Source organism: Flavobacterium aurantiibacter, from assembly GCF_002251775.1.
Classification (GTDB): domain Bacteria; phylum Bacteroidota; class Bacteroidia; order Flavobacteriales; family Flavobacteriaceae; genus Flavobacterium; species Flavobacterium aurantiibacter.
Genome location: NZ_NOXX01000220.1, coordinates 1 through 57671 on the forward strand (window position 1 = coordinate 1; position 57671 = coordinate 57671).

The window sequence follows — 57671 nt, forward strand, 5'->3', positions numbered from 1 at the left end:
CGATCACCAGCGCGAGTTCTACTTACGGCCGACCACATAGGCACAGAGGTTTTGCACAGTTTTTAAACCACGATTACCAGCGCGAGTTCTGCTTACGGCCGACCACATAGGCACATAGTTTTTGCACAGTTTTTAAACCACGATTACCAGCGCGAGTTCTACTTACGGCCGACCACATAGGCACATAGGTTTTGCACAGTTTTTAAACCACGATTAAGGTGCGAGTTCAACTTATGGTGGACGACATAGGCACATAGGTTTTTAGTAGTGGAAAAAGCACGAATGAAGCGTGAATAGTTTTGCTAGTAAGCAAGTTCGGAAGGGAATTACTTAGAACAGTCGCCAAGATGGCTGAATGGCTTTGCAAATCTTATTCTGCATCTTAAATCTAAAAACGGTATTTTATAAAAACCCTAAAAAAGTTAGTGTGAGTGCAAGTAATTAATAGCGTATAAATTATTGTTTTACAATTTTTTAATCGAGGTAATATTGCAATATTACGTTTGTTAAAAACACAGTGAAAAAAGAGATGTTTCGTTGGGGAACGATAGCGCGGCCCGGATGGCAGCGGAAAGCCTTTTGAAAAATGGGGCGAACAAAAGCGCGGTTGGCGTGGCGACCTCAGAAGCCGAGCCAAACGCTTGCTTTTGTGCCCGATTTGAAAAAGCTTGTAGCGTACAGCCGGAACTGCCGCCCAAAAAATCAAAAAAAGCTGCTTTTACGTATAAAACGTTTTAAAAATATGGGATGGATTTCCAATTTTCGGCTATTTTTGCGTTTCGAAAAATGAATCCTTTATGAGAACGATACAGTTTAGAGAAGCCGTTGCCGAAGCAATGAGCGAAGAAATGCGCCGCGATGAGTCGGTTTATCTCATGGGCGAAGAAGTAGCCGAATACAACGGTGCTTACAAGGCTTCTAAGGGTATGCTTGATGAATTTGGTCCGAAGCGTGTAATCGACACACCTATTGCCGAGCTCGGATTTGCTGGTATTGCGGTAGGTTCGGCTATGAATGGTTGCCGACCGATCGTGGAGTACATGACGTTTAACTTCTGTTTGGTTGGTATCGACCAGATTATCAATAACGCTGCGAAAATGCGCCAGATGTCGGCCGGACAATTCCCTATGCCGATGGTATTTCGCGGTCCAACAGCCTCTGCCGGACAATTGGGTGCTACGCACTCGCAAGCTTTCGAAAACTGGTTTGCTAACACGCCCGGTTTAAAAGTTGTGGTTCCATCGACACCATATGATGCAAAAGGTTTATTGAAATCGGCTATTCGCGACGACGATCCGGTTATTTTCATGGAATCGGAGCAGATGTACGGCGACAAAGGAGAAGTTCCGGAAGAGGAATACACCATTCCGCTTGGCGTGGCCGATGTGAAGCGTGCGGGAACAGATGTTACCATTGTATCGTTCGGAAAGATTATAAAAGAAGCTTTAGCTGCTGCGGAAACGCTTGCTGCTGAGGGTATTTCGGTAGAGGTAATCGACTTGCGTACGGTTCGCCCAATGGATTACGATGCGATTATCAACTCGGTTAAGAAAACAAATCGTTTAGTGGTTTTAGAAGAAGCTTGGCCGTTTGCTAGTGTTGCTTCGGAAATTACGTATATGGTTCAGGAACGGGCCTTCGACTACTTAGATGCGCCCGTACAACGTATTACTACCGCTGATACACCTGCGCCGTACTCGCCAACTTTACTGAAAGAATGGTTGCCAAATGCAGATGACGTTATTAAGGCTGTGAAGAAAGTACTTTACCGCCAGTAAAATAAAACTCAAAATAAAAACCCGCTCTCCAATAGAAAGCGGGTTTTTTATTTTTTCTACGGTAAGTTAATTAAAGGCAATCATTAACTTTCGGCTTCCATGAGCAGTAATTCCCATTCTTCGATCAGTTTGTCGAGTTGCTTTTTCTTTTCGTTGTAGGCCGTGAAAAACGCAGCGTCTTCGATGTGCTTATCGTAATTGGATTCGAGCGCACGATCGTCGAGACGGATGGCGTTTTCGAGATCTTTAATTTGCGACTCGACTTTAGAAATACGGTTTTGCAGTGCCTTTTGTTTCTTTTGTTCTTCGAAACTCTTTTTTGGAGCCTCTTGTGTAGCTTTTACGACATCGCGTTTCTCGACTTCACGCATGCTATCCACGTTTCGTTGTTCTAGGAAGAAGTTGATGTCGCCCAGATATTCTTTAATTTTCTGATCTTTAAACTCGTATACAATATTTGCAGTTCCTTGAAGGAAATCGCGGTCGTGCGATACGAGAAGCAGTGTTCCTTCGTATTTCTGTAGTGCGGCTTTTAGTACGTTTTTCGATTTGATGTCGAGGTGGTTTGTAGGTTCGTCCATGATGAGCACATTGATAGGCTGCAGGAGCAACTTACAAAGTGCCAGACGATTTCGTTCGCCGCCGGAAAGTACTTTTACTTTTTTTTCGACGTCGTCGCCACGGAAAAGAAAAGCACCGAGCATATCGCGCACTTTAGAGCGATTGGTGTCGTTTGCGGCGTCTTCCATGGTTTGTAGCAGTGTGATTTCGCCATTCAAATATTCTGCCTGATTTTGAGCGAAATAGCCTACTTGGACGTTGTGGCCAAGTTTAATACTTCCTTCGAACGGGAATTCGTTCACGATTGCTTTTATAAACGTGGACTTCCCTTGTCCGTTTTGACCTACAAAGGCGATTTTACTACCGCGTTCAACGTTCAGCGAAATATCTTTCAAAACTACTTTATCTCCGAACTTTTTGGTTACGTGTTCGGCTTCGACGACTACGCGACCCGGAGTCACAGAAACTGGAAACGAGATATTCATGACTGCATTATCGTCTTCATCGACTTCGATGCGTTCTACCTTATCGAGTTTCTTGATAAGCGATTGTGCCATAGATGCTTTGCTGGCTTTGGCGCGAAATTTCTCGATTAGCTTCTCCGTTTCTTCTATTTTCTTTTGCTGATTTTTTTGCGTAGCCAGTTGCTTTTCGCGAATTTCTTGACGAAGAGTCAGATATTGCGTGTATGGTTTGTTGAAATCGTACACTTTACCTAAAGAAATTTCCAACGTTCGGTTCGTGACATTATCGAGGAACATCTTATCGTGCGAAACAATAATTACGACACCTGGATACGATTTTAGAAAGTTCTCAAGCCAGATAATACTTTCGATATCTAGGTGGTTAGTAGGTTCGTCTAATAGAAGAATATCGTTGTTTTGAAGGAGCAGTTTTGCGAGCTCGATTCGCATGCGCCAACCTCCAGAAAAAGTGTCGGTTTTGTTGTTGAAATCTTCTCGTTTAAAGCCCAAACCAAGCAGAATTCTCTCGGTATTACCCACGTAATTGTATCCGTCCAGAAGTTCGAATCGGTGTGTTAGATCGCTCAAATCTTCGATGAGTTTTGCGTAAGAGTCAGACTCATAGTCGGTACGTGTTTGAAGTTGTTCGTTGATGTGATTCAACTTGCGTTCGACTTCTTTGATTTCGGTAAAGGCTTGATAAGCCTCTTCGAGTACGGTTCTGCCTTGTTCGAAATCGATATCCTGCCGTAAGAAACCAATACGCACTTCTTTTTCTGTGGCGATCACTCCGGAATCGGGTTGAAGATCGCGACTAAGAATTTTGAGCATTGTCGATTTACCGGCACCATTTTTTCCGACAAGACCAACACGATCACCTGCTCCTAGTCGGAAGGTAACATCTTCAAAAAGATAGGAACCTCCGAAAGAAACTGATAAATTGTGAATATTTAGCATGATATTGGCTTAGAAAACTTAAATAGACCGTAACTTTGTTATTGTATTACAGTAATAAAGAATTGGCTGCAAATGTTAAAAAAAGGAACGAAATTATATAGCATTTTAACAGGAACTTGTCCGCGTTGTCATAGCGAGAGTATGTATGAGAACAAAAACCCATATATCGTCACTGAAACGATGCATATGCATGATACTTGTTCCCACTGTGGGCTCCGCTATAAAATGGAGCCGAATTTCTTTTTTGGCGCCATGTACGTAAGCTATGCACTTGCTGTAGCTGTTGGAGTTGCAGCATTTATCATCAGTTTTGTTTTCGTGGGCTGCACGGTAAAGGAGGCTTTTATTACCATCATTGCTGCTCTTGTTGTTTTGATGCCCTGGATCGTGCGAATGAGTCGAAACATTTATATTAACTTCTTTATAGCATACAAAGACGATGCTATTGCTTCCAAAAACGCTTAGCTTGTAAATAGGTCGGAATTTCTTTTTTATCGACTATATGATCGTATAGCAGCTTTGCCATCGTTGGACCTAACATAACCCCTCTAGTACCTAAACCATTTAAAATGTGAAGCTGTGGGAACTGAGGATGATTACCAACAATGGCTTTACGATCGGGAGTCGTTGGACGTACACCTGCCCATTGATCGACGATTTCAAAATCGCATTGAATTACTTGTTTGAGACGCATAGTGAGTTCCTCGCGCGCTGCCGCGGTGGTTTGCTCCGTTTTATCCGTCCATTCATAAGTTGCACCCACTTTAAACAAATCGTTGCCTAAAGGAAGAATAAAAACACCACTGTTGATGATTTCGGTAAGCTTCAACTGAGGTGCATGAATCGTTATGCCCTCACCTTTGGTGCCAGGAACAGAGACGAAATTAAAATACGGATTTTGATTTACTCCATATCCTTCAGCGAAGATCACATTACTGGCTTGAAATTCATGATAGGTAACAAACTCGCTACTGAATTCCAAATCTGCGTAAATAAAAGACTCCGCTATAAAGCAGCCTGAATTGGCTAGAAACGTCTGATATTTCGTTATAAAGACATTGGTGTCTAAGTGACCGGTGTAATTAACCACTCCATACTGAAATGGGCTATCAATTCCTTCAATCGCGGAGGTAAACAAATCGTTGCTCAGTAAATTTGCAAGTTGAGGTTTGTCGGCGTGTTCGAACCAATCATTTTGCTCAGCAATAGAAACGAATTTACGCAAAGTAAGCTTTTCATGATGAAACTTCGCGCAGAGACGTTGCTCAGCCCGAGAATAAAAAGAACGCAGAAAATCAATCTGATCGACAGCATCTTGTAGCGGCCGATACCGTTTCACAATTAGAGGATTATACAGACCTGCTGCCACGCGGCTTGACTTCAATTTAGAATCGCCAAAAACCACAAAAGAACAGTTATTCTGAAGAAGTACTTCAGCAAAAGCGAGCGCAGCTAAACCGTTCCCTACGATAATAAAATCAAGCATTTTCATACTGCAAATAAACAAAAACGGCTGGTTAAAAAACCAGCCGTTTGAAATATCATCAGTGAAAACTAGTAGTTCCACATATCTTGCTCGAAGTTACGAATCTTTTCTTTGATGCGATCCGATTCTAAAAGTTGCATCTGTGCATTATCTTTCATGTAATCTTGAATCAAACGGTCTCCGTATACGTTTTCCTCTTGATAGATAACCGCGTTGAAACGACGCGAATTTAAAAGAACATCGAAAGAAATTGGCATTGCAGAATTCCGATCATTGAAGGCATTATTAGCATGAAGTACATCGCGTACTGCTGGAAAATATACCCAGAACAATTCAATGTAATCCACCTCATCTTTACCAACAGTATAAACGTCTGGCGTTACTGGACAAATACCTAATAAGCGATATTTCAATTCACCTTGACGCTTGTCAAAGTACCAATATCCTTTGATTTTGTATGCATCCACATCCTGACCTGTAATATCAATCTTTACAATATACTCAGGAGAAATCGGCAAGCCAGCGTTAAATTGTTCTCTACCTGGATCAGTGGTATCAATTCGAGATAATGATTTTTCTATATCGCTTAACGTCTTTTTGGTATTGAAATAACCATCGGTATAAACCTCGGTAATCTTACCTTCTTTCATTCCCTTAGTAAGCACATCGTATAGATTGCGACGTTCTTTCCCAATATTTGCGGTATCAATAGGATAGTACAATGGGAAATTGATACGCTCATCTAAATCGATAAGTTCCCAAACTGCTTTTCCGAACATGATATCACGATCATGCACATATCCGTAAGGAAGCGGCTTATCGTTATCCGAATTTAATTGCGCAGCAGTTTTCTTTCCGATTTCATCCGGTGTTTTTGCATTGAGTAGGTTAGATTGAGCAAACGAACTTGCAAAACTTACAACTACCAAGACAATACTAAAAAGATTCTTGCGATTCATATGTAAAAATTTGTGAATAGATAACGACTATTCTAACTGATTATTGTATTTCGTAAATAACAACTGAAGTTCGAGGCAACATTAAGCCTTCAGCTCCAACCAATTTTACTTTGATTTCAGAAATTGTAACTTGATCACCGCGACCTGCTTTTGAAAGAGCTGCAACAGCTTGAGCATTTAATTTACTTCCTTGTACCACAACTGTAGGTTGTCCTGGTACTTTAATGTTAAATCCAGTTACGTTTAAGTTAACATCGAAGTCGAAGTCTAATAATTTGGCTCCAACGGTCGACGCGATTAAACTTGCCTTTGGACCTTTAACTACACCATATTCCCCACGAATAGTACCTGTTGGTGCAGGAATACCCTTTATACGAAATTTTCTCGAGTCTGATACAGTAGATTTGTCAGGTAAAGTCGCAGTCACTTTTATCATAACTTCTGTCCCTTGTTGCGGCTTCATCATGAATTGCCCAGGCTTTCCAGCAGGCCGTAGGCCAGGTGCATCTGCTCTTACTTTATCCGCAGAAACTCCCGCAAAAGATATCGTCATTGGGTTATCTAAACCACGATATACAACGTTCATCTTATCCGCCGAAATTGTTGCTTGATTAGGTTTAGGTACAACAACATAGTTTCCTTTGATAGGAAGACTAACTACTTTCCCGTTCTCGTCAAAATTGAATGAACCTGTAATTTCATGTTCACCAACGCTACCAGCACCGAAAGAGAAATTTGCTTGACCCGCCTCTGCTTTAACAGAACTTCCATTCACTACTACAGACTTCGCAACTAAATTAGGATCAAATTTCCCAAGAATGATCTTTCCAGTAACAGCTTCACCTTGAAAATAAGCAGTTTTGTCAGGCACTACTATCGGTTGATAAGCTGTTAAACTAGCAGCCGCAACCAAATCTGTTTGAAACATACCTGCTATAATATCGCTTTCCGTAGTTTTTATATCAGACTGAATCTGTGAAAGCTTAGTAATTGTTGCGATAAGAGGAAAACCTTTAAAGTTATAATCTAACCAACCTAAAGTTGTACCTGCAGATTTCGAATTAACAGGCTTAGTTGCAAAACGGTTTTGAATTTTCTTTAGTTCTGGTTCGCTGATTGCAGAACCACCAATAGACTTTACTTGAGCAACAAAATTGGACATTTTATCCAAGAACTCTTGTCCTTTTTTACTTGGCTTGTCACCCTCAAACCAATACTCATCTACTGCATCACCTTTATCCATACTTTCGAATGGCAAATTACCGTCAGCATCTCTTTCGTATTCCTTTGTAAATTGAGTCTTCAAAGTTTCAATATAAGTAGTGAAATCTTTACTTAGAGCACGTATTTTCTCAACTTTTGCTTTTTTATCACCGAATTGTAACGGCTGATCTTTGGCTTTTTGCGCTAATTGTTGAAATGAAGTTTCATTTCTTAAATCTGCAATAGCATTGGATTCAATAATTTTATTATTTAAAATTCCAAAAGCCGACAATACTTCTTTCGACATGTTCAATGCCAACATAGCGATGAAAACCAGATACATCAGGTTAATCATCTTCTGTCTAGGGGTTAATTTTCCTCCTGCCATTGTTTTTCTTAGTTATTTCGCGTTTTTAATAATGATTAGTCAGGTGGTTAAAAATTAACCTTTGTTACCCATTGCAGAAAGCATTCCGCCATAAACATTATTAAGTGTAGCGATATTTGCAGTCATTGCAGCCATTTGCTCTTTCAAACGTGTAGCATTATCTGCGATTTCTTTGTTCGCCTCTGCGTTACGATTAGCGCTCTCCAATTGGATTTTGTAAAGACTGTTTAATGATTCCATTTGAGCAGCAGCTAAAGAAAGCTCTTCGCTGTATTTTTTGGTTGCAGCAATCCCGTCGGCAGCTGGAGAAATTCCTTTTGCTGCACTTTCGAAATTTTTGATGCTGTTTCCTAAACTCGCCATCAACTCGCCATCAATTTTAGCCTCCTTTAGTAAGTTATCAAGTTTTTGAGACAACAATCCTTGCGCGTCTTTCGGCTCTTCTTTTTTGTTACGCTCTTTAGCTTCACCACCTGCCAATTCAGGATAAACTAAAGACCAATCCAACTCTTTGTCTACTGGATCGAATGCTGATAATCCAAAGATAAGTGCTTCAGTCCCAAGACCAATAATAAGCATCAAACTAGCTCCCGGCCAGTGCATCAACTTGAATAATGCTCCTACGATTACAACTGCCGCCCCCATACCGTAAGCGAAATTCATTGCTTTTTTGCTTAAAAATGCCATAATAAATAGTTTTTTGTTTTAAGAGTAATTAATTGTTGGTTAAAAGAGTTTTATTTTTTTGGCACATTGCCAGTTACTTGTAATCCCATGTAATCTTGAACGGTTCTGAAACCGATGTAACTCCTAGCCGTATCAGCGTACTCAAAGTCGCGTGTACTTACTTGTAGGTAATAACTTACGTCTTTCCAAGATCCGCCGCGAACTACTTTACGTAGGTTCTTAGTATCTGGCACATTCGGGTTCATGGTACTTACATACTCGTAAGCTCCTGGATCATAAGATGAGTCTGTCCACTCAGCTACATTACCCGCCATGTTATACAAATTATATCCGTTTGGATCATACGATTTTGCTTCAACTGTATAGAGAGCTCCATCCGCCGCGTAGTCACCACGATTTGGTTTGAAATTCGCTAAGTAACAACCTCTGTCGTTTTTAGCATAAGGACCTCCCCATGGATACGTTGCAGACTCGAGACCTCCTCTAGCAGCGTATTCCCATTCAGCCTCAGTTGGCAAACGGAACGAATTAACAAAATCTTGCTTCTTTTTCTTGGATTTGATATAATTGTTTTTGTTCAATGTTCTCCATGCACAAAAAGCTTTCGCTTGTTTCCAAGACACTCCAACAACGGGATAATCTGCGTAAGCTTGATGCCAGAAGTAGTCGTTGTGCATAGGCTCATTGTACGAATAAGCAAAGTCTTTAATCCAAGCTGTTGTATCAGGATATACCGTAACTTGTTCGTTGCGAATAAAATCCTTACGACGACCTACTTTAGCTTTTGCCGCCGCTTGAATGTCCATCCATGAATAACGGAATTTCAACTTCGAAACATCAATAGTTCTCAATCCATTGTATGCCTCAGCGACTGGAATATACATACTATCCATTACCTCAACATAATTTTCATCGGGATATTTTTGAACATCCGTTTGTAATTTAATTTTTCGGTTGAGTTTTCTTCCTGCATACATACCCTCGTCAGTGCCTACACTATAGTAATTTTCATACATATATTTATCGTAGGCAGACATTTTTGCAGGATCTGCATCCGCGAAAGCGTAATCGTTAATACTACCACCTGCTTTCTTGCCGCTGCCTTTGCCAGCTGCACCGCCTGCCGCAGCACCTCCGCCACCACCTACTTCATCAGCCATGATAGCCAAGCGCACACGAATAATGGAATCTTTAACCCATTCTACAAACTGACGGTATTCGCTGTTTGTAATCTCGGTTTCATCCATGTAAAATGAACGAACGGTCACAGTTTTGGTAGGGGCATCACCAATGTTTGCCAAATCATCATCTGATTTACCCATGATAAAAGAGCCTCCCGGCACCAAAGTCATCCCATAAGGCTTCTCTGGATGCCATTTCTTCCCTTTTACACCTACAAGCTCTCCCTTGTCGCCGGAACTACAGCTAAACAACAGTGAGGATAATGCTGCAAACGCAATGAACTTCTTCATATAAAATCGGGTTATTTTGTATTCTAATTTTAAGAGCGTAAACCTATCTAATATTTTTTGAATAAACAATTAATTTACTAACAAAAAGCTAATTTAATGTGAAATCAACTACTGTAATCACTGATTCATTCACGAAAATTCATATTTCAAATCAAATCACACGATAGCCTTTCGTATTGCTTTCCAGTACCTTTCGGGTATATCCTGCTCGCAAGCTTGCAAGTAATCATCGTATGAACAAGGTAATAACGACGTTCTTTTTGATTTAGTATGTGAATTAATATTAACAATTTCAATCCACCATCTTCCTGTCTTATCACTCTTGTAGAACACCATTTCCTCGCCTTCGTGTGGCACAATATATCTGATGTAGCTCTCTTTGCCACCAAAAGGATAATCTCCCGCTCTGTACTGAAAGCCATCGATAAAGTACCATACCATCTGCGAAAGCAACTTTAGCTCGCGCTGATTTCCTTGAACATTGAACAAACCCAAACTTGATGTTTTATCGCTAATACCTGCATACCGCATCAAGGCACATATTTCTCTACCTGTAAATCCGTTTGGTTCACCAGGCAGATTAAACGTAACGTCGGCCGAAACCGCATTAATGTCTACACTTACTAAATCGGCATCGCGAAACACTGGCTCGGCTAACTCTATTTTACTGCTTATTTCACCTAAACGATATGCTTCGAAGTACAATTTATAGACCAAATCAATTTCTTCTTGGGCATTATAGTAGGTTTGATAACCCAAATTTGCGTAGTTAAACAAATTGTTTGGTTGTTCCATAATAATGGGCGAAAGATAAGATTCTGCAGAAATAGTATCTGGAGCCTTTCCCAAATCAAATTTGTAATCGATCCCAACCAAATTGACCATTTGATCCAACTTATCGTACGCTCGATACATCGGATAAGTCAAATCTTGTGAACCGCCAATCACTATAGGAATAACGCGATTCTTTATCAGATCGGCACATAAGCTTTGCAACGCAAAATACGTGTCTTCTGGTGCCTCACCCGGAATTAATGTTCCTAAATCGGCGACAGACGACAGCCAATTCCCTGGAAACATCGTGTAAAAATGCTTGCGAAATTGATCTTCTATACCTGAAACTGTTTGTTGCGAACTGTTTCGGTACTCAGGCACAAATACTAATGCAAGTTTTACTTTCTCTAAATCCGGGAAATCTGTTTCCGTATGAAGTACAATTTTAGACCCCAATTGCTGCGTGTTGCACGATTGAGCAAAGGCGAACATTTCCTCGGAAACGGGAGTTAAAAAATCAAGACCTGACATGAATTACTTTGATTTTTTTGTTTTTGCGGGAGCCTTCTTTGCTTTAGAACCTGTTTTCGCAGGAGCTTTCTTCGCCGTTGCGCTTTCGATCATCGCTTTAACTTCCTCTAGCGTAAGTGCATCTACTTTCACATCTTTATTCAGTTCAATTTTGGTTTTACCTTTTATCAAAGTAAATCTACCCCAACGTGCTTTTTCGATAACGATGCCTTCAGCGGGCCATTCACGCAATACCTTTTCCTCCTCTTTCTTAAGCTTTTCCTGAATCAGCTCCTCGATATCCTTTTGCGATAAGGAATCAAAATTATATTTCTTAGACACATTAATGAACATGCTGTTCCACTTGATAAACGGACCGAAACGACCCACACCTTTTTGTACAGGTAATTCATCGTACACAGCCACGGGTGCATCTGCTTGCAATTTCTCCCTTATGTATTGCTGTGCAAGTTCATCAGTAACATCTAGGGGATCAACGCCCTTTGGCAATGAAACAAAAGTTTTACCGTAACGCACGTAAGGTCCGTATCTTCCAGAATTTACTTCGACTTCCTCGCCGTTGTAATCCGCTAATTTTTTGGGAAGCAAGAACAGATTTAGTGCATCTTCCAAAGTAATGGTACCGATATTCTGTTCCGGACGCAAACTTGCAAAAACCTTTTGTTCGTCGTCTGGCTCGCCGATTTGTGCCATCGGACCGAATTTTCCTAAACGTACACTCACAGGTTTCCCTGATTTTGGATCTGTTCCCAGGATACGTTCACCGCTTTCGCGTTCGGCATTGGCTTCTACTTCTTTAACGTTCGGATGAAAGGTATTGTAGAAATCTTGCATCATGCGCGACCAATCGATGTTTCCTTCGGCAATTTCGTCGAAATCTTGTTCCACTTTTGCTGTAAAGTGATAATCGAGAATGGCGCTAAAATTCTTTACTAGAAAGTCGTTTACAATAGTCCCAATATCTGTCGGAACTAATTTCCCTTTATCGGAACCTGTATTTTCGGTGAGTGTTTTCGAACTAAGCTCCTTACCTACTAATTCGAACTGGCGGTACTTGCGTTCGGTTCCTTCGAGCGTTCCTTTTTCTACGTATTTTCTATTAATAATTGTAGAAATCGTAGGTGCGTAGGTTGACGGACGTCCGATTCCCAATTCTTCTAATTTTTTAACGAGCGATGCTTCGGTGTAGCGTGCTGCTGGGCGCGAGTAGCGTTCGGTGGCAACTAATGCTTTACGCAGAAGCGATTCGCCTTGTTTTAATGCCGGAAGCATGCCTTCTTGTTCTTCTTCATCGTCGTCGCTGCCTTCGAGATATACTTTAAGGAAGCCGTCGAAGAGAAGAACTTCACCTGAGGCCTGAAAGATCTCACTGTGATTATTGGCTTGAATTTGAACGTTTGTACGTTCCAACTCGGCGTCGCTCATTTGCGAAGCGATGGTTCTCTTCCATATCAGGTCGTATAAACGGTCTTGGTCGCGATCAACGGAAATCGTATGTCGCGCCATATCTGTCGGACGAATTGCTTCGTGCGCTTCTTGTGCTCCTTTCGATTTGGTCACAAAACTGCGCGTCTTGGCGTATCGTTGTCCGTACGAACTTACAATTTCCGCTTGTGCTGCTGCTAGAGCTTCTTGGCTCAAATTCACGCTGTCGGTACGCATGTAGGTAATTAATCCCGCTTCGTAAAGGCGTTGTGCTACTTGCATGGTAATTCCGACGGGCATATATAATTTACGTGCCGCTTCCTGTTGTAGTGTCGACGTGGTAAATGGTGCTGCGGGCGATTTACGTGCTGGTTTGGTTTCTAAAGACGCCACTTGATAGGTGGAATCTGTATTTTGTTTCAGAAACGCTTCGGCTTCTTCGGCTGTTTTAAAGGACTTTGAGAGTTTAGCTTTTACTACTTTTCCGGCTTGATTGGTGAATTCGGCAGCAATGGAAAAGCTTGCAACGGGCTTGAATTCGATGATTTCGCGTTCGCGTTCTACAATTAGGCGCACGGCAACCGACTGCACGCGACCGGCAGATAAACCGCTTTTAATTTTGCGCCACAATACTGGCGATAGTTCGTAGCCCACTAAACGGTCGAGTACGCGACGTGCTTGCTGTGCATTCACCAAATTGTAATCGATTTCTCGTGGATTTTCGATGGCTTTTTGGATGGCCGATTTCGTAATTTCGTGGAAAACGATTCGTTTGGTTTTCGACTTATCGAGTTTTAGCTCTTCGGCAAGGTGCCAGGAAATTGCTTCACCTTCGCGATCCTCATCGGAAGCGAGCCAAACCGTTTCGGCGGCTTTAGAAAGCGATTTTAATTTGCTGACCAAGGCTTTTTTGTCGGCCGAAACTTCGTAAGTGGGTTTGAAACCTTTGGTAACGTCGACCCCAATTTCCTTTGAAGGCAGATCGGCAATGTGGCCGTAGCTGGATTCCACCTGAAAATCTTTTCCCAGAAATTTCTCGATGGTTTTAGCTTTTGCGGGTGATTCGACTATTACTAAATTCTTTGGCATAAGTAGCTTTGCTTTTGGCGCAAAAGTAATTGAAAAAAAATATTATCGACTCGCCGACGCGTTTTTGCTTAAAAATTGATTCGAAACGAACAGCTAACACCTTAATATTATACGTTAAGTGGTAACGATTTTGTGCCGCCGGTTGCAGTGAAAAGCTTGCTGTACTAGAGGCAGTTGCATTTTGCAGGCGGGAAATGCGACCGGAGGAAGCGCTTACCCGACCATAAAATGCCTGCCTGTAGAAAGCAACTTGTAACGAAAAACGGCAAAAGGCACCCAAATCAATCTTCTGCCACATTGTCAGTCGACCGAAATAGTATTATCTTTGCACTCAAATTGTAAAGCGCGCCTGATGGAGAAAGTGATCGATGAATCGATTCAGGGTTCGGCACTCGAACTAGTTTCGAAGCCTGAAAACTCTAAGAAATTATTTATAGAAAGTTACGGTTGTCAGATGAATTTTTCGGACAGCGAAATCGTTGCGTCTATTCTTGCTGAAACTGGATACAATACGACTAAAGTACTTGAAGAAGCCGATTTAGTTCTGGTGAATACCTGCTCGATTCGGGACAAAGCCGAACAAACGGTTCGCAAACGTCTGGAGACCTACCAAGTAGCTAAGCGCAAAAATCCGGGCATGAAAGTGGGCGTTTTGGGCTGTATGGCCGAACGTTTGAAGAGTCAGCTTTTGGAAGAAGAAAAAATCGTCGACTTGGTTGTAGGACCTGATGCCTACAAAGATTTACCGAATTTATTGGTAGAAGTTGAAGCGGGACGCGATGCGATAAACGTTATTTTGTCGAAAGACGAAACTTATGGCGATATTGCGCCAGTTCGATTAGATACCACAGGTGTTTCGGCCTTTGTTTCGATAACGCGCGGTTGCGACAATATGTGTACTTTTTGCGTTGTACCGTTTACACGCGGAAGAGAACGCTCGCGCGAGCCTCAGAGCATTATGGACGAAATTTCCGATTTGTGGCAAAAAGGTTATAAAGAGGTAACGCTACTTGGACAAAACGTTGATAGCTATTTGTGGTATGGCGGTGGTTTGAAGAAAGATTTTGTGAAGGCAACCGATTTACAAAAAGCAACAGCGGTTTCGTTTGCCGACCTACTCGACCGTGTGGCCACAGCGTTTCCGAAGTTACGCGTTCGTTTTACGACGTCGAATCCGCAAGACATGCACACCGAGGTTTTGGAAGTAATTGCCAAGCACGCCAACATTTGCAAACACATTCACTTGCCTATTCAAAGTGGCAGCGATCGTATTTTGAAGTTAATGAACCGTTTGCACACGCGCGAAGAGTACTTTACCTTAATAGATAATGTGCGCAGAATTGTTCCGGATTGTGCTATTACGCAAGATATTATCACCGGATTTCCGACAGAAACAGAAGAAGATCATGCCGATACGATTGATTTGATGAAGAAAGTTCGGTACGACTTTGGATATATGTACGCCTACAGCGAGCGTCCGGGTACGTTAGCAGGCAGAAAAATGGAGGACGATGTTCCGCAGGAAGTAAAATTGAGACGACTAAGAGAAATTGTTGATTTACAGCAAATTCACTCTGCCGAACGCACCCAAGCTTTCGTCGGACAAATTGTAGAAGTTTTAGTAGAAAAAGAATCGAAGCGCAGCAAAGCCGAATGGGCGGGAAGAAATTCGCAGAACCTAACAACTGTTTTCCCAAAAGGGCACTATCAGGTTGGTGATTTTGTGAATGTATTGATACACCGATGCACTTCCGGAACCTTAATTGGCGAAGCTGTAGGATACGGATCAATGCAATCGTAAACTATGGAAAGCGTACAATCAATAAAGCAACGATTCGAGATTATCGGAAACGATCCGAAATTGAACCGTGCTATCGAAAAAGCGATTCAAGTGGCGCCGACCGACATTTCGGTGCTGGTTGTGGGAGAAAGCGGTGTGGGAAAGGAAAGTATTCCGAAGATCATCCACGGGCTTTCACATCGCAAACACGGAAAATACATTGCTGTAAACTGCGGCGCGATACCTGAAGGAACCATAGACAGTGAACTGTTTGGACACGAAAAAGGTGCTTTTACTGGAGCCACACAAACGCGCGAAGGCTATTTTGAAGTAGCCAACGGCGGAACCATTTTTTTAGACGAAGTGGGCGAATTGCCCCTAACGACACAAGTTCGCTTATTGCGTGTTTTGGAAAACGGCGAGTTTATTAAAGTAGGATCGTCGCAGGTTCAGAAAACAAATGTGCGCATTGTTGCGGCTACGAACGTGGACATGTTTGCGGCAATCAGCAAAGGGAAATTTCGCGAAGATTTGTACTACCGATTAAGTACGGTAGATATACAATTACCGCCACTGCGCGAACGCAAAGACGACATACATTTATTATTTAGAAAATTTGCAGCCGATTTTGCGCACAAATACAAAATGCCTCCAATAAAGTTGGACGAGCAAGCGGTGCAGTTGTTGTTGCAATTTCGCTGGAGCGGAAACATTCGTCAATTGCGAAACGTTGCCGAACAACTTTCGGTATTGGAAACCACGCGCGACATTAATGCGGCAACATTGAAATCGTATTTACCGGGCGAAAACGTGAATTTACCCGCTGTAGTTTCAGAAAAAAAGAGCGATTCGGATTTTTCAACCGAAAGAGAGATTTTGTATAAAGTTCTTTTTGATATGAAAAGCGACTTGAACGACTTAAAGAAACTGACGCTCGATTTGATTAAAAACGGCAGTGCAGCTGTAAACGAAACTCAAAGCGGTTTGATCCGAAAGATTTACGGCACGGAAGAAGTAGAAACCGATACCGACTACGACGATAGTTCGCTTTCGGTAATTCAACCCGTAACTACTCCAGCTAAAAAGGAGTTTCCGAGTAGAGGCGACAATTATGTGTTTGCGGAAACCGTTGAAGAAGAAGAGACGCTAAAACTCGAACAGAAAGAGATCGAAATGATTAAAAAATCATTGGAAAAGAATAAAGGTCGACGTAAAGCAGCCGCCGATGAGCTGGGAATAAGCGAGCGCACCTTATATAGAAAAATCAAACAATTCGATTTGTAACATGAAAAACAACCGAAAACCCATACAAATCGGATTATTATTCTTGGCGATGTTCACACTGGTGGCTTGCAGTGTCTCGTACAATTTTACCGGAACGGGTAAGATTGATGCAAAAACATTTCAGGTGAATTACTTCTTGAACAACTCAGAATTAGTGCAGCCGGGAATTGAACGAACTTTTACGAATCGTTTGCAGGATATTATTCTAAATCAGACGAATTTAAGTTTGACCAATACCGGTGGCGATTTAGTTTATGAAGGTGAAATAACCGACTTTAGAATTACGCCAATGACGGCAACGGCCGACCAAAGAGCGTCGCAAAACCGTTTAACGATTGCGGTACAAGTTCGATTTACCAACAAAAACAAAGAAGAAGATAATTTTGATAAAAAGTTTTCTTTCTTTTACGACTATTCTGGTGATGCACAATTAGTAGGCGGACCTTTAAATGAAGCTTTAGAAGTAATTTTTGAACGAATCACGCAGGATGTTTTCAACGAATCGTTAGCAAAATGGTAAACCGATGATAAACGCACAGGAACTGAGCTTGTTTTTAGAAAAACCTGAGTTGGTGAAAGACCAGCACGTTGCTGTTTTGCGCGAATTAATTAATCGGTACCCCTATTTTCATGCACCTCGAGCCATTTATTTAAAAGCGCTGTACAACCAAAACAGCAGTGCCTACAATCTTGAATTGAAAAAAACTGCGGCTTATACGCAAGATCGCGGTGTTTTATTCGACTTCATCACTTCGGGCACTTTTACGGGTTTGCATCAAGCTTTTCAAGCAGAAAAAGACGCTCGTATCAACGAAATTGAAGTTTTTGCCTATGAAATTGTATCGCATAAAGTTGACAATACAGTAGCAGCACATCCGGAAGTTACAACTATTGAACCAACAGCGGTTACAACGCAAGCAGCTGCCAATCTGGGTGTAGGAAAACCACTGCAATTTTCGCAAGAAGAAAAACACAGTTTCCAAGAATGGCTGCAACTAGCAAGTTTTAAACAAGTAGATCGAAGCCAAGCAAGCGTACCCGACAGTCGAAAGCGCAAACTCGACTTGATTGATAAGTTTATTGAAAGTAATCCGAAGATCATTCCGAATCGGGAACAAACGAGCTCGGTGAAATTAGTTCAGGACGACGACAGTCAGCAAGCCACACTAATGACCGAGACTTTAGCACAAGTTTACCTCGAGCAGAAAAAATATCAGAAAGCAATTCAAGCTTATGAAATTTTAATTTTGAAATATCCCGAAAAAAGTTCTTTCTTTGCAAGCCGAATTTCGGATATCCGAATTTTGCAAACCACTAATATTTAATTGATTTAAAATGTTTTCGATTTTTGTAGTATCTATCACAATAGTTTGTTTTTTATTAATCCTAGTTATTATGGTGCAAAACCCTAAAGGAGGCGGTTTGTCTTCTACTTTAGGAAGTTCGGCACAATTAGGTGGTGTTCAAAAAACAACCGACTTCTTGGATAAAAGTACTTGGACATTAGGCACAGCGCTTATTTTGTTGGTTTTATTGTCTTCTATTAGCTTTTCAAAACCAGAAGCTGAACAAGTTGCGTTACCTGAGGCTACAGAAGCTCCTGCTGCGCCAGCTGCTAACGAAAACAAACCAGCTGCCGAAAAACCAAGCACAACTACTACAACAAACACACCTGTAGAAGTACCCGTAAAGAAATAAGTCCTACGCACTAAAAATACCAGAAAGCCGATTCCGAAAACGAATCGGCTTTTTTTATGCGCGCTGTTATCGGGAAAATCACGGCTTACTGCTGCGGTTTCTGCCCATTTTGGCAGATGAGCAAACCAGATTTCCGACAATAATTCCGCAAACTGAAAATGTGTCAGTTTTAACACAGCTGGCACAATTTCTGAAATATAGCGAGCAGTCAATTAAGTTAACCTAAAAAATAAATAAGAGTTATGGCATTGAACATTCAACCTTTGGCAGACAGAGTTCTTATCGAGCCTGTAGCCGCCGAAACGCAAACCGCTTCAGGTATCATCATTCCTGACACCGCGAAAGAAAAACCTCAGCGCGGAAGTGTAGTTGCTGTTGGGAACGGGAAAAAAGATCACAACATGACCGTGAAAGTTGGCGACACCGTACTTTACGGAAAATACGCCGGTACCGAACTCAAACTCGACGGAAAAGACTATTTGATCATGCGTGAAGACGACATTCTGGCAATTGTTTAATTCAATCTTTAAAAACTCACCAAAAAAATGGCAAAAGAAATTAAATTCGATATCGAAGCTCGCGACGGACTTCGTCGTGGCGTAGATGCATTGGCTAATGCAGTAAAAGTAACGCTTGGCCCAAAAGGACGTAACGTAATCATCGGTAAATCGTTCGGCGGACCAAACGTAACCAAAGACGGTGTTACTGTAGCGAAAGAAATTGAGTTAACCGACGCGCTTGAAAACATGGGCGCACAAATGGTTAAGGAAGTTGCTTCAAAAACAAACGATTTAGCCGGCGACGGAACCACTACGGCAACCGTTTTAGCACAAGCTATCGTTAAAGAAGGTTTGAAAAACGTTGCAGCAGGCGCTAATCCGATGGACTTGAAACGCGGAATCGACAAAGCTGTTGAAGCTATCGTAGCCGATTTAGCAAAACAAGCTAAAGTGGTAGGCAGCGATTCAGAAAAAATCAAACAAATTGCTTCAATTTCAGCAAACAACGACGAAGTAATCGGTGAATTGATTGCAACGGCTTTCGGAAAAGTGGGTAAAGAAGGTGTAATCACCGTTGAAGAAGCAAAAGGAACCGACACTTTCGTAGATGTAGTTGAAGGAATGCAGTTCGACAGAGGATATTTGTCGCCGTATTTCGTTACCAATCCTGAAAAAATGGATGCGGAATTAGAAAATCCATACATTTTATTGTACGACAAAAAAGTCTCGTCTTTAAAAGAACTACTTCCCGTACTTGAGCCAGTTGCGCAAAGCGGAAAGCCTCTATTAATCATCGCTGAAGACGTTGATGGCGAAGCACTTTCGACACTTGTCGTAAACAAATTGCGCGGTGCGTTGCGTATTGCCGCTGTAAAAGCGCCAGGATTTGGCGACCGCAGAAAAGCGATGCTTGAAGACATTGCCATTCTAACCGGCGGAACTGTGATTTCTGAAGAGCGCGGCTACACACTTGAAAACGCTACTTTAGACATGCTTGGTTCGGCAAAACGCGTAACAATCGATAAAGACAATACAACAATTGTAAGCGGTGCGGGCGATGCTGAGTTAATCAAAAATCGCGTGAATCAAATCAAGGCACAAATGGAAACCACTACTTCAGATTACGATCGCGAGAAGTTGCAAGAGCGTTTGGCTAAATTAGCTGGCGGTGTTGCTGTACTTTACGTAGGTGCGGCTTCGGAAGTAGAAATGAAAGAAAAGAAAGATCGCGTTGACGATGCACTTCACGCAACACGTGCTGCTGTTGAAGAAGGAATTGTTGCCGGTGGTGGTGTAGCACTCTTGCGTGCTAAAGCTTCATTAGCTGCAATTAAAGCGGATAACGCAGACGAAGCAACCGGAATCCAAATCGTTTCACGCGCCATCGAAGCGCCTTTGAGAACCATTGTTGAAAACGCTGGTTTAGAAGGTTCGGTAGTAGTAGCAAAAGTTGCTGAAGGTTCTGGCGATTTTGGTTACAACGCAAAAACCGACGAGTATGTAGACATGCTTGCAGCGGGAATCATAGATCCGAAAAAAGTGACACGCGTAGCTTTAGAAAACGCAGCATCCGTTTCGGGAATGATTTTAACTACAGAGTGTGCGTTAATCGACATTAAAGAAGACACTCCAGCTCCTGCAATGGGCGGCGGAATGCCGGGAATGATGTAATACATTCCACATACAAATACAAAGCCTTCTCAATTTGGGAAGGCTTTTTTTATTGCAAATAATAAAAGGGTAGCTAAGCCGATTTCTTAAACAACCGCAGCATCACAAAAGCATGCGGAAAGGTTATCGCTGCCAAGGCTGCGAACAAAAACGAGGTGAGTTCTTGAACGGAACTACTAAAGAAAAATGTTGCTGTAATACCAATTGCTGCAGCAAGCCAGTACCAAAAAGCCGATTTAAAGTACTTCGAAAAACTACCTAATTCAGAACTGCCGTATAGAAATTGCACTTGTGCCAAAAGCGACGGGATGCTGTGCCATAGAATAAAATAAACGGCAAAACCCCAAATTAAGCTGCCCGAAAAAAAGATCAGTGCAAAAAATGGCAGCAAAAGCAAATCGCGCGCAACCGATTGTAGCCTTCCCGGAATCGACATAATACGCCAGAGCACAAACAAAGCAAAAAGGACTACGGTACCCACTAAAATGCGTTTCCAGGGAAATTCAGGCAAATTGCTATGCGTAAGTGTAGCTAAAACGCCGTTAACCTCCGTCTGGTGCGCAGCAAACAACAGCGCAAATAACAACCAGCCGTACAAAAATCGAAATACATATCGATCGAGCGCCTTCCAATGGCTGTCGTAGCGCTCCGAGTGCTGCTCACCAAAATGATAGCTGCTGGTAAGCACAAAACTAATAATCGCTAAAACCGGTAACCAAAAAAACAACAGCGCAGCCAGCACAACAACGGCAATGTATCGCATCAATAAGTGCCGATCTAATCCTAAAGTTTGTGGCGACTTAAACTGCTGCAAAAGCAATAAATCGTTTGCTCCATGCAAAACACCGAACGATAAAATCAACGTTAAGCCCGCAACCAACTCAACGGTCGCCGAACCGTACGAGCGTACGAAAAGCCCGCCAAAGCTCGCCAATATTAGTATTTTTTCAATTTTATTCATTCGTAATTATGTGTCTTGCAAATTTTAAGATAATTTTTTGAATTATTCATAATTGATTTTGTTTAATGTTTCGTAGATTTGGTTAAACAAAATTAATCCTAATAATTATGAATGCAATTTTATTTAGCTCAATGGTAACAAAAATGTTGCCTGATGATTACATTGGTTTTACGTTTTTCGTTGGGTGTATGGCTATGATGGCCGCATCTGCGTTCTTTTTCCTCTCACTAAGTCAGTTCGACAAAAAGTGGAGAACATCTGTATTGGTATCTGGACTTATCACGTTCATTGCTGCGGTACACTATTACTACATGCGTGACTATTGGGGAGCTTTCCAAGAATCGCCTACATTTTTCCGTTACGTTGACTGGGTACTTACTGTGCCGTTAATGTGTTTAGAGTTTTATTTAATCCTGAAAGTAGCAGGTGCAAAAACAAACTTATTGTGGAAAATGGTTTTCTGGTCGGTTGTAATGTTGGTAACTGGCTATTTCGGAGAGACTGTATTTAGCGATCAAGCAGCGCGTTGGGGCGCTATTTCAGGCGCAGCGTATTTCGTAATTGTTTACGAAATTTGGCTCGGAAGTGCAGCTAAATTAGCACAAGCGGCTGGTGGCGATGTACTTAAAACGCACAAAATCCTATGCTGGTTTGTACTTGTAGGTTGGGCAATTTACCCATTAGGCTACATGTTAGGAACCGAAGGTTGGTACACATCAATCCTCGGAAGCGGAAGCGTGGATGTAGCATACAACATTGCCGATGCCATCAACAAAATCGGATTTGGTTTAGTGATTTATAGCCTAGCTGTAAAATCAACTGGAACAGCAAATTCGTAAATATAAATGCTCATGGGAAAAGCCGACTTGGAAACGAGTCGGCTTTTTTTATGGCATACAACAGAGAATATTCTCAAAAAGTGATTTCATTTTTGGGCGTTCCGGCGGCAGGTATCGTAACGCTTGCGCAAAACAGTAATCCGCACGGCCGCCGTCGCGTTTTCCGCTGTATCTTTTGTGGCCATTCTAAAGCAAACGCACCGAAGCCACAAAAGGATGACGCTCCAACCGCTAACGCAAAAATCGGCACCTACAAGTACTGGAAATACCGTAAAATGAAATCCGCTGAATAAAAACTTTTTCCTTTTAACGTTATTGGTCAATTAGCCGAAAAAGAACGCAGAGCATGATTTTAGTATTAAGATTGGAGTACTAAGTATTAAGATTGGTGTACTAAGTATTAAGATTGGTGTACTAAGTATTAAGATTGGAGTACTAAGTATTAAGATTGGAGTATTAAGTATTAAGATTGGAGTATTAAGTATTAAGACTTTGATGAATTTGCCACTGAACGTATCCTTATGCCCTACCGAACCTACCTATCGTTGGTGCCTTCGCTCGACGAAGGTCGGACACTGTGAANGCAAAACCAACTTGCAGCTAGGATATTTATCTTCGATCGAGAAGGAAAATTGATGAAACAGATTGCAACAACGGGTCAAGGCTGGGACGGTACATTTAACGGAGCTCCAGTTCCGGCTGATGATTACTGGTTCACAATTCAGTATTCAGAAGCAGGAGTAAACAAAGAATTTAAGGCACACTTTGCTTTGAAACGATAAAAATTAACCACCAACTTAAACTAAAAATCCATGGTTATGCCATGGATTTTTTTTGTACTAATTGTCAGAACATCCAAAAACAGTATTTTTGGCAAAACAGTCTATGGAATATACATACTTGCTTTTTTCCTTTGCCTTTTTAATCGTGTGGCTTTTTGTTTTCGCTTCGCTGTCCGATTTAAAAAAGAGCATGCTTAAAGTTAGTTTCCTTGGAGCACTATCAGGAATACCTGCACAAAATTGGTACCTGTCCGATTATTGGAACCCGCCAACCATTCTTGGTCAAGGGCACATTTCTGTTGAAGATATCCTTTCGGGCTTCGGAATAATCGGTTGCACGGTTTTCTTGTTTAACGCCGTGTTTAAAACCAAAGAAGTCCCAAGCTTTCAGCCACAAAATAAGCTGTTGACATATCTTTTTGCGCTCGGGATAGCAGGCGTAATTCTCGCGCTATACATTGGGATAAATACCATGATAGCCACCTCCTCTTTATTCTTGATTATAGCAATATTTATGCTTTGGAAAAGACCCGATTTACTAAACCGAGCAATTATATCCGCACTATTTTCTTTCACTTTAGCGTTCGTAATTTACTTCACAGTTTTTACTGTAATAATGCCCGGTTTCTGGGAAAGCGTTTGGAAAGTTGAATCCGGATTATTGCGAACTTTTTTGGTGGGTGAAGTTCCTCTAATCGAAGCTTTTTGGTTTATCAGTTGGGGGGCTTTCTCAGGTATTGTCTATAATTTCTACAAAGGAACCGTCTCCGTTCCAAGCCGATTTGTGAAACTCGTAACATAAAAAACAGTCTCTACTACTTAGTTGAAAAAGTAGTAACTATACACTTCAAAACGCTAGGTTTCTTACCTTAGCACTATGATTCAACGAAACAGATTTTCTTTTCCAACAATCAACATTAACGTGTTTGAAAACAAGCTTCGCGAGTATGCTCTCACGCAAGAATACGCCGTACACTTAAATTCTAACGCAAAACAAAATAGTTGTACGTTTTCGAAAATATATGCATTCGGTTCTAGGAATGCCTCCGAGTGCCGTAGTGCTAATGATTTAAATCTAGCAGCAAGTCTTGTATCAGTTCCCGATTGGAAGTTCATTGCCATCGCATACGATTTTAAAAACTTGTTCCATAACAATCACTCGTCCATTCCTGCATCTATAGCTTTTCCTAAACTCATAGTTTTTGTACCCGAATTTATTTTTATTGTGGAAGATGAAATTGTTTTGGAAACTTTTTTAGATTTCGCTGCCGCAGAAGAATTAGTATATCGAATTGCCAATGTTCAAGAAACAGAACAGTACAAGAATTTAGTGGCAAGCGAGGTTACACCGCTTCTCAGTAAACCCGACTATCTTGCACGCACAACTAGAATCTTGGCGCATATTCAGGCAGGCGATTTCTATGAAATAAATTTCTGTTTTCCGTTTCAAACGAAAATTGATAGTCCAGATATTAGCGCATTATATTCGGCGCTTAACGCAAAGTCAGAGGCTCCTTTCTCAGGTTTTTTCAAATGGCATGAGAAAGTCGTCGTCTCATCTTCTCCGGAACGTTTTCTGCGAAAGCAAGGTTCAAAATTGAGTTCACAACCCATCAAAGGAACTGCACGAAGAAGTAGCGAACCCGAAATCGATGAAAAACTGAAATCAGCACTAAAAAGCAACGCAAAAGAACGCGCCGAAAATGTGATGATAGTCGATTTGGTACGAAACGACCTTTCTAAAGTCGCAACCAAGAATTCTGTTCGAGTAGAGGAATTATGTGAAATTTACAGTTTCAAACAAGTGCACCAGATGATTTCAACGATTTCCTGTGACCTTCGCGCAGAAACGAGCTTTTTTGATATTCTGGAAGCTACTTTTCCCATGGGAAGCATGACCGGTGCACCTAAAGTTGAGGCTATGAAATGGATTGATGTCTATGAACCCAGCGCGCGTGGCATGTACAGCGGAAGTTTCGGTTATATAGCACCAAACGGCGATTTCGACTTGAATGTCATCATTCGATCGATTCTTTGTGATACGAAATCGGGCGAAACAACGTTCTCCGTTGGAAGCGCCATTACTGCAAGCGCAGATCCAGCCGAAGAGTATCAGGAATGTTTGCTTAAAGCAAAGGCAATGATGGAAGTTTTAAATCCGATTTCTGTTGAGCAAGTTCGTTAGTCGATTTAGCAAAATCGTTCAGGAGCAATTCCCTGAACTAAACAAGGCGCGCTTGCTTGTAGCAGTTAGTGGCGGAATCGATAGTATGGTTTTAACGGATTTACTGCTCGCAACAAACTTTTCAATCGGAATCGTTCATTGTAATTTCCTGCTTCGAGGTGTTGAAAGTGATGAAGATGAACAATTTGTTCGCACTTTCGCGGAAACGCAGCGGATACCCTTTTTTAGCACGCGTTTCGACACCAAATCGTTTGCCACGAACGCCAAAATATCCACTCAGGAAGCCGCCCGAATTTTGCGCTATCATTATTTCGAAGAAATTCGAACTCAACAGGCGTTCGAGTTTATTCTGACGGCACATCATTTAAACGATAGCATAGAAACCGTTTTGTTTCATCTGACGCGCGGAACCGGAATCGATGGTTTGTTGGGAATTCCGAAACGCAATGGGCGTATCCTTAGACCTTTACTGTCTTTTTCTAAAGAAGAAATTCTAGAATACGCCGCAGTGAGAAATCTCAGTTGGCGAGAAGATGCTTCGAACGCAAAAACCGATTATACGCGAAATAAAATTCGACATGAATTACTGCCGATTTTTAAATCGTTAAATCCGAGTTTCGAAGCTAGTTTCCACTCAAGTATTCTAGCTTGGGAACAAACGCAGTCCCTCGCTACCGATGCCGCCGCCGCCGTATTAAGCCAGGTTGTTCAAGACAGTAACGGATGTAAAAAATTGTACATACCGGAATTGTTGAAGTTTCCCAATTATCAAGCCTATTTGCAATTTTGGTTGGCCGATTTTGGTTTTCATGCATGGAATGATATTTACAATTTACCTTTCGGAGAAACGGGAAAACACGTTTTTTCCGAGGATTATGTCCTGACAAAAGATCGGGATTTTTTACTTCTTTCTTTGAAAAAGGAGGAACCACCGATACATGTGGAGATCAAAACCATTCCGTTTGCCTGGACAGAACCGATTGCATTTTCGGGCACTTACGTAGAATCATATCAGAAATCAACACGAACGGAAATATACGTTGATTCCGATATGATTTCTGGGAATTTAAATCTCAGAAATTACGTACAAACTGATAAATTTGCTCCTGAAGGAATGTCTGCCGGAACCAAAAGTGTTGGGAAGTTTTTAAGAGACGAAAAGGTATCTTTGGAGTATCGAAAGAAAGCACTGGTTTTATGCGATTCGGAACAAGTTATTTGGGTCGTGGGATACCGTGCAAACAGAAATTACCTCGCAACAACACAAACTAAATCAATTCTTAAGTTCACTTTGTATTCATGAAGAAAATACTTTCTTTTTTCGTTTTGCTCTTTGCCTTTTCGGCAGTGGCGCAGGTTATTCAGCCTGTAAAATGGCAAACTGCTGTTGAAGATAACGGCAATGAAACGTTCACTTTGGTTTTCACCGGAAAGATCGATGCCGGCTGGCACGTTTATTCGCAAACCACACCCGATGGCGGTCCGCTTCCGTTATTGGCAACATACGAAGCTGCGGGAAAAGGTTATGATTTGATTGGAAAAACTACAGAAAGCAAAACAAAACGCGCGTTTAACGATGTTTTTGGTGTGGATGAAGTTTTCTTTGAAGGAAAGGTTGTTTTACGCCAGAAAATTTCCCGAAAAAATCCGAAGATAAAGTCTGTTGTTGCGTCACTTTCCTATCAAGTTTGTGAAGAGAAATGCATTAACGAAGATAAAACCTTTACTTTTTCACTACCTGAACCCACGGTTTCCACTCCAGTAGCTAGTGAAAGCAATACGGTAACTGCTGTTGATACGGTTTCAAAAGCTGTTGATACTGCGGCAGTTGTTACCAATGTCGCAACCTCAAAAAAGGTGGAAAAATCCGCGGAAATTAAAGCAGAGAAATCGGATGACAAGAGTATTTGGAGCATTTTTCTTTTAGCGTTTTTAGGCGGTATTGTTGCCACTATAACGCCTTGTGTTTTTCCGATGATTCCGATGACGGTAAGTTTCTTTTTGAAACAATCGGGAAGTAAGGCGAAAGGTCGATTTAATGCGATATTTTACGGCTTTTGCATCGTATTGATTTGCGTATTGATTACGTTGCCTTTTCATTTGTTGGAAGGAGCAAATCCAGACGTTTTTTCAGAGATTTCGACCAACGTTTGGCTGAATGTGTTCTTCTTTATCATTTTCAGCATTTTCGCCGTTTCATTCTTTGGCGCATTCGAAATTACCATGCCAAGTGCTTTGGCTAACAAAGTTGATTCGGCTTCGGACCGCGGCGGCAAAATTGGTATTTTCTTTATGGCGCTTACGCTGATTATCGTATCGTTTTCCTGCATTGGTCCTGCATTGGGATTCGTTTTAGGAACATCGCTTAATTCGGATGGCGGCGCATGGATTTTATCTTTAGCGATGTTAGGATTTGGCCTCGGATTGGCTTTGCCGTTTATGTTTTTTGCTTTAGCGCCTTCTTTACTTGGAAATCTTCCAAAATCGGGTGGTTGGCTCAATACGGTCAAAGTTGTTTTTGGTTTTATTGAATTGGCATTAGCTTTTAAATTTTTATCGAATGCCGATTTAGTGTTGAATGCGCATTATCTTGAACGTGAAGTATTTATCGCTATTTGGGTTGCTATTTTCGGCTCATTAAGCTTGTACTTGTTCGGAAAGATTCGTTTCCCGCACGATAGTCCGCTGGATCATTTATCCGTTTCGCGAGCATTACTTGCTGTCTTAACGTTTAGTTTTACAGTGTATTTAATTCCCGGATTGTGGGGCGCGCCCTTAAAGTTAATTAGTGCATTTCCGCCACCTTTAACGTACAGTGAAAGTCCGAATGGCTTTGGAGCAAGTGTAACTACCGAAAGTGCTACAGCTTTACCGGATGGTGCCGTTGCTGGTCCGCACGGAATTGCCAGTTTTGAAGAATACGAAGCTGGTTTAGCGTATGCAAAAAAGGTGGGAAAGCCCGTATTAATTGATTTTACTGGAAGAGCTTGCCAAAATTGTAGATTGATGGAAGCCAATGTCTGGTCGGATCAAGAAGTATTAAAAATTTTGAAGAACGAAGTTGTGCTCATTTCGTTGTTTGGCGATGAACGTACCAAATTACCCGAAGCCGAGCAATACATTTCTAAAGAAACCGGAAATAAAATTGCTACCGTTGGGCAAAAATGGAGCGAATTCCAAAGACAACGCTACGGCACGAACGCGCGTCCTTACTATGTTTTGATGAATCACGAGGAAAATATTTTAAATGAACCTGTTGCGTACACACCGGATATAGACACCTATTTATCTTGGTTGAAAGAAGGTGTAAAAAAGTTTTAACGACAACGACTCATTTCTGCGACAGCGATTGCAAAAGCAAGCGTACCGCTATAAAACGCGAACAACTGCGGTTAAAAAGTGGCGACCTAAGAAGCCGTTTTTTAAACTGCAGTTGTGCGTTTTATGAGGTACCTTGACTTGGAAAGCGCGGTGCCCGGCGTTTTTCGACAAATAGTTACGACGCCGGGCAGTTGCCCAAAAATTACAGACCGCTCACGTAATTCGCGTACAAATCGCGGAACGTGGTACTGTTTCGAACCCGATTTTTTGCGAGTTTCTTTTGTGCGGCGAGTCCCCAAAGTAATACCTCGGCAATAAAATAGCGGTCGGTTTTGCTAGCGTTTGCCGCATATTGATCGACCAATTGGAATAGGGCAGGGTTGCGTTCGAGCTCGGCTTTGTAGGCACGATCGCTCTGATCTTCGGTTAGAACAATTTCACCTTCGTTGAAAAACCAAGTATAAATATCTTGATAAACGGAAGGTTGATTTGGCTTTTCGAGCTTTTCGATTTTTGGGAAAATACTCGTAAAAATCGACTTAACTGCTTCGTCGAGAATAAGTTGCGCAACATATGCGGCGCCTTCTTGTTCGCCTTCGTAAACCAACTCTACTTTACCCGTAATTGCGGGAATGACACCGATGAAATCGCCCAAACGAATGGTCGTTTTGTTCTCGCCAGAGCGCAACGTACGTAACTCGGCAGTGCTTAGCAGATTTTCGAAAGCGGTAACCGACAAACGTGCACTAACACCGCTCTTCTGGTCGATGTATTCACTTTCGCGCGCCGAGAAACTAATTTGTTCGAGCAAATCGCGGGCTAATTCCGGGATGTACACCTGTTCTAAACGCGTATCACTAGCAGTTTCATAGGAAGTTATTTTCTTGGCAGTTTCGATATCAATCGGATAATGCGTTAAAATTTGCGAACCAATACGGTCTTTCAAAGGCGTAACGATGCTTCCGCGGTTGGTGTAATCTTCGGGATTAGCCGTAAAAATAAACTGCATGTCGAGCTCCAAGCGAAGTTTAAATCCGCGAATTTGAACATCGCCTTCCTGCAAAATATTGAAAAGCGCCACCTGAATACGGGCTTGCAAATCGGGTAACTCGTTGATAACGAAAATACAACGGTTGGCGCGTGGAATCATTCCGTAGTGAATTACTCGGTGGTCGGCGTACGAAAGCTTCAGGTTCGCAGCTTTAATGGGATCAATGTCGCCTATTAAATCGGCTACGGTAACATCGGGCGTAGCTAATTTTTCGGAGAAACGTTCGTCTCGGTGTAGCCATTCAATCGGGGTTTGGTCGCCATGTTCGGCGATCAGATTTTTCGCATAGAAGCTTACAGGAGCAAACGGATCGTCGTTAATTTCCGAGCCTTGAACCACGGGGATGTACTCATCGAGTAGGCCAATCATGGAGCGTGCAATTCGGGTTTTGGCTTGGCCTCGCAATCCTAAAAGATTGATGTTGTGGCCGCTGAGAATGGCGCGTTCTATTTCAGGTAAAACAGTTTCGTGATAGCCAAAAATACCCGGAAAGGCATCTTGTTTTGCGGCAATTTTTGCCTTCAGATTTTTCTTAAGTTCTTGTTTTATTGATTGATACGAAAATCCGGCTTTTTTGAGTTCACCGAGGGTTTTCAACTTTGTTAGCTCGTTCATGTTATCTAAGTCTCTTTTTTCTATTGTTTTTATAATCTTCAAAAATCATTTCTCCCAAACCTTTAAGTCCGGTGTAGAAGGCTTTTCCTTGATTGGCCTGCGTAAAGTTGTTTACAAATCGTTGTAAATAGGGGTCTTGAGCAATCATAAAGGTAGTTATCGGGATGTGTAGTTTTTTAGCTTGTCGTGCCACGTTATAGCATTGTTCTACGATATATTCGTCGAGTCCGTTACTGTTCATGTAATATCTACCGTCTTTTTCGCGCACACAGCTGGGCTTTCCGTCGGTAATCATAAAAATTTGCTTGTTGGTATTTCGCTTTCGCCGAAGAATATCGAGCGCCAATTGCAAACCTGCTACGGTATTGGTGTGAAAAGGACCAACTTGTAAATAAGGCAAATCTTTTAATTGAACCGGCCAGGCATCGTTTCCAAAAACAATGATGTCGAGTGTGTCTTTTGGATAACGCGTTGTAATGAGTTCGGCCAGCGCCATGGCTACTTTTTTGGCAGGTGTGATACGATCTTCGCCGTAGAGAATCATACTGTGACTGATGTCGATCATCAGTACGGTGCTCATTTGCGATTTATATTCGGTTTCGTTTACGAGTAAATCGTCTTCGGTAAGTTGTAAATCGGCTCCGAAATTATTTTGGTGTGCGTTTCGCAGACTGGCGGTTACGTCGATAAGTTCGGGTGCATCGCCAAATTGGTAGGCACGGTGTCCGCCGGTTAGTTCGTCGCCACGACCGTCGGATTTACTTCCGTGGTTTCCGGTGCCTCGTTTGGCAAGATCGCCGAAGATTTGTTCAAGTGCCGATTTTCGAATGAGTTGTTCTAGTTTAGAAGAAAGCTCGGTTTCGCCACTGCCGTCGGGTCGGATTTCTTGTCGGATGAAGCCGCGTTCGATTAAATCTCGGATAAAATCGTCGATGGTGTATTCGGGAGTTGTTAGTTGATATTCGTCGTCGAGCTGTCGTAACCAGTCGATTGCCTCATCGAAATCTCCCGAAGTATGAACAATGAGTTCTTTAAAAATCTCGAACAGCTTGTCGAAAGGGTCTTGTGGCAGCTGTTGGTAGGCACTAAATTTAAATCCAGATTTCATAACCTAAAGGTACGTTTTACGAATGTGAATTGTTTGCGAACGAGTATTAATCTTTAGTTAAACCAAAAACGCACGGATTAACGTTTCTTTGCAACTTTACAAGCATATATGCACTAATTTTGGACAAATTTTGAATATGGTAATTCGACAAATTTATACGCCTTGTTTGGCACAAGCCAGTTACTTTTTGGCTTCCGATGGAGAGGCCGCTGTTTTTGATCCATTGCGCGAAACACAGCCTTATATCGCCGAAGCACAGCAGCTTAACGCAGAAGTAAAATACGTTTTTGAAACGCATTTTCATGCAGATTTTGTTTCAGGACATCTCGATTTAGCTGCGAAAACCGGCGCTTCGATTGTTTACGGACCAAATGCTACGCCTAGTTTTGAGGCGTTGATTGCAAACGATTCGCAAGAATTTTACGTGGGTAAGTGCAAGATACAAGTATTGCACACGCCGGGTCACACTTTGGAAAGCAGCTGTTATTTAATTCATGATGAAGACGGAAAACCAACGTATTTAATTACGGGCGATACGTTATTTATTGGCGATGTGGGTCGACCTGATTTGGCACAAGATACAGCTGCCGACTTAACTTCGGAGATTCTTGCCGGAATGTTGTACGATTCGTTGCGTGCCAAAATATGGCCATTACCCGACGATTTGGTAATATATCCGAGTCACGGTGCTGGTTCGGCCTGTGGGAAAAATATGAGCAAGGAAACCTTTGATACTTTAGGACATCAAAAGCAAGTAAATTATGCTTTGAATCCGAGTTTAAGTAGAGAAGGATTTATAGCAGAATTGTTGGATGGATTGGCAAATCCGCCGGCGTACTTTCCGCAAAATGTATTTTTGAATGCAAAGGGCTACGATGCCTTAGATCATGTTTTAGAGCAATCGTTAAACCCACTTTCTGCGGAAGCATTTCGCACGGCAGCCGAGGCAACGGATGTTTTGATTTTGGATGTACGTCACGAAACAGAATTCACGGCCGCGCATATTCCCGGAAGTATTTTTATTGGTTTAAACGGAACGTTTGCTCCTTGGGTGGGATCGGTTTTAGAAGACGTAAACCGAAAGATCTTGTTAGTAACGCCTGTGGGTAAAGAACAAGAAGCGATTACGCGTTTGGCTCGTGTTGGTTTCGACGGCGTTATTGGCTATCTAGACGGAGGTTTTGAATCGTGGCAAGCAGCTGGATTTGAAACAGATTTTATCGAAAATATTTCTCCGGAAGCTTTTGCTGAAGTTTTAAGCGAAGAAACAACTGTTGTCGATGCGCGTAAACCTTCGGAGTATCAATCGGGGCATGTAACTAACGCCTTGAATTTGCCGTTAGATTCGATTAATAGTGCCATACAAGACTTTCCAAAATCTAAATTTTATGTGCATTGCGCGGGCGGATATCGTTCGGTAATTGCCGCTTCGGTATTGAAGAAGAACGGTAATCATCATGCCGTAAATGTATTGTTAGGAATGAATGGAATTCGCAAAACCGAATTGCCTGTAGTAAGCGTTTAAATAAGTGTAGAATTGTGGTGTGAAATAGGTATTTTTGCACCTTCAAAACAAATAAATAGAATTAACTGATTAATTATGACTAAAAAAGTGATTTTCGGCTTACTGGCAGCCGTGTCCATCGTTGCGTGCAGTAAAGTTGGCGAAAATGAATTTATCATTACCGGAGAAGCTAAAGGTGTGAAAGACAGCACGAATGTTGTTTTGCAAAAGCAAGATTCTACTGGAATCGTTTCTATTGATACTGTTAAAGTTATCGATGGTAAGTTTAAAATTGAAGGTCAAGTTAAAGAGCCGTACTTACACTTTATTGCCATTAACGGTATTCAAGGTGGTGTGCCTTTGATTTTGGAATCGGGTGAAATTAACGTAAAAGTGAACAAAGATTCCGTTCAAAACTCAACCGTTGGTGGAACTAAAAACAACGATTACTTGACGGATTACAGCAATAAGAGCAAAGAAATCAACAAAAAGATGATGGCTTTCCAGAAAGCAAACATGGAGAAGTTCAATCAAGCTCGTGCTGCAAACGACACGGTTACGATGAACGACCTTATGAAGAAAAACAATCAGTTTGGTGAGCAGTTGAAAAACATGAGTTTTAAACACATCGATAAAAATAAAGATTCGTTCTTGTCGGTTTATTTCATCAACCAGTTTATCAACCAGCCTGATGCTGATTTAGCGAAATTGGAGAAGCAATTCAACGCCTTGACAGATGATTTGAAGAAAACTTCAGTTGGTAAGAAAATCAAAGAACGTTTTGAAGCCATCAACAATACTAAAGTAGGTAGCACTGCTCCTGACTTTTCGGCTAAAACTCCAGATGGAAAAACGGTGTCTTTGAAGCAATCGCTAGGTAAACTTACCATCATCGATTTCTGGGCTTCTTGGTGTCAGCCTTGTCGTCAGGAAAATCCAGCTATGGTAGCGCTTTACAATGAGTTTAGTCCAAAAGGTTTAAAAATCATTGGTGTTAGCTTAGATAGCGAGGCTAAAGCGTGGACAGAGGCTATTGAGAAAGACAAGTTAACGTGGACACAAGTTGCAAATTTGAAACCACAGTCTGATCCAATCGCCCGTAAATATAATATTTCTCAAATTCCAACTACTTATTTGTTGGATGCAAAAGGCAAAATCATTGCTGTGAATTTGAGAGGTGAGGAGTTAAAAGCAAAGGTACAATCCCTTTTAAACTAATATGAAAAAGCTACTATTGCCTATTTTAGGCTTGTTTTTATTGGCATTTGCAGTTGTAAATGGCGATTTCCAGATTCAAGGAACTGCCAACGGACTCGAAGGCAAAACAATCGTTTTCCGAAAGCAAGACGAAAAGTTAGGCTTGGTGGCAGTTGACAGTGCAAAAGTTGTTAACGGAAAATTCTCTTGGAAAGGTAAAGTAACTGAGCCGGAAATTTATTTTGCTGAAATTAAAGATACAGAAAGCCGTGTTGCTTTCATCTTGGAGAGCGGTAAAATTGAAATTACACTCTTAAAAGACAGCATTGGAAGCAGTGTTATTGGGGGAACGCAAAACAACAAAGATCTACAAGGATTCAATGTTAAAGCAATGACGATTTCGCGGAAAATTCAAAAATTCCAAGAAACCAATAACGAAAAGATGCAGCAAGCACAGAAAAGCAACGACACCGCTACTGTGAATAGCCTCATGAAGGAATTTGGGAACTACCAAAAAGAACTTATGAATATGGCTGCTGAATTTCCAAAGAAAAACCCAAAGTCGTTTATCTCGGTTCTGTTTGTCGACAATATGTTCAATGCGCCTGAAGTTGATATCGAAGAAATCAAAAAAGTTTACAATAGTTTGGATGCTAAAATCCGTGCTACAAAACCAGGTTTGAAAGTTTTGAAGAAAATTCAGGATTACCGCTCAGTAAATATTGGCGATCAGGCACCCGATTTTTCCGCTGCTAGCCCCGATGGTAAAACAATAAGCTTAAAGGAGTCGCTCGGTAAAGTTACCATAATCGATTTCTGGGCCAGTTGGTGCGGTCCGTGTCGACGTGAGAATCCAAATGTTGTGAAACTGTATAACGAGTTTCATGCCAAAGGATTGAACATTATCGGTGTATCACTCGATAAAGACGCAGCTAAGTGGAAAGAGGCTATTGAAAAAGACCAACTTGCTTGGCCACATATTTCAAACCTCATGTTTTGGGACGAACCCATTGCAGCAACTTACGGCGTAAAGAGTATTCCGGCAACTTTCATCCTTGATGAAAATGGAAAAATTATTGCACGTGATTTACGAGGCGAAGAACTTCGCGCTAAAATTGCAAGTATTTTAAAGTAAAAAGTGCATATCAAATCAAAAGGCTTCCAGTTTTGGGAGCTTTTTTGTTTTAGCATTAGCCGATTTTAGGTACAGCATATCAATTTAAAGTCCTGCTCGACTTTTGCTGCTTTTTAGCTGCCTAAAAACGTCGGTAACCAACCCTAATTCAAATCCAGTTATCAGACTATTTAAAAACTAGATTTTCTAAAACAAACTAAGCTGCGCATCAGGTTCCAAAGGTTCAGCCACAGCCTTTAGCTTAATTTTATTTCTGTTTTCAAACGAAGTTATAGATTCGCGTTGCAGCCACAAACCTACTTCCTCAGCTTCTAAAACAACGGGCATGCGTTTTTTGCTGTTGTGAATTTCGGCCATTAATTCGTTTGCCTGTGTGGTAATAATTGAAAAGCTCAGAAAACGTTTCCCCCAATTTTCGTAGCTATTGAAAATACAGGCGAGCGATAACAAGTTGTCGCTAGTTGCAGAAATTTCAAATAAGCGTTTTTGTTTGCCTTTTGCATCCAGCCATTGGTATTCAAAAAACGATTGTACAGGCAGTATACAGCGGTTGTTCAACGACGACTTAAAAACGGCTTTTTCCGCCAATGTTTCAATTCGAGCATTCAAAGTATTGGTTTCTTTGCGAAAAGCGTCGACAGATTTTGCGAAATCAGGAATGAGTCCCCAGATGCCAAAATCGGCAGTATTTGGCAGTATCAACGGTAGTTCGGGATAGCTAAAACCGCTAACTTTTGCTCGGTGTGTTTCGTCGGGAGCAATAGCGCCGTTTTTATCTTTGAATTTCTTGCGGTATTGCTTTTCGATAGTCGACAGTTTTTGAACGGGATTTACAAAATAGCACATACCAACTTTGGTTTAATTTTTTGGATAAGAAACAATTAGTCCCAACATTCCATGAGCAGTAAATCGCCCGATTCGTGTTCTATTTTTACGATACCGTCATCGGCGGCGGCGTTGCTGTTTCCGTTTCGGTAACCCAATGTAAGCGATTCGTTATTAAGCGGGTACAGCAAGTTTACAGTTCGAATGCTGTTCACTAAACCAAGGGGAACGAGCGATAATACAGTATTTTTCGGATACCATTTTTCGAATTTTCGCGGCAAAAGTATCACCCGAGAATAGTCGTCGTAAACGGTGATTTTTAACGATTCGCGATAAGGTGCCAGCAGCGATAAGTTGCAAAACGCATGATCGGCTCGGCGTCCGGTAGCCCAAACCACATTCACGGCCGGATGTCCGTTTGCAATAAGATAATCGAATGCTTTTTCGAGATCGGTTTTGTTTTGATCGGGTGCCGAGATAAATTTTAAATCAGTCTGATTTTCAGCGATAAGCGCTTTTGTTATCGAGTCGAAATCGCCTAAAACAATATCTACTTTTATACGTTTCGCGAGTAGCCTTTCGATTGCCCCATCGAGTGCCACTACTACGGGCGACCATTCGAGTAGCTGTCCGAGCAGTTCGTCGCTGCATGCGGCACCGTTGGCAATGATGAGCGCCGGTTCCTGATTGTCTTTAACGATATGATGTGACGACACGAGTTTCAAAATTCTATGAGTTCCAAAGGAAAACAATTCTTTGCAAGAAACAAAATGCACCACTGCCGCAGGTTCGCAAGTGTTGAAATTAGTCCATAAGTAATTAGGAAATCCCCAAATTTTCTAATCTTTAAATCTTTAAATCTTTAAATCTTTCAATCTTTCAATCTTTCAATCTTTCAATCTTTCAATCTCGAAATCTTTCCTTCTTCCGGCCAGCTTTTCCCGCCATTTGTTTCAAGTACGCACCAAAACGGGGTATTTTGCACGTGCAGCTCACGGCTTCTTTCAGTCGCCGCAGCTTTCGGCAAAATAGCCCGTTTTGCTTTGCGCGCTTTCCACGTCTGTCGGGGCTGGAAAATCCGTAACCAACGTTTAGTGGAAAAAAGTGCTATAAAGAAAGTTAACTTTGGCTTTTGTAACCAATCGGGCAAGTTTTCTCGCTCGATTAACTTTAACTAGAATCGATAATTGTTGCGTTTCCCTAAACCTTATACTTCAAATTTACACTAGCAATATTGGCGTTTAAATCGGTACTGCGGTCGTAATGTCCTACACGAAATTCGAGCATGGCCCAATGCGGGTTTCCAAACAAGCCGTTCTCCGGCGCCATCCGAACACCAATTCCGTAAAAATTACTGTGAAAAGGCGATAAGTCGTAGTTGCTCGTACGGTACTGCTCCGCTGCTGTGTGCTCGCCGTACGCTTTAAAATACTTAATTCGCGTCTGGTCGTAATAGCGATAAAAAGGCGTTAGCGAGAAAAAAGGCGTGATTTTTACTGGCAATTCCAATTCTGCGGTATGCGATTGCATATCCCAATCATCCGTATAAAAACGATAAAAAGCACGAACAATTAAATGATCGCCAAGGAAATAAGACAACCTACCTCCAATCGGAATTTTCGTTCGCGTATCGGGTAAATTCTCCTGCGATACCGTACCATCGTTCAGATATACACGGTGAAAAGGCAAACTCAAATACCCAGTTTGTTGCACGTAATCGGCCGTTAAGCTTACTTGCAAATTCTTATTAATTGCCTGTGCATAACTCAAACTTCCTGCAAACGTATTCCGTGCTTCCGTTCCGCCGTCGTCCTGACCCTGACGTAGCTCTATCGGTTTGATAATCTTTACCTGATCGAGAAACGCCTGAAATCGTGCGGTAAATTCGCCGTTTCGGTCTTTCGTTTTTTGAATGAATGCCGCAGTTCCGTTAAACGATTGGTAATCGTATTCGGTCGACGATCCCACGCCAATAGCAAACGAACGTCCTTTGTCTATCTGCTCAGCAGTATACAACAAACTAGGATACACGCGAATATCTGAAGATGATGCCGAAGTATTGGCTTGTAAATCAACGCGATCCGAGGAAGCCGACGTGTAATGATCCACACCAATTTCTACATCCAACGTATGTTTCTTTCCCGTCTTGCCGTATTTCACTAAAGTTACATCAATCACATTGGCAATGTCGGTTAGTTTTTGCGAACCAATACCGCCTGTAACCGAAGCATTATCGCCATTTTGCCGGTAATACGACGAAACGAGATTAACCTCCTCGATTTTTAATTTAGTGGGTTTGTAACCGGTTGAGTCTTTTGGCGTTTGTGCCTGTATTTTGAAAAAAGCGAGCAAAGCCAAGCCGCTGATAACTATTTTTTTCATCGAATGTTCTTTTGGGAATTAATTACAACCACAGCCACCGCCTACTTTTCCGGAACTTGCTCCACCAGAGCCTTCGCGGTAACTCTGAAAAGACAACTCCGTTTTTGAAACCTTGCGCGGCGCCAGTGTCATTTCGCTGTCGTTAATTTTTGATTTTTGATAGCCTTTTAACGACGTGCAATTTGCGCCAGTAAACGATACAAGCGCGAGAATTGCCAGCTGAAACAGATTTTTCATTTTAATTGAATTTGACTGGTTTTAAATAAATTGTTCTGATCATCTATAACAATAGCATGAACTTCAGGAATTTGCTCGATGAGGTACAAGCCACTTTTTATTCCCATGACGCTCACGGGCGTTGCCAGCGCGTCGGCCAGCTCGGCATTTGGTGCGATGATCGTTACACTTTTAATGCCTTGAACCGGTAATCCGGTCTTTGGATTTATCGTATGCGAATAACGTTTTCCGTTAATCGTTATAAATTTTTCGTAAGTGCCCGACGTGGCGATCGCTCTGTTCGAAATACTGAGATACGAAAACGGTGCATCTCTCAAATCCGGATGTGCAATTCCCACTGTCCACGGATTTCCATTGGGCTGCGTTCCCCACGCACACAAATCGCCGCTCGCATTCACAATACCGTCTGTTACACCGGCTTTTTGAAGCACCAATTTCACCTTTTCGGCAGCAAAGCCTTTCCCAATGCCTCCAAATCCAAGGCGCATGCCCTTTTCTTTCAGAAAAACTGTTTTCTCCGATTCGTTTAAAATCACATTTTTGTAATTCACTAAATGCACACTTTGCAAGGCTTTTTCTGGCGAGGGTAGGGAAGTCATCGTTCGATCAAAATTCCATAAACTCTTGTCAATGCCGCCGTATGTTATGTCGAACGCACCTTGCGTTATTTCCGAAAGGAATAAAGATCGTTGTATTAAATCAAAAGTCTCATCGGATACACAAACAGCCGCAATGCCAGCCTGCGCGTTTATCTGCGCCGTTTCACTGGTTTCGCTATAGGTAGTTAGTATTTTTTCAATGCGTTTTACTTCTGCGACAGCTGCAGCAACCAATTCTTTAAAGGCAGCTTCACTAGCAGTTACCATGGAAAACGTGAACATGTTTCCCATAAGTTTTTCGCTATGTGTGAAGGTCTCCATGATTTATTTACTACACAAACTGCGTACTTCGTCGGTAAATTCTTGAACGCTCGTTTTAGGCTTCCCGCTCCATTTCCGAATTACTTTTCCGTTTTCATCCAGAAGTATCGTAAGCGGAAATTCGCCATCTGGATTGTACTTTTCGGCAAGTGCGTCATTTTTTGCTTGCTGTTCTGCACTAAGCTGATTGGCTTTTCGTCTTGGAAAATCGGCGTTTAACAGCACCAATTTGGTTTCAGCCATAGCGCTAAATGTCTCACTGTCTAAATAATTCTTCCGCGTTTGAATACATGGCGCACACCAATCAGAACCGGAAAAATAGAGCAATATGTTCTTGTGTGATTCGCTGGCTTTTTGTTTAGCGGTAGTGAAGTCGGTTTCCCATTGCAGCGGAAGTAAAACAGCTGCTACTGTGATGAAAAAAAATCTGTAAATCATTAGATAAATTTACAGTTTATAACGTCCGATTAACCCAAGTATTTCAAATCAGACGTAATTTGGATTTAGTTTAAGTCGTTCAACAATTCTTAAAATTCCTTAGACTAAAAAAACATCAGAAAATTGCTTTCTCAAATCGCTAATTTTAAGATTTTGATTAAGTAAAATACTATTAATCAGTCAATTTTAACTTTTCTTCTTCTTTTTCTGCGCTTGAGTTTTCAATAAATTTCGATTTACCGAACCATGCGTTTTCTTTTTAGTTTTCGATGGTCCGCCTAAATTTACTTTCTTGTTTTTCGCTGCTTTCTCTTGAAAAGCTTCTCCTTTGGGCTTTTTTGCCGCGCGACTAATTTCTTTCTTAAACTTTTGCTCTTTCTCCCAAGCGTTCAAAACTTTCGAAATCTGTACATCCTCCGGAATTTCGCATACTTCTATCTCGCGATTCATCAAAATTTCAACGTCTAAACGCGCATTTTGATCTTTCGGCCCACAGAAGGAAATCGCCGTTCCACCCATGCCGGCACGTCCGGTACGCCCAATTCGGTGAATATAAGTTTCGGGTTGTTCCGGAAATTCAAAATTTATAACTTGCGAAATATTGCTAATATCCAATCCGCGTGCCATCACATCCGTAGTAATCAAGCCTTTTACCTCTGATTCCTGAAAAGCACGAATGGCATTTAAACGGTAATTCTGTGTCTTGTTGGAGTGTATGATTTCAATTTCAGCTTCAAAATCTTCTGCCAATTTATCGTACACCAAATCGGCCATTCGCTTGTTATTCACAAAAATTAAATAACGCTCAAACTCCTCTTTTTGAAGTAGATACTTCAGTAAATTTAATTTGGTATTGAAATTAGGCAAATCGTAAACCAACTGGGTAATCAGTTCAATGGGTGTTCCGCTAGGCGCCAACGACACTTCCTCTGGATAATCAAAATAATCTTCCAGCATATCATCTACATCGTCGGTCATTGTTGCTGAGAAAAGTATATTCTGTCTCTTGCGCTTCATCATCGAGAAAATCGACGTAAGCTGCGGTTTGAATCCTAAATTTAGGAGTTCGTCAAATTCATCAATAATCAGTTTGTTCACTTCATCCAAGCGCAAAACGCCGTCGAGCGCCAAATCCATAACACGGCCGGGCGTTCCTACCACGATATCCACACCTTCGTAAATCGCCGTTTTTTGCGTATTGATGTTTACGCCGCCAAAAATGCCTAAACTTTTAATAGACATGTACTTAGTGAGTTTTTCAACTTCGCCTAAAACTTGTACAACCAACTCGCGCGTCGGAACTAAAATCAGAATTTTCGGATTCAGCGATCGGGTAAACTGATACATTTTTAAAACCGGAATCAAATAGGCTAAGGTTTTTCCCGTTCCGGTTTGCGCAATTCCCATCACATCGCGTCCGGAGCAAATCACCGAAAAAGCTTCTTTCTGAATAGGAGTAGGCGTGCTAAATCCTAAATCGTTTAGGGCGTTTTGTAAACCTGCTGTTAAGTTAAAATCTGAAAATCCGGACATCGCTAAAATTTTGGCAAAGATAGCTTTAATTTTTTGGGGGCAACCCGCTCTCCCTACGCAAATCCGAGCAAGCGGGTCGGGCTTTCGCTCATAGTCCTCGCGGCGTTGCCCTCGCCGGTCAACGCGCTGCGGGCTAATCCGCTCTATCCCTTGCCCAACAAACGTCCGTACGAAGAAGTTTCAAACCTTTAAAAGTCGCTATTAAATCCCAGCAAGGGCTTTCTTATTCACACCTAAACCAAATAAGGCGTAATCGTACTTCACCGGATCACTGGCATCAAATAACCGCAATTGCGTATCGAGCTCCAACAAAGCCTGTGCATCGTTTTGTTTTCGCTTCAATAGTCCCAATTCACGTGCAATTCCGCCGGAATGAACGTCGAGCGGACAAGACAGTTGCTGCATTTTTACACGATCCCAAATTCCAAAATCAACCGCAGCGGCATCTTTCCGTACCATCCAGCGCAAGTACATATTAATACGCTTAGCTGCACTGTTTTTCAGCGGATCCGATACGTGTTTAAAGCTTCGTAAAGCTGTAGCTTCTGCAAAGAAGGCCGCTCGAAACGTACTAATGCACGTTTGCAAACGTTCGTCGTCGGTGATAAAGAAATTTTCTAAACTGTCGTTTGTTTGATACAATCTGCGAAGCGATAAAATAAACTGCCTAAAATCGAGTCCGTTAAACGTTCGATGCACAAAATCATCGAGCTTCTGCTGCTGTTTCGAACTGCTGTTCATCACAAAATCGTAGGGCGAATTTCCCATTAAGTCCATCATTTTGGCACCCGATTTCAAAATGGCCGCTCGGTTTCCCCAAGAAATGGTCGCAATCAAAAAACCAGCAATCTCAATGTCGGTACGCGATTCAAACGCATGCGGAATACGAATCGGATCGGCAACAATAAAGTCGCGCCGGTTATATCGTAAAACCAGTTCGTCGAGATATTCTTTCATTAATTCGTGTTCCATAACTACTTTTCCTCAAACGGGCAGCGCTCACTGCTGTTCATTAGTTGAAGTTCGACCGATTTCTTTCGAGTAAAATCCGTCTTTTAATTCATTCGTTCTCATTTGCGGAATGATGTTCAATTGCTGTTTAAACAGTTCGATGATGTTCACATTCGTGCAAGGCAAAGGTCCGTCACCTGTTCCGTAATAAAAAAAGTTTGGCGTTGGCGAATAGTACTTTAAATTCTCTTCCGTAAAAGTCTCAAAACCAACTTCGTAATTCTTCGAATTCGGTTCAGGAATAACAAGTTGTTGCAGCTCTATTTGTTCCGACTTTTGCATGTGTTCGTTTGCGGTAAACGATTTAAAATCAATTAGTAACGCAATTGCAATCGGACAAACAGCAGAAAAAACATAACCCAAACGAAAGAGTTGGGGCTGTAACTTAATCTTATTGCAAATCGACATAATCAACCAAGCACTGAGAAATAAAAAGTCGATTAGGAAAAAACGAAATTGCGGTGAACTAACAAACACAATCGTAAAGTGCACCAAAGCAAACAAATACGCAATTCGGTAATTTTGTATCGTTCGAAATTCGAGCGTAAAAGGTGCAATCAAAAAAAGGAGCACAATGCCTTTATTGAAAAAACCGTCGATTCCTGAAAATTGAATCCAAACGACAAATTTTTCTCCTAGTGAAAGCGTTTTGTAGTTCGGAATCGCCAAAAATTCGTGATCGGCAATCATCCGATTGATGAATTGCAGCAATCCGTCGGGCATCCGCCAATCAACATTCAATCCGCCAAAAGCAAACGGATAGAACGGAAATCCCGTGAGCAAAGCGTTCTTCGCCAGCCAAATCAAACCAAAACAGCTTCCAACAGTAGCAGCAAATCCGAAATTCTTATTCTTTAAAACGAGTAGCACCACCAAAGTCGCCGACAAGGGTGCAACCGTAATTTTCACAAACGTGATGAAAATCAACAAAATAATCGCCATTTTGCTTTGTTCGTTGAGCTGATTTTCAGAGTTTAGAAATAGAAACAAAGCAATTTGTCCGAGAAGCATTACCGGAAAATCGGGCGATGGTGCATTGATGAATTGAAATGTTAAGGCATTGAAAAAAAGCAAGGCACCAATCCAATGAAAACGCTTGCTGTCGCGATAACGTTTTTCAAATTCCAGAAGAAAGTACACGCTACAAACCAACAGTAAAAATCCATTGATGTCGTTTAAACGATTTGTCCAAAAGTGGAAGTTAAAACCCGCTTGCAGCACCTGCCACGGCGAACTCTGGCCGAACGAGACGTTAAAGTTGGCAAGTCCGGGCACAAATCCGTATTCATTAATCCATTTTATTGTTTGGATGTAATAACTTTCGTTGTCGAGAATTAAAGGCGCTAAAGCCGATTTAAATAAGGCTGCTACTAAAAGTACAAACAAATTCAGTTTTCCTAATTTCGGCAATTGCTTGCATTGCGAGAAAAAGTAGCGCCATTTTGCTTGCGCAGCAGTTGAAAAACGAAACAGCAAAAACGCGCTTAGTGCCAAATTCCCCAAAAACACTTCGATTCCGAGCGGTATGGCAAATGCCAGAAGGCAAAGTACTGCCGTTTGCGCCATCATGCCCAAGACCATTGTTAATGGCAAAGGCGTGGTTCGCCATCGGAAAATTCGTTCAATCGCTATTCCAGTGCCGAGAAAACAGCAGAGAAAAAATAGCCAACTGAATAGAATTAACAGCATTTAAATCAGAATTTTACCGTCGGAAATAACCAACTTTCGGTCGGCCATCTCTGCGAGTTCTTCGTTGTGCGTTACAATGACAAAAGTTTGTCCGAACTCTTTTCGCAAGTCGAAAAACAACTGATGTAAATGCTTGGCGGCTTTGGTATCTAGGTTTCCAGAAGGTTCGTCGGCAAAAACCACAGCTGGTCGGTTAATTAGTGCTCGAGCTACTGCTACGCGTTGTTGCTCGCCACCAGAAAGCTCGTTTGGGCGGTGTTGTAAACGTTCGGATAAGCCTAAAAACTCGAGTAGGCGAGTGGCTTCTTTTTCCGCATCTGCCGTTTTAGTTTTCCCAATAAAAGCAGGTAAACAAACGTTTTCAAGTGCCGTAAATTCGGGTAAAAGTTGGTGAAATTGAAAGATAAATCCCAAAGATTGGTTGCGGAAGTTTGCCAATTCCCGGTCGTTCATTTTCAAGACATCGACATCGTTGATCCGCAGTTCGCAATTCGCTACGCTCGTGTCGGCCTTGTCGAGAGTTCCGAGAATTTGGAGTAAGGTCGACTTCCCCGCACCACTTTGCCCGACGATAGCTACAATTTCTCCTGCAGCTATCTGTAAATCAATGCCTTTTAAAACGTGTAAGTTGCCGTATTTCTTATGAATATGGGTTGCCCGAATCATACCTAAAATTTGCTGCAAAGTAAGAAAGTTTTGCAGCTTTACACCTGATAAAGTTTCGTTAAACGAAAACGCTGCCCAAGAGTGTCGGCGTACCTTTGTTCGTAAATAATTTTGTCATGCGAAGATTGATTTTATTGCTGTTGACAGTCTTAACCACTTCATGTCATTCGCAATCCAATTCTAAACCACAACCTATTAAGAAAGCTCAAAATATGGAACTAGCAACTTTTGCAGGCGGCTGTTTTTGGTGTACCGAAGCCGTTTTTTTAGATTTAAAAGGCGTAAAAGCAGTACAGTCGGGTTATACAGGTGGAAAACGGCCCAATCCAACCTACGAGCAAGTTTCATCGGGCGCTACCGGACATGCCGAGGCGATTCAAATTGAGTTCGATCCGTCGGAAATATCTTATGAAGAACTGTTGGAAGTGTTCTTTGCCACGCACGATCCAACCACACTAAACCGTCAGGGTGCCGATGTGGGTACACAATACCGAAGCGAAGTGTTTTATCACTCCGATGCGCAAAAAGAAGCTGCTGAGAACTACATTGCTCAAATGACTGCCGCGCTAACTTTTAAAGATCCGATTGTAACGAAAGTAAGTGCCGCACAACCTTGGTATCCTGCCGAGGATTATCACCAGAATTACTACAAGCGCAACACCTCACAATCGTATTGCCATTACGTGATCACACCTAAAGTAGAGAAAGTACGTAAAGTTTTTAAAGACAAGTTGAAGTCGTAAAGTGTTGTTTGGCACAGCGTTTGAAATTAGTATTGAAAAACCTGTGATGAACTTAGCTTCCATTTCGCCAACAAAACGCTTGTTGTTTTGCATTCTTTTGGATGTCATCGGAACTTTATCGTACAGTTTGCCAGTGTTGGGCGAGTTGAGCGACATTTTTTGGGCGCCAATAGCGGCCATTTTGTATCGAAAATTATTTTCCGGTGCAGGCGGTTGGTTGGGCGCCGGAGTTGTTTTCTTAGAAGAGTTGCTGCCTTTTAGTGATGTTATACCCACTTTCACACTTTCGTGGATAGTAACAAATGTGTTTTCGATTCAGCCGCGAACGCTGAATAAAAACGCTTAGGATTTTGTGTCGGCTTTAAACAACAAATTGAAACTGAGCTGTCGGATTAATTTTCTTCCAAAAGGGAAAAAAAATTTCGATTGTCCGAAAACCCATCCGATTCCCATCAGCATGAAAGGATAGAGTGGAAGTACTAGTACGAGAAGAATGACATAATACAGAAACAGCCCTATATTTTCTTGGCTTAGAGACAGATATTCCATTAGGGCTTTAGAAATTCGAGCAGCAGACGTTCCTGTAATCGCAAAAACAACGAGCACCACGAAAAGTTGCACATTCGAACGAATTCCCCATTTTTCTTTTAACCGACTCATTGAAATCTGCGTGGTTGGAAAGTTCCCAAGTTAACGTTGTTTTGAAGTTGAAAGTAAGTTAAATAATTGAACAGAAGGTAATTAACTTCATACCCGTAATTTATTCTAGGATTGTATTCAATTTGAGTCAAAAAGAGATTACTACTTCCTTGCGTATTAGCTTTTATATTCCACTGTTGAACCCAAACCTGATTTCGCGCTTCTAAATAAGACTGTGAATAGAATCCACGAGGCGCTGCACGCTGTAGCCAGCTGTTGAATCCAGAATCAAAAATTACTACTTCGTATTCTAAACTGTCGTTTGCTATTCGAATGGTATCGTTTACAGCTTTCGCAGAATCGACGTTATTCAAATTACCACTGCTGCAATAGGTACACACCACCGCAAGCGCTGCAATAAAAAAGCCGACAACCTTACCATTCATTTCCATGAAGTAAAGTTCGGAAAAAATAGCGTTAAAAGTTAGCCTTGTTGCGTCTTTAACAACGAAATAATTTGAGCTGCCAATTCACTTCCAATGCGGTCTTGCGCTTCTAAGGTTGCGGCACCAATGTGCGGTGTAAGTGAAATATTTGGATGCATTAGTATCCGAATTTCTGGATTCGGTTCGTTCTCAAAAACATCTAATCCAGCAAAACTAACCTTGTTGCTATCCAGAGCTTTAATGAGAGCTACTTCATCTAAAACACCGCCTCGAGAACAGTTAATGATGCCCACACCGTCTTTCATCGCGTCGATTTCGGCTGCACCAATTACATAACCGTTTTCCTGAGCCGGAACGTGTAAGGTAATAAAATCAGAATGGCGTAATAAATCTTCAACCGGTTCGGTTTCAATTTCTACATTGATGAATTGCCCGTTGTAGAAATCTAATCGAATTTCAGCTTTTCCGACAAACTTATCGGCAGCAATAACACGCATACCCAAGCCAACAGCCATTTTAGCAACCGCTTGTCCGATACGCCCAAAGCCAATAATTCCAATTGTTTTACCACGTAATTCACGGCCATTTGCGTAGGCTTTTTTAAGCATTTCAAATGCCGTTTCGCCTTCCAAAGGCATATTTCTATTCGAATCGTGTAAGAAGCGAATGCCGCTAAACAAATGCGCAAAAACCAGTTCGGCAACCGATTCTGAAGAGGATGCCGGTGTATTGATCACGTGCTTACCAGCAGCGCGCGCATAGTCGACATCAATGTTATCCATACCCACACCACCGCGGCCAATTATTTTTAGTCCGGCACAAGCATCGATAATATCTTTTCGCACTTTGGTAGCACTTCGAACCAAAAGTACCGAAACATCGTTGGCATTGATGTAATTGGCAACTTGCTCTTGAGCAACTTTCGTAGTAATTACTTCAAAACCTGCTTTTTCAAGCTCAATTTTTCCAATTTCAGAAATTCCGTCGTTTGCTAATATCTTCATTATGCTTGTTTTTCAAATTCTTTCATTACGTCGACTAGTGTCTGCACGCTTTCTATTTTCATGGCATTGTACATAGATGCTCGGTAACCACCCACAGAGCGGTGTCCGGTTAAGCCAGAAATGTTAGCCGCTTTCCAAAGGGCATCGAATCGTTCTTGCAAACGCTCATCGGTTAAAACAAAAGTAGCGTTCATAACACTGCGATCTTCTCCCTGAACCGTCGATTTAAACAACGGATTTCGGTCAATTTCCGCATAGAGCAATGCCGCTTTCTCTCTATTTCGCTTTTCTGCCGCAGCTAAACCACCGTTGTTTTTAATCCAACGCATGGTAAGCAACGAAGTATATACCGCAAAACAGGGCGGCGTGTTGTACATGCTTTCTCCTTTGATATGCTTTTGTAAATCGAGCATACTCGGAATCTCACGTCCGGTTTTGCCTAAAATCGATTCTTTAACCACAACCAATGCCACGCCCGCCGGACCCATATTTTTTTGAGCACCTGCGTAGATATAATCGAATTTGGAAAAATCGAGCTCTCTGGAAAAAATATCGCTACTCATGTCGCATACCACGGGAATAGTTACTTCGGGAAACGATTGTATTTGAGTGCCGAAAATAGTATTGTTACTCGTTAGGTGCAGGTAACTGGCGTCTGGCGAAACACCGATTTCTTTCGGAATGTAATTGAAATTAGCATCTTTTGAACTTGCAGCAATTTCAACTTCGCCGAACAAACGCGCTTCTTTCGCTGCCGCAACAGCCCAAGTACCCGTTTCTAGATAACTGGCTTTTTGATTGGCGCCCAACAAATTATAAGGAATCATTGCGAATTGTAAACTCGCACCTCCATGCAAAAACAAAGCTTGATATCCTTTATTTTCTAAGCCTAAAAGTTCTAGGGCAAGGGCTCGTGCTTCATCCATAACCGCAACAAAATCCTTACTTCTGTGTGAAATTTCCAGCAGAGATAAGCCCGAGTTGTTGAAATCTAGCACTGCCTCAGCCGCTTGTTCAAAAACTTCTTGTGGTAAAATACTTGGTCCGGAGCTAAAATTATGTTTTTTCATAGGTATGGAAAATCGAGTTGCAAAAATCGGCAACACACACTTCTTCCAAAAACGAAAGCGTACAATTTAAAAACAGTTTATTAACAAAAACGTTGTAGTTAATCGATTTTAAGCAAGAATTCGATCGTGTCTATACCGTCGGCGTAATCCCAAAGTTCTGGTTTTTGTGTGGTTCCGAAAGGAATTGCGCCCGACAAAGGCAAGTTGGAAACCAAACATTGAATTTGATCTGCTTTGGCATTTAATTGCGATTGAAGTTCGGAGAGATCCGTGTAGAATTCATAAAAAACTGCTGCAATCGGCGAACTAAACGATTCGTCTTCCACTAAAATTAAAAAGCCGTTATCGTAAATCTGTCGATTACTCATCATGAACACGGCTTTGTTGTAGTCGTAATTATTACAATATTTTTCTAGTTGTAGCACATCGCTTCGGTGATAAATACCTTGATAAAAGTGCGCCATATCGTATTTCTGAGGCAGATATATTTTAGAAACGTTTCGGCAACCTAAGCCAAAATAGGTAAAGATATCAGTTGCCAATCCTGCTAAATCTTCGGCGGTTTCTTCTCCACTGAGTACAGCTATTCCGTTTCGATTTTTCCGGATGATATTTGGCTTGTTTCGGAAGTAATACTCAAAGTAGCGCGCACTATTGTCGCTTCCCGTTGCAATCACGGCATCAAAATCAGTTAGTTTTTCTTCTACGAAAGTGTAGGCATTAGCGAAATCTGGAGTAATAGATTCCAATAACTGCACTACGGCTGTGGTAAGCTGCTGATCGGACGAAGATCGTTTAATCAACGCATGATTTCCAGACAACCAAACGCATAAAATGTCGTGAAATCCAACCAATGGAACGTTACCGGCTAAAATTAACCCGATTCGTTTAGGCGATTGGTTTTCAGTAATCGCATATTTTGTTAGCCAGTGCTCTAATTTTTCAACTGTAAAGTTCTCCGACCAACCTTGTAAGCAAAAACGGAGCATTTCTTCGGTGTACCAACCGTTATGATGTACCGCGCGACTCAGCCACTGCTGCACATTTTTTTCTGCGGAAGTAAGCGAATCTGTTGAAGCAGTTTCATTCAAAATCCGAGAAAATGCGGCTCCTAATTGCACTAATGATTGAATTTTCGCTTGCAAAGTCATAAAGTTGTTTGTTAATACGTTTGTTTGCACGTAATTTTGCAACAAAAATAAGTGAATTCACGAGCAATATCACTTTCAAATAGCGAAGCATGGCCATAATCATTACAGACGAGTGTATCAACTGCGGAGCTTGCGAGCCCGAGTGTCCGAATACTGCAATTTATGAAGGCGCAGACGATTGGCGGTACAAAGACGGAACCGCTCTTAAAGGTAAAATTGTACTTCCCGACGGTACCGAAATTGATGCTGAGGCACCGCAAACGCCTATTTCTGACGAGGTGTACTACATCGTTCCCGGAAAATGTACAGAATGTAAAGGTTTTCACGACGAACCTCAGTGCGCTGCCGTTTGTCCGGTCGATTGCTGTGTACCCGATCCGAACCACGTGGAAAGCGAAGAAACCTTGCTTAACAGACAAGCGTTCTTACACAACAGCTAGATCACACAAACCAAAATAGGGCAGCTGCCTTATTGCACAGATATTCTCAGAGTTCCATTTTTACATCGTTCTAGTAAATAATCTAGAGCGTTGAAAAAATGGAACTTTTTATTTGTTCTGATTCTAGCGGCTGAAATGTTTGCTGCTTGTTCCAACGGTACTGGAGGATGGTACTGTTGCCGTTGCCGTTCTCGAAAAGCAATAACTTAATGTTCATTCAAAATAAAAGCCGAAGTTAGAAAGCGTTTAAATGTTGAGTTTTAGAAAATATCGTAAGAAATTTTTCATAATGAAGCTTGAAAAAGTCACTTTCCATGATCTAATAAAGTTTTTTAGGTCGAACACACAGTAAAGTATTTTGTGCGTGAAATTGAAATCTGCTTAAACCTGAGTTAACGCTCGGGTTTTTGGCATAAAAAAACCGATCACTTTCGCAATCGGTTTTTGTGAAAATTTAAGAAGAAACTATTCGATAGTTACTGGAAAAGAAACTTCGATATCGGTGCTTCCACCTGCGTTCGTGATGATACCTTGATCTACTCCAGTTCCGTTTTTGTTCAACTCGTGACGCAAGGTAAAGGTGATACTTCCCGTTCCTGCAGTTGCAGCAGTTTGCAAGGTAAATGTTAAACCAATCGGATTGTTGTTGCTGTCGGCATCGGTGTACGTAAATGTACCAACCGTTCCCGTAGTTTGGTAAAAGAATTGGTGCTCTTCATCTTTTTCCAAAATCTCAGGATTTTTAATTTCTGCTGGAGTTTCTGTTTCATTTTTTAAAACGATAGCACCCGTATAAGTAGTGCCAGCCGTTAAATTTCCGCTAACTACCGAAACAGGTAAACCAGGTCCGTCTCCGTCTAAGTCCCTAGAAACTAAAGTGATCGTTTCTCCACCTCCGGTCAGTGTTACTTCTATAGTTGTAATAACCTCTTCTTCAATTACTTGCGAAGCGCTGTCGTCGTCGCATGAAGTGAATAATGCCGTTGCTAAAGTTGCGAAGATAAATACTTGTTTTTTCATGATTAAATATTGATTTGTAATTGTAAAGTGATGTTTCTGCCTAATTCATCTGCGAATAGGCGTTGTTTATTTAGATAATTTCTATAACTCTGATTTCCAATATTTTGAATTCCCAAACTTGCTTGTAGCGCTGTTTTTTGTAATTGAAAAGGCCACGAAGCTTTTAAATCAAAGAGTTGGTAGGCGTTTGGTGGTCTGGAAATCGGAACCGTTACCTGGGATAACTCATTGTTTTGAACGATATTGGTTTCAAAATCGAAATCGGGAAAAGCATTTTGAAACGCAACGTATTCGTGTCGGAGTTCTAAAGTAAAATCCGATTTGTCGAAAGGTTTTACAACAATCGACGAGTGCCAATTAAATGGCGGTATGTCGATCAGGTTTCTGCTTTCGCGAACGTCGTAACCCGAAACGTATGAGGCAGCCGTTTTAAATGAAAATCGATTTGAAAATCGGTACGTCCAACTAAAATCGGCACCAAATAAGCGCGCAGTAGTGCTTTTGTATTCATAAACTGGAAATGCACCGCGGATTGTCGTCAGAAAACCGGTCGGTTGTAAGTAAATGAAGTTCTCAATGCGTTGCAAAAACGATTCTAAACTAAACGTACTCGCTTTCCATGTCAGATTCTGATTAAGCGCTACTTTCACTGCATTTTCCTGTTTTAAACGCAAATCGCCCACTTCGATAATGCCCGATGAATGGTGTAAACCGTCCGAAAAAAGTTCGCTGACATTCGGATTTCTGTTTAAGGCAGTCGCTCCAAATTCAATTCGGTAGTTTTCAGAAATTTGTCCCGAAACTTTGGCATTCGCAGCAATATTGTGATAATTAAAAATCGGTTCTACTAAAAGTTCACCTGCGTTTTCAAAGACTACAAACTGCCCAAAATCCGACTGATAGTTGCGTTCAATCCAACGCGAATTTTGGTAAAATTTACTTGCCGTAATTCGCGAATAATCGTAACGAATACCGCTTTCTAAACGAAATGTGCTATTTAATTCCAAATCTGAAATGGCATATAATCCCAAATCTGTTTTAGTAAAATTCGGCACGATGGGTCGTACGCCTGTGTCTGGATTCGCAAAATTGGTTTGATAGCCGCCCGAAATTCCCAACTTCACTTCCGTATTTTGGAACATTCTTTTAAAATCGGCCAAAATACTGTGCGATTGTAAGGTCAAATCCAAAGCAGGAATATTGTCCCGATTACCGCGACGAATATCAAATTCTTTGCGATTGTTGCGCTGATAGCCGTAATACCATTTGCTATTCCATTTGCCGAGTTCCTCTTCCAGCGAAAGCTGTGAGAACAAATGCGACACTTGTTGTTTCGGGTTCGCAATGTCGTACGTGAAAGGTCTTACAACCGAAGGTTTCTGCGATTGGATGGCAAAATACAAATCAGTTGCATTTCCAATATGCGAAGCGGCAAGAATGCCCGTTTCCGTTTGAAAGTACGACAATTCGGCGTTTAGGGTTCCGAATTTCAATTTGCGTCGGAGTTGCGCTGCTGCGGAGAAATCCCGATTTCCCGTATTTGACAGTACGTAATCAGCAGCACGGCGATCACCAAACATCTTTGCTGCGGCATCGATCCGGTACGAAGTTCCCTTTTCCTTTGCCCGAACAAAAGTTGCAGCCAGTGCCCCACCGCTGCCGTTTGATTGCGCTGTGGAGGTAAGCTGACTAAAAATTGTGTCGTTTTCAGGAATCTGACGTTCCAATAAAATCAAACCACCTACGCCATCTCCGCTGTATTGCAAAGCGGCAGCATCTTTTACGACATTTATTCGCGTTAAGCCGTTCACATCAATTGCCGGCGCATGTTCGGTTCCCCATTGTTGATCTTCCATACGCAAACGATTGGTGAGCATCGAAATCCGACTCCCGCTCAATCCGTGAATTATCGGTTTTACGATGTTATTGCCTGTCTTTAAACTGTTTACCCCGTTTATTTCGCGCAAAGCATCGCCCAAATTTTGAGCCGAATATTCGCGCAGCGTTTTGGCATTCAGTTTATTACTTCCTGAGACATCATAAACCAATGAGGCTTTTTTCCGAACAATGATTTCGGCCAAATCCTCGGCATGTGGAGATAAATTAAATTGGTACACTTGTACAGGCTCGCTGCCTATTTTTTGTACGACTTTTTCGAAATGAGGTGCCACAACAGTAAATTCATCAACAGAATTATCTACCGTAAAGGCAAAAGTGCCTTGTACATCGCAGTTAATTTTTTTCTTACCTACGTAAATGACGGCATTTTCAACGATTGCGCCACCGGATTTTACGTTTCCAGAAATGGTTTTTACCAACTGTCCAAATCCGAAGTCAACAAAAAACAAAGCAAAAACGGCGCCTAAAATGGTTTTATTCATACGTTTTACTTTTACTTTATGTAGCTAGGAGTTACGTAAAAGTAGGCGGTGCACGAAGTGATTTATAGGTAAAGTGTTTATTAATCCAACTGTTCGAAGGTTGAACAATGGTTTTTTGCTTGAGTGTTGGCTGAGCAGTTATTCCGACATACAAATCGGATGGAAATAAATCGCTGATTACAGCCAGCGTACAGGAGTCGCAATGCAAGGAAAGATCTCCGTGGCTGTGGTGCAAAACCGCTTTGTCGCTCGTTTCTGTAAAAAGCGCACAATGCTTTAATTTATTTTCTTCGAAGTGATGAATGCGATGCGCAGATTGCCAACCTAAACTTCCTAAAAGCAAGGCGGCAAGTAAACAAACTACGTATTTTTTGGATGCATTCACGGGTCAAAAGTACGCTTCAAATAGGTGAATGTGCCCTAAATTTAGAAAACTTTCACACTGAAGTCGACGTGTCGCGAGCAATTTTAGTGCTAGCTAATGCGCTTTTGACCAAATTAAACCAGTCGTTAAAATCGGATGGTTTTAGGAAAAAGTTCTGTGCACCAGCGGCTTGTGCCAAATCGTAAACTTCTTGCTGTTCGATGGTAGAAAGAACAATGGTAGGTATTTCTTGAAGTTTGGGTTGTTGTTTGATCCACAATAAAAAGTCAATTCCGTTTGTAATGGGCATGTAATAATCTACAAATATGACATCAGGAATAAAGGATCCGTTTTCCAAAAAGCATTTCGCTTCGCTAGCTGTAGTGGTAAATCGATAGGCAGGCGTATCTACAAGTTTACTCAGTGCGTCGAAAAGAAAATAACTATCATCGGCATCGTCGTCAATATGCAATACACGTACCGTTTTCATAGAAATTCTTGTTTAAGACTTCAAAGAAAAGCGGAACAGCGAACGCAGTTGATACGTTTTAGCGTTATTCTTTTACAAGATTTTAAGGTTTTTAGATAAAACGCTGTACTTCAGCGCGAAGCATATTGATAGCTAAATTGGTTGTCGATGCGCTATTCACAGCATTTTGCAACAATAATTGTCTGAAACTATCTGCATTTGTAGCTTCGGCCAACAATGAAATTTCTCGTATGTTTCTCAGTGTAGCGTTTTTCGCAGCAGTTATGGCCAACCAACACTCGTCGGAAACATAAATTTGTTGCGTTAAATTGTGTTCAAATTCTTGTTCTACCGTGGCCGATAAAATTTGTACGTACGATTCGGTGTCGTCGTGAACCGGCGCAATTCGTACCGCCACTTTAGCGATCGAAATTCGGTCCATCAATAAAGTTAAGCGCTCGTAAGCTTGCAATTTAAGAGGCAACGTCTCTTTTCGCGTTTGGCGAAGTATCTCGAATCGGCGCTCTTCATTCTGATTTAAGACAAAATTTTTGAAGAAATTCACAGCAACAATGCCTACAATGAGCGCAGGTAAAATGTTGAGTAAGGCTTTTAAAAGATCGTCTGCATTCATAATTGCTAAAATTTTCGCGCAAAGGTAGCTAAATTCTGTTTCCGCGACTAGCTCCCGACATTTCCTCGTTTTTTCTAACGATTCTTAAAAATTGATTTCCTTTTCAAGTTGTTAATAGATTGGAAGTTATGAACTGTTTTTCTTTGATGATAGAAATTACGTTACCTAGGATCTTTTTTGTGAAAAATGCCTTTCGGCGAATGAATTAAAACCGAGTAAGATTCTTTAAATTTGTGGTTTATTATTTTACGATGGAACGCTATATAAGCCAGTTAAACGATGCTCAGAAACTTCCTGTTTTACAGAAAGATGGCCCGATGATAATCATTGCCGGTGCCGGTTCTGGAAAAACACGAGTGCTCACCATTCGAATTGCTTACCTGATGAGTCAGGGTGTCGATCCGTTCAATATTCTAGCTTTAACCTTTACCAATAAGGCAGCACGCGAAATGAAAAAGCGTATTTCAGATATTGTTGGTTCGAACGAGGCAAAAAATCTTTGGATGGGAACTTTTCACTCGGTATTTGCCCGAATTTTACGTGCCGAATCTTCTAAGCTGGGTTATCCAAGCAATTTTACCATCTATGATACGCAAGATTCTATTCGCTTGCTTTCTTCAATAGTGAAGGAAATGCAGCTCGATAAAGACATTTACAAACCAAAACAGCTCTACAACCGCATTTCTTCATACAAAAACAGTCTCATTACCGTTCGTGCGTACTTCAATAATCCGGAATTGATGGAAGCCGACGCCATGAGTAAGAAGCCACGCACTGGAGATATTTATCAAGAATATGTAGATCGCTGCTTCAAGGCTGGTGCCATGGATTTTGATGATTTGTTGTTGAAAACCAATGAATTACTCAATGTCTTTCCAGACGTGCTTAGCAAATATCAAGATCGTTTTCGATATATACTCGTGGATGAGTATCAAGATACCAATCATTCTCAGTACTTGATTGTTCGCGCCTTATCCGATCGTTTTCAGAATATTTGTGTCGTGGGCGATGATGCACAAAGTATTTACGCATTTCGCGGCGCCAACATAAACAATATTCTAAATTTTCAAAAAGATTATCCCGACGTAAAAGTATATCGACTCGAACAAAATTACCGCAGCACACGCAATATCGTTGAAGCGGCAAATTCGATTATTGAAAAGAATAAAACCAAGCTAGATAAGGTGGTTTGGACGCATAACGACGACGGTCCGAAGGTGAAAATTCATCGAAGTATAACCGATGCTGAGGAAGGTCGATTTGTAGCTGCTACCATTTGGGAAGAACGAATGAATAAACAGCTTTCTAATAATTCGTTCGCCATTTTGTACCGAACCAACGCGCAATCGCGTGCTATGGAAGATGCGCTGCGCAAACGCGATATTCCGTACCGTATTTACGGTGGTTTGTCGTTTTATCAGCGAAAGGAAATTAAAGATGTTTTGTGTTATCTGCGTTTGGTGTTGAATCCGAAAGATGAGGAAGCGCTCATTCGTGTCATCAATTATCCTGCTCGAGGAATAGGCGATACGACCATCGAAAAACTTACTGTGGCTGCAAACCATTACAAACGATCGATTTTCGAGGTGATGAAAAATATCGACAAAATTGATTTACGACTCAATGGCGGAACGAAAAACAAACTGCGCGACTTTGTGACGATGATCGAATCGTTTCAAATCATCAGCAAAGAGCAAGATGCGTTTTATGTAGCCGATCATGTGGCCAAAAAAACCGGACTAATTCAGGAATTACGCAAAGACAATACGCCCGAAGGCATTGGCCGACTCGAGAATATCGAAGAATTACTCAACGGTATAAAAGATTTTATCGAGGGGCAACGCGAAGTTGATGGCGCCACCGGAAGCTTAACCGAGTTTTTAGAAGACGTAGCGCTGGCAACAGATTTAGATAAAGACACTGGCGACGACGATCGCGTGGCTTTAATGACCATACATTTGGCAAAAGGACTAGAGTTTCCGTATGTGTTTGTGGTTGGAATGGAAGAAGATTTGTTCCCCAGCGCCATGTCGGTGAACACGCGTGCCGAGCTCGAAGAAGAACGTCGTTTGTTTTATGTAGCACTGACACGCGCCGAGCATCAGGCATATTTAACCTATGCGCAATCGCGGTATCGTTGGGGAAAACTTACCGATTGTGACCCGTCGCGATTTATCGATGAAATAGAACCGCAGTACGTCGAA

54 protein-coding genes and 1 pseudogene (1 of these 55 running past the window's edge) are annotated in these 57671 nt (G+C 41.6%); 23 read left to right on the forward strand and 32 right to left on the reverse strand.

Going from position 1 to position 57671, the window contains the following annotated elements; translation table 11 throughout:
* Positions 1–797: 797 nt before the first annotated feature.
* A complete protein-coding gene (locus tag CHX27_RS13115; RefSeq protein WP_094487215.1) occupies positions 798–1778 on the forward strand; it encodes a pyruvate dehydrogenase complex E1 component subunit beta in 981 nt (326 codons plus the stop codon).
* Positions 1779–1861: 83 nt separating this feature from the next.
* On the opposite strand, the gene CHX27_RS13120 is transcribed toward CHX27_RS13115, so the two are convergent.
* Positions 1862–3760 (reverse strand): ABC-F family ATP-binding cassette domain-containing protein, encoded by a 1899-nt coding sequence (locus CHX27_RS13120; RefSeq protein WP_094487216.1) that lies wholly within the window; start codon positions 3758–3760, stop codon positions 1862–1864.
* A gap of 186 nt (positions 3761–3946) precedes the next feature.
* On the opposite strand from CHX27_RS13120, the gene CHX27_RS13125 reads away from it, so the two are divergent.
* Positions 3947–4225, forward strand: a complete 279-nt coding sequence (locus tag CHX27_RS13125) for a DUF983 domain-containing protein (RefSeq protein ID WP_317048284.1) — start codon at positions 3947–3949, stop codon at positions 4223–4225.
* Here the strand turns inward: CHX27_RS13125 and CHX27_RS13130 are convergent.
* The 8 genes from CHX27_RS13130 to CHX27_RS15590 form a co-directional block, all read right to left on the reverse strand.
* Complete coding sequence (locus tag CHX27_RS13130) at positions 4203–5327, reverse strand: NAD(P)/FAD-dependent oxidoreductase (protein WP_243389005.1); 1125 nt, start codon at positions 5325–5327, stop codon at positions 4203–4205. The genes CHX27_RS13125 and CHX27_RS13130 overlap by 23 nt on opposite strands.
* A complete protein-coding gene (porN, locus tag CHX27_RS13135; protein ID WP_094487218.1) occupies positions 5315–6205 on the reverse strand; it encodes a type IX secretion system ring subunit PorN/GldN in 891 nt (296 codons plus the stop codon). Before porN ends, CHX27_RS13130 begins: the two co-directional genes overlap by 13 nt.
* 40 nt (positions 6206–6245) lie before the next feature.
* On the reverse strand, positions 6246–7796 hold the full coding sequence (porM, locus tag CHX27_RS13140) for a type IX secretion system motor protein PorM/GldM (protein WP_094487219.1): 1551 nt from the start codon (positions 7794–7796) through the stop codon (positions 6246–6248).
* Between the two features lie 54 nt (positions 7797–7850).
* Positions 7851–8483 (reverse strand): type IX secretion system motor protein PorL/GldL, encoded by a 633-nt coding sequence (porL, locus tag CHX27_RS13145; RefSeq protein ID WP_094487220.1) that lies wholly within the window; start codon positions 8481–8483, stop codon positions 7851–7853.
* Positions 8484–8533: 50 nt separating this feature from the next.
* Positions 8534–9955: a T9SS ring complex lipoprotein PorK/GldK gene (gene porK / locus CHX27_RS13150; RefSeq protein ID WP_094487221.1), complete on the reverse strand. Its 1422-nt coding sequence runs from the start codon at positions 9953–9955 to the stop codon at positions 8534–8536.
* Positions 9956–10111: 156 nt separating this feature from the next.
* Positions 10112–11260 (reverse strand): formimidoylglutamase, encoded by a 1149-nt coding sequence (locus CHX27_RS13155; protein ID WP_094487222.1) that lies wholly within the window; start codon positions 11258–11260, stop codon positions 10112–10114.
* Positions 11261–11263: 3 nt separating this feature from the next.
* Positions 11264–13774 (reverse strand): type I DNA topoisomerase, encoded by a 2511-nt coding sequence (topA, locus tag CHX27_RS13160; protein WP_094487223.1) that lies wholly within the window; start codon positions 13772–13774, stop codon positions 11264–11266.
* A complete protein-coding gene (locus CHX27_RS15590) occupies positions 13731–14072 on the reverse strand; it encodes a hypothetical protein (protein WP_094487224.1) in 342 nt (113 codons plus the stop codon). Before CHX27_RS15590 ends, topA begins: the two co-directional genes overlap by 44 nt.
* A gap of 54 nt (positions 14073–14126) precedes the next feature.
* On the opposite strand from CHX27_RS15590, the gene miaB reads away from it, so the two are divergent.
* The 7 genes from miaB to groL all read left to right on the forward strand — a co-directional run bounded on the left by miaB (position 14127) and on the right by groL (position 20707).
* Positions 14127–15575 (forward strand): tRNA (N6-isopentenyl adenosine(37)-C2)-methylthiotransferase MiaB, encoded by a 1449-nt coding sequence (gene miaB, locus CHX27_RS13170; RefSeq protein ID WP_094487225.1) that lies wholly within the window; start codon positions 14127–14129, stop codon positions 15573–15575.
* A gap of 3 nt (positions 15576–15578) precedes the next feature.
* Entirely contained in the window at positions 15579–16838 is a 1260-nt protein-coding gene (locus CHX27_RS13175) for a sigma-54 interaction domain-containing protein (protein ID WP_094487226.1), read from the forward strand.
* Position 16839: 1 nt separating this feature from the next.
* Positions 16840–17358, forward strand: coding sequence for an LptE family protein (locus CHX27_RS13180; protein WP_094487227.1), 519 nt, complete (start codon positions 16840–16842; stop codon positions 17356–17358).
* A gap of 4 nt (positions 17359–17362) precedes the next feature.
* The gene (locus CHX27_RS13185) at positions 17363–18163 is read left to right on the forward strand and encodes a tetratricopeptide repeat protein (RefSeq protein WP_243389006.1); all 801 of its coding nucleotides are present in this window, start codon (positions 17363–17365) and stop codon (positions 18161–18163) included.
* A 10-nt stretch (positions 18164–18173) separates the two neighbouring features.
* A complete protein-coding gene (gene secG, locus CHX27_RS13190) occupies positions 18174–18536 on the forward strand; it encodes a preprotein translocase subunit SecG (protein WP_094487228.1) in 363 nt (120 codons plus the stop codon).
* Between the two features lie 242 nt (positions 18537–18778).
* A complete protein-coding gene (locus CHX27_RS13195; RefSeq protein ID WP_094487229.1) occupies positions 18779–19054 on the forward strand; it encodes a co-chaperone GroES in 276 nt (91 codons plus the stop codon).
* Positions 19055–19081: 27 nt separating this feature from the next.
* Positions 19082–20707, forward strand: coding sequence for a chaperonin GroEL (groL, locus tag CHX27_RS13200; RefSeq protein WP_094487230.1), 1626 nt, complete (start codon positions 19082–19084; stop codon positions 20705–20707).
* A gap of 73 nt (positions 20708–20780) precedes the next feature.
* Here the strand turns inward: groL and CHX27_RS13205 are convergent, their stop codons facing one another.
* Positions 20781–21668 carry a Brp/Blh family beta-carotene 15,15'-dioxygenase gene (locus CHX27_RS13205; RefSeq protein WP_094487231.1) on the reverse strand — a complete coding sequence of 296 codons (888 nt, stop codon included), beginning with the start codon at positions 21666–21668 and terminating at the stop codon, positions 20781–20783.
* A gap of 107 nt (positions 21669–21775) precedes the next feature.
* On the opposite strand from CHX27_RS13205, the gene CHX27_RS13210 reads away from it, so the two are divergent.
* The 7 genes and pseudogenes from CHX27_RS13210 to CHX27_RS13240 all read left to right on the forward strand — a co-directional run bounded on the left by CHX27_RS13210 (position 21776) and on the right by CHX27_RS13240 (position 28795).
* Complete coding sequence (locus tag CHX27_RS13210) at positions 21776–22507, forward strand: bacteriorhodopsin-like (RefSeq protein WP_094487232.1); 732 nt, start codon at positions 21776–21778, stop codon at positions 22505–22507.
* Positions 22508–22557: 50 nt separating this feature from the next.
* Positions 22558–22800, forward strand: a complete 243-nt coding sequence (locus tag CHX27_RS13215) for a hypothetical protein (protein ID WP_094487233.1) — start codon at positions 22558–22560, stop codon at positions 22798–22800.
* A gap of 306 nt (positions 22801–23106) precedes the next feature.
* A pseudogene (locus tag CHX27_RS13220) lies at positions 23107–23289 on the forward strand (T9SS type B sorting domain-containing protein); the annotation flags it as partial.
* A 103-nt stretch (positions 23290–23392) separates the two neighbouring features.
* Entirely contained in the window at positions 23393–24091 is a 699-nt protein-coding gene (locus tag CHX27_RS13225) for a lycopene cyclase domain-containing protein (RefSeq protein WP_094487235.1), read from the forward strand.
* Positions 24092–24166: 75 nt separating this feature from the next.
* Entirely contained in the window at positions 24167–25474 is a 1308-nt protein-coding gene (locus tag CHX27_RS13230; RefSeq protein WP_094487236.1) for an anthranilate synthase component I family protein, read from the forward strand.
* Positions 25458–26777 (forward strand): tRNA lysidine(34) synthetase TilS, encoded by a 1320-nt coding sequence (gene tilS, locus CHX27_RS13235; RefSeq protein WP_094487237.1) that lies wholly within the window; start codon positions 25458–25460, stop codon positions 26775–26777. Before CHX27_RS13230 ends, tilS begins: the two co-directional genes overlap by 17 nt.
* The gene (locus CHX27_RS13240) at positions 26774–28795 is read left to right on the forward strand and encodes a protein-disulfide reductase DsbD family protein (RefSeq protein WP_094487238.1); all 2022 of its coding nucleotides are present in this window, start codon (positions 26774–26776) and stop codon (positions 28793–28795) included. The genes tilS and CHX27_RS13240 overlap by 4 nt, the downstream gene beginning before the upstream one ends.
* 202 nt (positions 28796–28997) lie before the next feature.
* On the opposite strand, the gene CHX27_RS13245 is transcribed toward CHX27_RS13240, so the two are convergent.
* Both CHX27_RS13245 and CHX27_RS13250 read right to left on the reverse strand, forming a co-directional pair.
* A complete protein-coding gene (locus CHX27_RS13245) occupies positions 28998–30461 on the reverse strand; it encodes a sigma 54-interacting transcriptional regulator (protein ID WP_094487239.1) in 1464 nt (487 codons plus the stop codon).
* A 1-nt stretch (position 30462) separates the two neighbouring features.
* On the reverse strand, positions 30463–31569 hold the full coding sequence (locus tag CHX27_RS13250) for a vWA domain-containing protein (RefSeq protein WP_094487240.1): 1107 nt from the start codon (positions 31567–31569) through the stop codon (positions 30463–30465).
* A 136-nt stretch (positions 31570–31705) separates the two neighbouring features.
* On the opposite strand from CHX27_RS13250, the gene CHX27_RS13255 reads away from it, so the two are divergent.
* The 3 genes from CHX27_RS13255 to CHX27_RS13265 all read left to right on the forward strand — a co-directional run bounded on the left by CHX27_RS13255 (position 31706) and on the right by CHX27_RS13265 (position 35405).
* Positions 31706–33094, forward strand: coding sequence for an MBL fold metallo-hydrolase (locus CHX27_RS13255; protein ID WP_094487241.1), 1389 nt, complete (start codon positions 31706–31708; stop codon positions 33092–33094).
* A gap of 75 nt (positions 33095–33169) precedes the next feature.
* The gene (locus CHX27_RS13260; protein ID WP_094487242.1) at positions 33170–34291 is read left to right on the forward strand and encodes a TlpA disulfide reductase family protein; all 1122 of its coding nucleotides are present in this window, start codon (positions 33170–33172) and stop codon (positions 34289–34291) included.
* Position 34292: 1 nt separating this feature from the next.
* Positions 34293–35405 carry a TlpA disulfide reductase family protein gene (locus CHX27_RS13265; RefSeq protein WP_094487243.1) on the forward strand — a complete coding sequence of 371 codons (1113 nt, stop codon included), beginning with the start codon at positions 34293–34295 and terminating at the stop codon, positions 35403–35405.
* A gap of 186 nt (positions 35406–35591) precedes the next feature.
* Here CHX27_RS13265 and CHX27_RS13270 read toward each other — a convergent pair whose 3' ends face one another.
* The 10 genes from CHX27_RS13270 to CHX27_RS13320 form a co-directional block, all read right to left on the reverse strand.
* Positions 35592–36251 carry an SOS response-associated peptidase gene (locus tag CHX27_RS13270; RefSeq protein ID WP_094487244.1) on the reverse strand — a complete coding sequence of 220 codons (660 nt, stop codon included), beginning with the start codon at positions 36249–36251 and terminating at the stop codon, positions 35592–35594.
* A gap of 35 nt (positions 36252–36286) precedes the next feature.
* Complete coding sequence (locus tag CHX27_RS13275) at positions 36287–36946, reverse strand: thiamine diphosphokinase (protein WP_094487285.1); 660 nt, start codon at positions 36944–36946, stop codon at positions 36287–36289.
* Positions 36947–37430: 484 nt separating this feature from the next.
* Entirely contained in the window at positions 37431–38612 is a 1182-nt protein-coding gene (locus CHX27_RS13285; RefSeq protein ID WP_094487246.1) for a DUF3570 domain-containing protein, read from the reverse strand.
* Positions 38613–38630: 18 nt separating this feature from the next.
* The gene (locus CHX27_RS13290; RefSeq protein WP_094487247.1) at positions 38631–38849 is read right to left on the reverse strand and encodes a DUF4266 domain-containing protein; all 219 of its coding nucleotides are present in this window, start codon (positions 38847–38849) and stop codon (positions 38631–38633) included.
* Positions 38846–39769, reverse strand: coding sequence for an FAD:protein FMN transferase (locus tag CHX27_RS13295; protein ID WP_094487248.1), 924 nt, complete (start codon positions 39767–39769; stop codon positions 38846–38848). The genes CHX27_RS13290 and CHX27_RS13295 overlap by 4 nt, the downstream gene beginning before the upstream one ends.
* Positions 39770–39772: 3 nt before the next feature.
* Complete coding sequence (locus CHX27_RS13300) at positions 39773–40207, reverse strand: thioredoxin family protein (RefSeq protein ID WP_094487249.1); 435 nt, start codon at positions 40205–40207, stop codon at positions 39773–39775.
* 186 nt (positions 40208–40393) lie between these two features.
* Entirely contained in the window at positions 40394–41740 is a 1347-nt protein-coding gene (locus tag CHX27_RS13305) for a DEAD/DEAH box helicase (RefSeq protein ID WP_094487250.1), read from the reverse strand.
* 201 nt (positions 41741–41941) lie between these two features.
* A complete protein-coding gene (locus CHX27_RS13310; RefSeq protein WP_094487251.1) occupies positions 41942–42712 on the reverse strand; it encodes a TIGR02757 family protein in 771 nt (256 codons plus the stop codon).
* A gap of 27 nt (positions 42713–42739) precedes the next feature.
* Positions 42740–44440 (reverse strand): LIC_10190 family membrane protein, encoded by a 1701-nt coding sequence (locus tag CHX27_RS13315; RefSeq protein ID WP_394335705.1) that lies wholly within the window; start codon positions 44438–44440, stop codon positions 42740–42742.
* A complete protein-coding gene (locus CHX27_RS13320; protein ID WP_094487253.1) occupies positions 44441–45106 on the reverse strand; it encodes an ABC transporter ATP-binding protein in 666 nt (221 codons plus the stop codon).
* A 116-nt stretch (positions 45107–45222) separates the two neighbouring features.
* Between CHX27_RS13320 and msrA the strand changes: the two genes are divergently transcribed.
* On the forward strand, positions 45223–45849 hold the full coding sequence (msrA, locus tag CHX27_RS13325) for a peptide-methionine (S)-S-oxide reductase MsrA (protein WP_094487254.1): 627 nt from the start codon (positions 45223–45225) through the stop codon (positions 45847–45849).
* 46 nt (positions 45850–45895) lie between these two features.
* Positions 45896–46195, forward strand: a complete 300-nt coding sequence (locus CHX27_RS13330) for a hypothetical protein (protein ID WP_094487286.1) — start codon at positions 45896–45898, stop codon at positions 46193–46195.
* Here the strand turns inward: CHX27_RS13330 and CHX27_RS13335 are convergent.
* From CHX27_RS13335 to CHX27_RS13355, 5 genes are all read right to left on the reverse strand, one after another.
* Positions 46192–46509 carry a DUF6787 family protein gene (locus CHX27_RS13335; RefSeq protein ID WP_094487255.1) on the reverse strand — a complete coding sequence of 106 codons (318 nt, stop codon included), beginning with the start codon at positions 46507–46509 and terminating at the stop codon, positions 46192–46194. The genes CHX27_RS13330 and CHX27_RS13335 overlap by 4 nt on opposite strands.
* On the reverse strand, positions 46506–46940 hold the full coding sequence (locus CHX27_RS13340; protein ID WP_243389009.1) for a DUF6146 family protein: 435 nt from the start codon (positions 46938–46940) through the stop codon (positions 46506–46508). The genes CHX27_RS13335 and CHX27_RS13340 overlap by 4 nt, the downstream gene beginning before the upstream one ends.
* 32 nt (positions 46941–46972) lie before the next feature.
* Positions 46973–47938: a D-2-hydroxyacid dehydrogenase gene (locus tag CHX27_RS13345; RefSeq protein WP_094487256.1), complete on the reverse strand. Its 966-nt coding sequence runs from the start codon at positions 47936–47938 to the stop codon at positions 46973–46975.
* Positions 47938–49008, reverse strand: coding sequence for a 3-phosphoserine/phosphohydroxythreonine transaminase (gene serC, locus CHX27_RS13350; RefSeq protein WP_094487257.1), 1071 nt, complete (start codon positions 49006–49008; stop codon positions 47938–47940). The genes CHX27_RS13345 and serC overlap by 1 nt, the downstream gene beginning before the upstream one ends.
* Positions 49009–49106: 98 nt before the next feature.
* Entirely contained in the window at positions 49107–50189 is a 1083-nt protein-coding gene (locus CHX27_RS13355) for an acyl-CoA reductase (protein ID WP_243389010.1), read from the reverse strand.
* Between the two features lie 59 nt (positions 50190–50248).
* Here CHX27_RS13355 and CHX27_RS13360 point away from each other — a divergent pair, with 59 nt between their 5' ends.
* Complete coding sequence (locus CHX27_RS13360) at positions 50249–50599, forward strand: 4Fe-4S dicluster domain-containing protein (protein WP_094487258.1); 351 nt, start codon at positions 50249–50251, stop codon at positions 50597–50599.
* Positions 50600–51064: 465 nt separating this feature from the next.
* Here the strand turns inward: CHX27_RS13360 and CHX27_RS13365 are convergent, their stop codons facing one another.
* The 5 genes from CHX27_RS13365 to CHX27_RS13385 form a co-directional block, all read right to left on the reverse strand.
* Positions 51065–51619, reverse strand: a complete 555-nt coding sequence (locus CHX27_RS13365) for a hypothetical protein (RefSeq protein WP_094487259.1) — start codon at positions 51617–51619, stop codon at positions 51065–51067.
* A 2-nt stretch (positions 51620–51621) separates the two neighbouring features.
* Positions 51622–54000 carry a TonB-dependent receptor gene (locus CHX27_RS13370; protein WP_094487260.1) on the reverse strand — a complete coding sequence of 793 codons (2379 nt, stop codon included), beginning with the start codon at positions 53998–54000 and terminating at the stop codon, positions 51622–51624.
* A 31-nt stretch (positions 54001–54031) separates the two neighbouring features.
* On the reverse strand, positions 54032–54385 hold the full coding sequence (locus tag CHX27_RS13375; protein ID WP_094487261.1) for a hypothetical protein: 354 nt from the start codon (positions 54383–54385) through the stop codon (positions 54032–54034).
* Positions 54386–54437: 52 nt separating this feature from the next.
* Positions 54438–54854 (reverse strand): response regulator, encoded by a 417-nt coding sequence (locus CHX27_RS13380; protein ID WP_094487262.1) that lies wholly within the window; start codon positions 54852–54854, stop codon positions 54438–54440.
* A gap of 91 nt (positions 54855–54945) precedes the next feature.
* Positions 54946–55467 (reverse strand): DUF7935 family protein, encoded by a 522-nt coding sequence (locus CHX27_RS13385; RefSeq protein WP_094487263.1) that lies wholly within the window; start codon positions 55465–55467, stop codon positions 54946–54948.
* Between the two features lie 251 nt (positions 55468–55718).
* Here CHX27_RS13385 and CHX27_RS13390 point away from each other — a divergent pair, with 251 nt between their 5' ends.
* Positions 55719–57671: the 5' portion of an ATP-dependent helicase gene (locus CHX27_RS13390; protein WP_094487264.1), read on the forward strand. It continues 378 nt past the right edge of the window; only the first 1953 of its 2331 coding nucleotides appear in the window; it begins with the start codon at positions 55719–55721; the stop codon falls past the right edge of the window.

What these genes read in the sequence shown, in the direction of transcription:
- CHX27_RS13115 (WP_094487215.1), top strand. Translation starts at nt 798, where the DNA reads ATGAGAACGATACAGTTTAGAGAAGCCGTTGCCGAAGCAATGAGCGAA.
- CHX27_RS13120 (WP_094487216.1), bottom strand. Translation starts at nt 3,760, where the DNA reads ATGCTAAATATTCACAATTTATCAGTTTCTTTCGGAGGTTCCTATCTT.
- CHX27_RS13125 (WP_317048284.1), top strand. Translation starts at nt 3,947, where the DNA reads ATGCATGATACTTGTTCCCACTGTGGGCTCCGCTATAAAATGGAGCCG.
- porN (WP_094487218.1), bottom strand. Translation starts at nt 6,205, where the DNA reads ATGAATCGCAAGAATCTTTTTAGTATTGTCTTGGTAGTTGTAAGTTTT.
- porM (WP_094487219.1), bottom strand. Translation starts at nt 7,796, where the DNA reads ATGGCAGGAGGAAAATTAACCCCTAGACAGAAGATGATTAACCTGATG.
- porL (WP_094487220.1), bottom strand. Translation starts at nt 8,483, where the DNA reads ATGGCATTTTTAAGCAAAAAAGCAATGAATTTCGCTTACGGTATGGGG.
- porK (WP_094487221.1), bottom strand. Translation starts at nt 9,955, where the DNA reads ATGAAGAAGTTCATTGCGTTTGCAGCATTATCCTCACTGTTGTTTAGC.
- CHX27_RS13155 (WP_094487222.1), bottom strand. Translation starts at nt 11,260, where the DNA reads ATGTCAGGTCTTGATTTTTTAACTCCCGTTTCCGAGGAAATGTTCGCC.
- topA (WP_094487223.1), bottom strand. Translation starts at nt 13,774, where the DNA reads ATGCCAAAGAATTTAGTAATAGTCGAATCACCCGCAAAAGCTAAAACC.
- CHX27_RS15590 (WP_094487224.1), bottom strand. Translation starts at nt 14,072, where the DNA reads ATGTGGCAGAAGATTGATTTGGGTGCCTTTTGCCGTTTTTCGTTACAA.
- miaB (WP_094487225.1), top strand. Translation starts at nt 14,127, where the DNA reads ATGGAGAAAGTGATCGATGAATCGATTCAGGGTTCGGCACTCGAACTA.
- CHX27_RS13175 (WP_094487226.1), top strand. Translation starts at nt 15,579, where the DNA reads ATGGAAAGCGTACAATCAATAAAGCAACGATTCGAGATTATCGGAAAC.
- CHX27_RS13180 (WP_094487227.1), top strand. Translation starts at nt 16,840, where the DNA reads ATGAAAAACAACCGAAAACCCATACAAATCGGATTATTATTCTTGGCG.
- CHX27_RS13185 (WP_243389006.1), top strand. Translation starts at nt 17,363, where the DNA reads ATGATAAACGCACAGGAACTGAGCTTGTTTTTAGAAAAACCTGAGTTG.
- secG (WP_094487228.1), top strand. Translation starts at nt 18,174, where the DNA reads ATGTTTTCGATTTTTGTAGTATCTATCACAATAGTTTGTTTTTTATTA.
- CHX27_RS13195 (WP_094487229.1), top strand. Translation starts at nt 18,779, where the DNA reads ATGGCATTGAACATTCAACCTTTGGCAGACAGAGTTCTTATCGAGCCT.
- groL (WP_094487230.1), top strand. Translation starts at nt 19,082, where the DNA reads ATGGCAAAAGAAATTAAATTCGATATCGAAGCTCGCGACGGACTTCGT.
- CHX27_RS13205 (WP_094487231.1), bottom strand. Translation starts at nt 21,668, where the DNA reads ATGAATAAAATTGAAAAAATACTAATATTGGCGAGCTTTGGCGGGCTT.
- CHX27_RS13210 (WP_094487232.1), top strand. Translation starts at nt 21,776, where the DNA reads ATGAATGCAATTTTATTTAGCTCAATGGTAACAAAAATGTTGCCTGAT.
- CHX27_RS13215 (WP_094487233.1), top strand. Translation starts at nt 22,558, where the DNA reads ATGGCATACAACAGAGAATATTCTCAAAAAGTGATTTCATTTTTGGGC.
- CHX27_RS13225 (WP_094487235.1), top strand. Translation starts at nt 23,393, where the DNA reads ATGGAATATACATACTTGCTTTTTTCCTTTGCCTTTTTAATCGTGTGG.
- CHX27_RS13230 (WP_094487236.1), top strand. Translation starts at nt 24,167, where the DNA reads ATGATTCAACGAAACAGATTTTCTTTTCCAACAATCAACATTAACGTG.
- CHX27_RS13240 (WP_094487238.1), top strand. Translation starts at nt 26,774, where the DNA reads ATGAAGAAAATACTTTCTTTTTTCGTTTTGCTCTTTGCCTTTTCGGCA.
- CHX27_RS13245 (WP_094487239.1), bottom strand. Translation starts at nt 30,461, where the DNA reads ATGAACGAGCTAACAAAGTTGAAAACCCTCGGTGAACTCAAAAAAGCC.
- CHX27_RS13250 (WP_094487240.1), bottom strand. Translation starts at nt 31,569, where the DNA reads ATGAAATCTGGATTTAAATTTAGTGCCTACCAACAGCTGCCACAAGAC.
- CHX27_RS13255 (WP_094487241.1), top strand. Translation starts at nt 31,706, where the DNA reads ATGGTAATTCGACAAATTTATACGCCTTGTTTGGCACAAGCCAGTTAC.
- CHX27_RS13260 (WP_094487242.1), top strand. Translation starts at nt 33,170, where the DNA reads ATGACTAAAAAAGTGATTTTCGGCTTACTGGCAGCCGTGTCCATCGTT.
- CHX27_RS13265 (WP_094487243.1), top strand. Translation starts at nt 34,293, where the DNA reads ATGAAAAAGCTACTATTGCCTATTTTAGGCTTGTTTTTATTGGCATTT.
- CHX27_RS13270 (WP_094487244.1), bottom strand. Translation starts at nt 36,251, where the DNA reads ATGTGCTATTTTGTAAATCCCGTTCAAAAACTGTCGACTATCGAAAAG.
- CHX27_RS13285 (WP_094487246.1), bottom strand. Translation starts at nt 38,612, where the DNA reads ATGAAAAAAATAGTTATCAGCGGCTTGGCTTTGCTCGCTTTTTTCAAA.
- CHX27_RS13290 (WP_094487247.1), bottom strand. Translation starts at nt 38,849, where the DNA reads ATGAAAAATCTGTTTCAGCTGGCAATTCTCGCGCTTGTATCGTTTACT.
- CHX27_RS13295 (WP_094487248.1), bottom strand. Translation starts at nt 39,769, where the DNA reads ATGGAGACCTTCACACATAGCGAAAAACTTATGGGAAACATGTTCACG.
- CHX27_RS13300 (WP_094487249.1), bottom strand. Translation starts at nt 40,207, where the DNA reads ATGATTTACAGATTTTTTTTCATCACAGTAGCAGCTGTTTTACTTCCG.
- CHX27_RS13305 (WP_094487250.1), bottom strand. Translation starts at nt 41,740, where the DNA reads ATGTCCGGATTTTCAGATTTTAACTTAACAGCAGGTTTACAAAACGCC.
- CHX27_RS13310 (WP_094487251.1), bottom strand. Translation starts at nt 42,712, where the DNA reads ATGGAACACGAATTAATGAAAGAATATCTCGACGAACTGGTTTTACGA.
- CHX27_RS13315 (WP_394335705.1), bottom strand. Translation starts at nt 44,440, where the DNA reads ATGCTGTTAATTCTATTCAGTTGGCTATTTTTTCTCTGCTGTTTTCTC.
- CHX27_RS13320 (WP_094487253.1), bottom strand. Translation starts at nt 45,106, where the DNA reads ATGATTCGGGCAACCCATATTCATAAGAAATACGGCAACTTACACGTT.
- msrA (WP_094487254.1), top strand. Translation starts at nt 45,223, where the DNA reads ATGCGAAGATTGATTTTATTGCTGTTGACAGTCTTAACCACTTCATGT.
- CHX27_RS13330 (WP_094487286.1), top strand. Translation starts at nt 45,896, where the DNA reads ATGAACTTAGCTTCCATTTCGCCAACAAAACGCTTGTTGTTTTGCATT.
- CHX27_RS13335 (WP_094487255.1), bottom strand. Translation starts at nt 46,509, where the DNA reads ATGAGTCGGTTAAAAGAAAAATGGGGAATTCGTTCGAATGTGCAACTT.
- CHX27_RS13340 (WP_243389009.1), bottom strand. Translation starts at nt 46,940, where the DNA reads ATGGAAATGAATGGTAAGGTTGTCGGCTTTTTTATTGCAGCGCTTGCG.
- CHX27_RS13345 (WP_094487256.1), bottom strand. Translation starts at nt 47,938, where the DNA reads ATGAAGATATTAGCAAACGACGGAATTTCTGAAATTGGAAAAATTGAG.
- serC (WP_094487257.1), bottom strand. Translation starts at nt 49,008, where the DNA reads ATGAAAAAACATAATTTTAGCTCCGGACCAAGTATTTTACCACAAGAA.
- CHX27_RS13360 (WP_094487258.1), top strand. Translation starts at nt 50,249, where the DNA reads ATGGCCATAATCATTACAGACGAGTGTATCAACTGCGGAGCTTGCGAG.
- CHX27_RS13365 (WP_094487259.1), bottom strand. Translation starts at nt 51,619, where the DNA reads ATGAAAAAACAAGTATTTATCTTCGCAACTTTAGCAACGGCATTATTC.
- CHX27_RS13370 (WP_094487260.1), bottom strand. Translation starts at nt 54,000, where the DNA reads ATGAATAAAACCATTTTAGGCGCCGTTTTTGCTTTGTTTTTTGTTGAC.
- CHX27_RS13380 (WP_094487262.1), bottom strand. Translation starts at nt 54,854, where the DNA reads ATGAAAACGGTACGTGTATTGCATATTGACGACGATGCCGATGATAGT.
- CHX27_RS13385 (WP_094487263.1), bottom strand. Translation starts at nt 55,467, where the DNA reads ATGAATGCAGACGATCTTTTAAAAGCCTTACTCAACATTTTACCTGCG.